Here is a 52,215-nt window from a genome sequence, read left to right as displayed (position 1 = left end):
AGGTCGTCACCGGCGAAGGCGACGTCGATATCCGAAGAAGTACCCATGCTCCACGATGCACGGAACACCACCCGAACTTGCTCGGGTCGCGGCATTACAGAGCGCTCGGCGATTACGGTGGGCTCGATGGAATGTGCAGGGGTTCATGGGCGAAGGCCGAATAGGGCAGTGTGGCTCCGGGCTTCGGCGGATCGGACATGTCGGCGGGGTCGGGTATAAGACCTGTTCGGTCAGTGAGTTGCTGGACGAAGGACATCGGGTGGGCGACAAGCGCTGGGTAGCGATCTAGCGGCGGTACCTGGGCATCGGGACGGCCGGATCAATACGGGAGGACATGCTGGCCCTGGCGGCGCTCATCGCCCCGGATCTTCCCGCGATCGCGGACAGGATCCGGACGACGGACGACGATCCGCGAGGCGCGAATCGGGAAACGATGACACTCCGCCCCCGACGCGCAGGCACTACAGGCGATGGTGGCCGAATTCGGCCGGCGCTACCCGCATATCCTGGAAATCGCAACGGCCGCGACCGGCGGCGTCTCCGGCGTCGGCTAGGGCTGCGACGAGCAATTTGAGTTCGAATTCGCCCTCGATCTGCTGCTCGACGGCGCCGACAGGCTACACCGGCACGGTTGGAATTCACGCGGGATACAAGCAACCACTGGACCCCACGGAGGGTGGAGATGACGAACCTGACCCCACGGGTCGCGGCCTGGCAGCGATCGGGCACGTTCGAGCAGGTCGGAGGCCACAAGATCTTCCTACGCGAGCGCGCGGGAGCCGCGGATCTACCGCCGCTGCTGTTCCTGCACGGATATCCGTCGAGTTCCTACGACTGGCGAGACGCCTTCGACCTGATCGACGGGCATCCACTGGTTGTGTTCGATTTCCTCGGCTACGGACTGTCGGACAAACCGCGGGATGAGCAGTACTCGCTCCGAATACAGGCCGACATTGCCGAGGATTTGGCGCAACGGTTCGCGGGCGAGCCGGTCGTTATGGTGTCCCACGATATGGGCAGCTCGGTCGCGACCGAGATCATCGCACGCGACATCGACGGCACATTGTCGTTCACACTGAAGTCGGCGCTGCTGTTCAACGCGAGCCTGGTCCGGGAGCGGGCCAGCCTGCTGCGGGGACAGAAACTCCTGCTGAGCCGGTTCGGGCCGCTTGTCAGTCGGCTAACCACCGAGTCGTCCTACCGTCGTTCGTTCAGGGGCATCTTCTCCCGGGCGCACCCGCTCGGCGTCGAGGAAGCGGCAGACCAGTGGTCGCTGCTGGCCTGCAACGATGGTCACCGCATGCTGGACAAGCTGATCTACTACAACCACGAACGCGTTACTCCACCGACCTCCGACCGCTGGCACAACGCATTACGCACCTGGCCCGGTCGGCTGGAGCTGGGTTGGGCCGAGCTGGACCCCATCTGCACCGAGGCCGTGCTCCAGGCGATACTGCGCCTTCGCCCGCACGCTGTGGTGACCCGCCTGCCGAATTTGGGCCATTACCCCCAGATCGAGGACCCCGAGCGCGTCTACGACGTCATCCGGCGACACGCATCGCAAGGGTGATCGACACGGGTCGATTGGCGCGCGACCCCGACAGGCGGCGATGCGGAGAAACTCTCCCCGAAGCCCGCGCCGCCGCCGTCGTGATCGGCGTGGTTGATGAACTCCACTGCGAATCCCATGCGGCCCATGGCGATATGCGGCAGAAGCGGTTGGTGATCAAGTGCGTGACCGTGGTTTCGCTGCACTCGTGCAGCGTCGCTGCGCCGATCCTGCTCGACGAGGTACAAGCAGGCTGGGTCGAACCAGTGTCCCGAACGGACGGCCAGCCGACTCCATCGTGTGATGCGATGCGCGCTGCCGGGCAGTGAGCGCCGCCGACGCCGGCGATCTGTGCGCGACCGCCCTGCTCGACCCGCAACACCACGCCAACGCCCCAATCATCTACCCGCCGGGCCATGAGCTGCTCTCCCAGCATCAGATCGCCGACATCATCAGCGAGGAAACCGGGCGCGAAGTCCGCTATCAGTACATCACCGCGAACGATTGGAGCCGCCAGCTGCTGGCCCACTCCGGGGGCCTGCCCAACCACGCCATGATCCAGCACATCACCACCCAGACAAAGATGTGCGAGGACAACACCACGATCTTGCGCAAGGACATCGACCCCTCGGCCCTCGCAGCGGCCAGCGGCCGCCCCCCGCTGACCTTCCGAAACTTTGTGCGGCAACACCGCTCAGCATTCGGAGCCGCCGACGCATGAGCATCGAGCTGTTGGCCTGAGCCGCAACCACATTCAACGCAAGAGCGTCAACGCCGCCAAACCACGAACTTTCGGTCCGGCCGCCACCAGCAGCGCGAACACGATCCACGGTGATCCCCTGTGGTAGTCACAGTAGAACCGCAGGGCACTGCGGTGGTGGGAGCGGACTTTGCGGAATGGTGCGGACCGCATACTGCCGCCCTCCCTGGAATGCCCAACGACGGCGCCCTGCTCGGTGTCCAGCTACCCCAGTCGACTGCCCGGGCGCTCTCCTCCAGTCGAGCCAGGCGAGTTGTGCCAGGAAGAACACGAGACCGGCCACCCGCATCTCCACATTGTGTTGCAGGCAGTTCCGTATATTCTTCGCTGCTGGCAACCCTGTTACACGGACTAACCGACGAAGAGTTCGATACACACTCATCGGCAGAAGAGGACGTTCGCCGGACGCGCGATAGGCGGCAGATGAGGACGTTAGTGGGCACCAGGCCAGCGTCTGTCGGAGCCGCACAGGCGTGAGAGCAGGAGCGCCTTGCGAACATTTGCCCACCGGAAGGTGTCACTGCCCGTCGCTATTCGACGGCGATCAGGTCTCGGATGCCGGCGACCTGGTGCAGTGCGCCCGAATCCTGCACGGCCGCAACAATTCGGTCGACCGCGTCCAGGGCCGAGATCGTGAACTCGCGGACGATGTCGGGTTGCACGCCACGCTCGAGGCTCACCGGAACATGGGCCAATAGGTCGCAGAACAAGGGCCGCTCGGCAAGGCTGTGCGCAAAGCGGGCGGCCAGGTGCTCCGGCGTGGTCGCCGCATCGTCCGCGAGCTGGGCTGCGACCGCCTGCGCGTGCTGGGGGATCACCCTCGGGGCGAAGCCGCGCGGCTGGCAGCCGATTTCCGCGCTCTCCCGGACGTCGAGCTCGCGCTCGCCGTCCCGGTTATCGGTGACACTGTCGCGCCGCACAGGGCGCCCCCGACATCGACCCTGCTGCGCTTCGCGCGGCCGACGCACTGACCCGTACTTCCGGATGACCCGGCGGCCGCCGCCGAGGAAATCCAGCGGCGACGGGAGGAGATCGGACTCTCCTAATTCGTCTTCGGCGCCGACTTCGCCATCCGCTCATGCCGCTGGGCGCGCGGTCGACGGACGATATGTGCTGCGACGCAAAACATCCGATATTGAGCCTACAACTTACTTGACGAATTCCCGGTGCGCGACACTAGGTCAACGATTCCGCGTAAGCCCGCGCGTCAATGGCTTCCAGGGTGGCGATCTCAGCGTCGTCAATTGCCATCAAGGCATAGTCGATCGACGCCGAGGCATAGCCCTCCGCGTCATCGGCTCGACGATTTGCAACATTCAGGTTGTGAGTGTCTTTCTTGGCCGCAATAGTGTTCTTGATTTTCTCGACCCGCTTGTTGTGCTCCGCCTGGAGTGTTTCCCATTCGGAAGCTGCGGCAGCCTTCCTCGCTGCGACATTCGCCTTGAATGTATCCTGCCTGACTTTTGCTTCCGCTTTGGCGGAGTCGATTGCGGCATCCATTTTCTTCTCGGTTTCTTTCTGAGCCGCCGCTATCTTCTTCTCAGTACTCTCTGCATGGTCTTTAAGTTCATGCACCTTTTCCGAAATCTTCGTCATTATTCTCTCCTTTCATTTCCTAAAATATCCACAAACACTATTGTAGCCGGTGGCCGGCCGTGTTCAAAGGCAAGGTGTATGGCGTTCGCCGCGGAAACTACGACCAGAGCCTGTGATGAATCTGCCTCGACAGCCTTGTCCCAATCTGACGGTGTACCAGTGAGTACCCCGAGTGGCGGGGCCGCGATTCCGGCCTACATCCAAGTTGCCAACGAAACCGGTGCGAGACTCGCAGGCTGCAAAGCCACATTCGGCTACATGATCCTGCCCACGGAGTCCAATCCACCTCCTGGGCCTTCATCGGCCGGGCCTGTAAGTCTGGGCTGGCGCCCTCGATGAGGTCGATCGGCGGCTGCTACGACAACGCCGTTATCGAATCCTTTTGGGGGCGGCAATTTCCACACCCCAACGCCGATACCAACATCACATAATCGGCATGAGCGCGCACTTGAGCCCGCTAGAGCCAGCCCCTGTGGAGCGGATGGCGGGCAGGCGGTGGTTGGAGCCGTGGGTGCGGCGCAGAGGTTATTCGGCTCCGGAACGTGTGTCGAGGATGAACAGTGCGTTTGACGTGCAGGTATTTGATCGGACCCCGGTCGAGTTCCGCAGCGGATTAGCGTCTGGGAAGAAGTAGGCCGAGAATATATCTCTGCTGGTAGAAGCCCTGCCGAACCTTTACCGGCTCCCCGGTCAAGGATCGGCGGAGGGTCTGTGCATATTCGGCGGGTCACATCCATCGACGCTGGCCTGACCCGGTGCGGCGGCCGTTCGGTGAGGCTTGGACGACGGTTTCCAGACCAGGGGAAGGGGCCGTAGCCCCACCCGGTCAGGGGTTGCGGTCGTGATGGTCGCCGAGCGGCGGCGTTGTCAGGGTGGGTGCTTAGGCTCGGCGGCATGACTCAGAGGACGACAGTTACGGAATTGGTCGAACTGGACGACGAAACCCGAGAACGCTTGGAGGCTCTAGTTCCCAAAATCGAGGAGCTGGCGGACGTCTACTGCGATGCGGGCCACCCTATGCCGGGCAGCGCACTGGAGTCCGATTTCAAGGTGCTGACCACGCAGACGACCGTGGCAACCATCCCCGTCATCGGGTTGAACGCGCTCGACCACCTGCAAATGGCTGCCAGGGGTGTGCTGCGCGCTCGTCAGATCTCGGCGTTCTCGACCTTCACCCTTGTTCGGTCGGCGATCACTGCCGCTGGACTCGGCGGGTGGATTCTCGCTGCCGAGACGGAGAAGGAACGGCAATCCCGGACGCTCTGCGTGGCGTACCACGAGGCCAAGAACAACCGAACCGCCGCCCGTGAACTCGTCAACAATCACGCCGAGCGGGATGCCACGCCGGAGAACCAGCACTACAACGCGCGCCGAGACTCCGCGCTTAGCACGATCGAACAGTTGAATGCCCAACTCGACGCGATCGTGGCTGACGCTGTCCGCATCGGGGTAGGCGACAGCCCGACCGCAGAGACGATAAAGAAGCACATCAAGGAGAAGCCAACCGACACCGAGATCATCGGCGCTGCCGCTGCTCTCGTCGCACCGCACGCGTACTACGCCGACTTCGGCGCCAAGAGTGAGATCGTGCTCCGATGGCGGACCATGAGCGCCCACGCCCACGGGTTGAGTTGGGCCGCGCGCATGTCGGTGGTCGAGGCGACGACCGACGAGGGTCGCCAGTTGTCTATCTGGAACCCACAAGGTGAGGATCTGCTCCAGGGGATACAGGTCGCGTGGGATCTCATGTACGGCATGACCGATAGGTACATCGAACTAATGGGAAGGCGTTCGGCGTCGCCGGACGCCGTGAGCTGAGTCCGGCCCTTCTGTTACCCACGCGGTGGGGGCTGCACCAGTCCGCGCCGACCTATCCGGAACTCGGCATTACCGAGCGCTCTCATATGATCTCGCCAGCCGTCGCATCAACCGTGTGGTCAGCCAGATCCTGCCAAGATCTTGACTCAAGACAGCGGGCGTTTGGCAACGCTGCTCGTAGCATCGTTGATATGCCTTGTTCTCAGGAGGGCAAGAATGTAGAGCGGCCGTATCGAACCCGCGGATTCTGTCCGGGCTGCGGCGTGCCGATGCCTGCTGGGTTGCGATCGGATGCGAAATTCTGCTCGGATGCGTGCCGCTCACGGCACTGGCGATGGTGCAGGCAGGGGCGAGATCGTGTTCTGGCCCTGCGAGATGACGATGCCCGCCGGCGCTGCCCCGAATGTGGGAGTTCGTGGGTGGTCGGTGTGGACCACCGTGGCGACGCCATCTACTGCTCACATCGGTGTCGCACCCGCGCATGGCGTTCTAGCCGTTCCGTGCATCCGTCACCGTGACGGATGCACGGAACGGATTCTCGATGGCGAAAAAATGTGACATGACCTGCTAAAATGGGCAATTGATTGGCTTGTCAACTCATCCGGCAGAGGCGCAGAATCGATTTCGACGCCCCCGATCCGTTCTCTAACCGACACGCACGGGCCTGTTCGGCGACATCTGGCACGAGGACGGCCACCCGCCGGGCGTGAAGGAGATGTCCGATGACTGCCAAGATCGGCGCTGTCACGAAGAAGCGCTACGACCGGCTCGTGAAGGAAGGCCGCGAAATCGTCGCCCAGAACACGCACGGCCAGTTCAAGCTCGGCGACAACGCCCTCGAGATCGAGCCCATGAACACTCGCCCTGGCGGGCGCGTCGCCCCTGGAGATGAAACCTCAACGGTCGGGTGGGGCCTTCAGATGTACGCAGACGATATTGGTGTGCCCAGGGAGACATTGAGGCACTACCGCTGGATTTCGTCGCGATGGCCGATGAAGTACCGAGTAATGGAAGTGCCGCACTATATCCATGGAATTTTCGCCGGAATCGGCGCACCCGACGACCCCGAGGAACGATACAAGGTCATTACCGACCCGCCGAAGGTGAAACGGACGGGCGAATACCGCTGGAACGAGGACGATGCCTACCGACGGGTGGGGTGGCGGCCCCCGCATCCGGCATCGGAGCAAGAGCGTGTGGACCGAATCCACGACCTCGCCAGAGATGACACCGTGGCTACCCGAGTCATTACCGACTTCCTGCGGCGCCCGAATGTCGCCTACGAGGCGATGGCCGACAACACCGCACGCCATGCTGTCAACGCCGCTCAGATCGACCGATCGAAAGCAGCGATGGAGCTGGCTCGAGCAAAGACTCCAGCTGTACGGCGAATCGAACACTCCGCCGAATATGTCGATCTGGTTGGCGCCTGCCAGCAGTACGTTGCCACGATAGCCCGCATCGTTCCTGGACTGCGTGGCCAGGACTTCAGCGATGACGAGCGCGAGCGTGTACACGCCAACACCGCCCGCGTCCGCGCGACGGCGGACTGGATCGAGAGCGCCGTGGATACCGGTAACGTCGGCATGGACGATGCGCTTGCTCGACTCCTGAGAGGTGAGTGAGATGGCACGCGGGGTCCCCCGTCACATCAAGGGCGAAAAGGTACGCACTGCGCTGATCGCGGCACGGCCGAATGGCTTGTCCGCCAAGCGCCTCGCGGATGTTTCGGGACTGTCGATGAGCCAGGTACGTGACGGGCTGATCGAGATTCGCGAAGAGTCAGCTCTGGCCAACGGCGAACCGCTGACCTGGTCGCGGGATGCGGGCTACCGGCTCTCCGATACGGCAGAAGGCGTGTGGACTTACACGACAAAAACGGCGGACACGTCGCACACACGATTGGTGCGGCTGATGAAGGGAACAGTCCTTCCTTATTCGCAACGAGAACCGGACGATGTGCGAATGAAAATCGCGGTCGCACAATTCAATGCCGCAGTTGCCTCGCTGCAGATGGTCGTCGGCGAGGAATTGATCGCGATGCCGTCGAGCCGGCTCAAGGGCCAGAACGTACATCGCTGACCTACTTGGGTCCCGCGGGTGTGGCGCTAAACAGACCCCGTCCGCAAGAAACTGCTGGCCGCGATGGACGGGCTGCTGGACGGCAAACCGCTACGCTCCACCGGTCGGCTCAGCATCTCCCAACTCGCCGTCGACCCGGTCTCGAACATTGGAGACTCACCCACCAACACACATCAGAGCTTAAACACCATGCAGTGCTGTGGCTTCCAGTGATCGAGTCTGTGACGGCGTGATCTACCAGCTGCGGTCTTGGTAAATGATCGCACGTGCAGCTACTGGCTCCACTCGACGGCGACACCAGCCTGTAGCTCGAATGCTGCGCAGTTGTCGGTCCGGTCGTCGATGAGGAGCGCATCGGTAAAAGGCAATCCAACTTTGGTCAGCCATGGGCTGAAGAAGGATTGCGGCTCTTCAGATTTCAGCACGCCGGTGTCGCTGGAGCTTGCTGGATCACCCGATGTGGTTCTGATTGGCAGGTCAGACGATTCCTGAACGGTCGGATGAATGCAGCAGCTCGAGGTCTCGAATCTGATGTCGTCCATGTTCCCTTCAGGCGCGGTCATCGTGCGGCCACTGCCCATATCGGCAGCAACAGCAGTGCGGCAATGGATGTCTTGACAACGACGGAGGCGGCGAGTTCCACCTCGGTGTCGTATTGCTGAGCGAAGATGAACAGATTCTGCGGTGCGGGCATGGCCGCGATCAGTACCACGTAACTCAGCCACTGACCGGTCAGGCCGAACATGTACCGGCTCATTGCGAGGGTCAACAGCGGGAAGAGCACGCATTTGAAGCCGATCAGCCAGTACTCGTCGTTGGTCGTGCCGTGAAATCGCAGGCCAGCGCCGCCGAGGTGCAACCCCAATGCGAACAACGCAACTGGGGATGCTGCTGCACCGGCCATCGACAACGCATCCAGCGTCCAACCGGGCACCGGCACGTTCGCTACGTTGGTGGCGATGCCCGCGTAGCAGGCGAGTACCACCGGGGTGGTCAGCGCCGCCAACATGCCGCGCCGCACCTTGACCGGCGTGGAAACGCCGACATCGTTGTGGCTACCAGCGGATTCCATGATCGCGATCACCACCACGGTCAGCACACAGACCTGCAGGAGAATCACGGGGAAGATGGGCGAGGCGTCGCCGAAGAGCAGGATGAACACGGGGATGGCGAAGTATGCGGTGTTCACCTGGCAGGCGCTCATGATCCTCAGTGCGGTTCCTCGGGTGCTGGACCCGGTTACCGATCGCGCCACGATCGCGACGACAACCATGGCAAGCAGAGCCGTCGCGGCGTAGGCACCGATCGCGGTAACGTTGAAAACCTGGCTCAGGTTGCTCGAGTACAGGCTGCCCAGTAGGTAGGCGGGGATGGCGAATCGAAAAGCGAACTCGGAGAACGCCTTCGATGTCGATGAGTCGATGATCTTGCGGCGGGCGAACACGACGCCCGCCCCGAAGATCAGCGCGACCGGTGCCATCTTCTCGATCGTGTCGACAATGCCAGTCACCGGCCGCACCTCGCACCCATCACCATTGCCCCGACTCCTGTCACAGTTGCAAACCCCGAACCGCCAGCCATCGCTCCAAGATCAAAATCGACCACAGCAACTGTGCGGTCTGATTCGCGGGCCGCGCGGTCTGTCGCGCGAACAGCGACTTCACTTCCACCGCATTGAACAGGTTCCCGCTGCGCTCGACTGGTAGGACGATGTCACCGACCATGTCGTAGAGCGGCTGGCCGGGTCGCATCATCGCGGTGATCGGCAGAGTGAACGGCTGCTTGTCGCGGTCGACGATGCAGGCCGGAAGCCTCCCGCGTGCGACGGCCGCCACAGGGGCCTTACCCGTACCTCCAGCAGTCTTCGCTCGTGCCGGCAACTGGCTGGCGAAGGCCATGATGCGTGGTTGCAGGAACGGAACCCGCGCCTCGACCGCCCACGCCATGCTCAGGTTGTCGAGGCGACGCAGAATATATTCGGGAAACCGCCGAACGCAATCGAAGTGCAGCAGTGTCTCGAGCACGCCCCTTTCTCCGAAGTCTCGGTCTGCGGCCACCTCGTCACCAACCAGATCGCTGAAATACCCGCCACCAGACAGGATTTCGTTGCGGAAGGCGTCGCTGTAGAGGCCGGCGAGCACCGAGACGGGGGCGATGGCCAGGGTGGTTTGGTACCGGCGATGCCATCCGGGGCGGGTGTCGGCGGCTGCGGTGAGGTACCTGCGGTATCCGGCGAACAGCTCGTCAGCGCCGTCACCAGTGATCGCGACCTTGAACCCCGCCTCATGCACCGCCTTGAACAACCCGAACGTCGACAGGCTGTGCGGGGCGTTGTTGGGTTGGTCCAGATGCGCCACGAATTCATCTATCAGGGCAGGGAATTCACGTGGATCCAACTCGACTTGATGATGGCGTGTACCGCAGTGCGCGGCGACCTGCGCCGCGAAATGCCGTTCGTCGGCAGGCCATTCGCCGCGGTAGGCGACGTTGAATGTGTCGACCTGTCCTGCGAGTTCGGTGGCGACTGCGGTGAGCAGACTCGAATCCAAGCCGCCGCTGGTGATCGCGCACACCGGGACGTCCGCGGCCAGCATCTTCCGCATTTCCGCCCGCAACAATCCTTCGAGGGTCTCCGCCGGGTCGGCGTCAGGTGTGAACGGCGCTGTGGTCATCGCGAACGAGGTTTCGACCAGGCGCGCATCAGAGCCGAATTCGACAATGCTGCCGGGTGGCATGGTACGGACTTGAGAAAAGATCGTCTCCGGCCCCCACACGGCTTTTCCGCCGAAGTAGCGGTCGACCGCTAATCGGTCCAGTTGCGTGGGGAAGTCCGGGAACCTCGACAGCGCCTGCAGTTCGGAGGCGAAACAGAGCCTGCCGCCGCTGACGTAGTAGTGCAGGCTCTTCATGCCCGCGTGATCATTGAACAACTTCAGGATCGGCTCACCCCGGCGGCTGTCCACGATCGCGATCGCGAACATCCCCTCCAAGTGCGCCACGAACTCGTTGCCGTAACGCTCATACAGCGGAAGAACGACATCACCGTCACAGGTGCCCTCGAACCGGAACCCGTCGCCGGCCAGCTGCCCGCGCAGCGCGACGTGGTTGTAGATCTCGCCATTGAATACGCACATCAGGCCCGGGCCGAACCGATACGGCTGCCTGCCGTGATCGACGCCCTGCACCGCGAGGCGATTGCTTCCCAACGCCCAGCCCGCCCCCACATGCATGGTTTGCGCGTCCGGACCGCCGTGACGCTGCGCCTGCGCGACAGCGGTCAACGCAGCCTGTTCGACCGGCGCACCACCCAGATAGCCATGGATCCGGCACATGCTCAGACCGCCTTCACCGCGGCATCGATGCCCGATTGCCGCGCCAGTGGATAGTGCCGGGCCAGCCACTCGACCACGATCGCGATCTGATCGACCATGTCACCGATCTGCTGCGCGGTCGGGCTCACCCCATGCCCCGGCAGCACGCTATTGCCAGTCTTCAGATGCACCGGCGACAGAATCCGCGCGAAGTCCGGCGCCTCGTAGGTGCGGATGAAGTTCCCCGAGGACGACGGGTTGTCGATGTGAACATCCAGCGGGACCGACACCGTCTGCCGCAAGGCGGCAAGCATCGACAAGCTCAGATCCCGCACCGGGTTGATGCTGTTGGCGCCCAACGACTCCAGCAACCGCACCGAGGCCGGGTTGCCGTGCCCGCAATGTGCGGACACCTTGATGTGCAGCTCCGGCGGCAGCTCGCCGCGTTGACGCAGCGCGTCGAGTGTGGACAGCAGCCCTTCGTCATACACGACGATGCCACGCACCCCGAGTTCCACTCCGCGAAGGACATCTTCCACCGCGCGCACCAGCTGTTCACCGCCGCGGAGCCGATAGCCGATCCGCGCTCCCTCCACCGTTCTCGCCGTCGCGCTGGTGTCGGTCGTGGCGCGCGGTCCCACCGACATCAACACCTCGACGCCATGTCGGCGCCCCAGCTCGACGTATCGCCGGATCTCATCGGCGGGATGCCGACACATCCCCTTGGTTTCGGTGATCCGGTTGATCCGCACACCGCGATCGGCTGCCTGTGACAGCAAGGATTCCGCGGCGACCGCGGAGTTCACCGTGGGGACCTCGATCCGCCACCGGCCGCCATCGGGAAACGTTCGCGGCGAATCATCGAGCCCGAGATCCGGGTCACCACCGGGCAAACCCACCCCCGCCAGCAGACCACGCGCGTCACCATAGAAATACATAACCCAACTTTCCAATCAGTTCGATCTCAACGACTTGCGATGCTTCCCAACAGGTTCCGAACTTCTACGCTCGCGACTTCGCCGTGAAGGAACCGCCACGCAGCGGATAGCGGTCCAGCGACTCACCGCACGATGTCAACGCCCAGACCAAGGACAGTCCCGCCCACCATCGGAGTACTCGCAGTGCGAGGTGTTCTCGCCGGTCATCGCGCATATCTGTCCGCCCGCAAGTCGGGCACGACCCGACCAGCCGCCACCAGCGCCTGAAATGCTGTCCGCTTGCATGGACAGGAGTCCGCGCGGCACTGCCGATGCCACTGCATCGCGCGGTGGGCTTGCTCGACGGTGAACGGCTCGTCCGGTTCACGGTGCGACAAATTGAACGGCCAGATGACCGCACCAGCAGAAGCCTCGTCCCAGTCCCACCACGGTCTCAAGTCGGCACCGCGGGGACCATCCTGCCGGCGGCGGGGATGTACCCACCTGCAATCGACAATTACCACAGCGGTCATCGCGACGCCGACCAGAACGATCAGGAACACATCCAGCGGCATGATCTGCCGATCTCCTCAGTACTCGTCGAATCCCGCCCGCCGACAACAAGGCACGTGCAGCCAGCCACGGACTGACGGCGGTCACGGTGTTGTGCTTGTGATGAAACTGTCGGGGGTCCAGCCGGTGAGCTGCTCGTAGGGCGCGAGGTAGTTCTCGCCGCTCAGCGGTGAGCCGGGCAGGTCGGGGACGTCCAAGGCGGCGCATAGGTCCGGTATGTGAGCGATGAGGATGCGCTGGCGAGTTGCGAGTTCATCCTCGATCGAAGTGCTCTGCTCGCTCCAGCCCTCGACCGGGTGGGTGTTGTACCAGCCGCTGTGCAGGTAGTAGACGAGGCCGAGCGCGAAGACCTCACCTACGGTGATGAGGAGGTGTTTCGCGAGGGGGTCGGTGGTTGTGGCTGCGGCGATGATCGGGGCGATAGCCATTGCCCGGTCCCCGGCGGCGACCGCCAGTGCGATGGCCGCCGTACCCGGGCCCATGACCGGCCCGGCCGCCGTGAGGTCACCGCGGCGCAGGCCCTCGGCGATGGCCCGCTCCCGCCGGATGAGGAGTTCGACAGACCAGGGCAGGTCGGCCGGTGTGCCCGGCAACTGCGGGGTGGCGCCAGCCAGTAACGCCTTTCCTGCTTTGATCTGCAGGACTTGTGTCTCCCCCTCCGCGATCAACGAGCTGAAAATATTCTCATGCCAAGCGCCCAAGCGGCTCAGCACCGTCGCGCCGTGCGACGCGGTGCGCATCCGACACATCAGCAGAACCCGCTCCGCGAGCTGCGTCATCGCGGTCTTGGCGAGCATCGACCACAACCCCATCACGGCGTCGCTGTTGGTGGTCGCAGCGCGCATGTCGCGCAGATGCCGGCCCAGGATGCTGGCGCAGTAGACCGCAGCCAGCCCGGTCGCGAGGTTGTCTTGTACCGCGTCACGGTCGGCCATCACGGTTGCCCCGGGTCGGCGTTGGCGGGCGAAATTGTGTACGCCGTGCAGGGCGGCGCGAGCGCTGGCAACAGACGCATTCGCCAAATCGAGCCGACCGTCTCCCAGTGCGCTGATAGTGCGATGGAAGCGTTCACGTAGGTCAGCCAGGTCGCATTCGAATCGACCGTCCTCGGTGATGCGGGCCCAATTCCCAGCGAGCAGTGCGTCTTTCGGTACCCAGCAATTGCGGAACCGGATGATCGCGTGAGCCATCGGCGAAAAGCACTTGTCCGGCAACGACTTGACGTCCACCCCCTCAGCCAAGCCGTCGGCGGTCCGCAGGCGCAGCAGGAACGCAAAGACCCCCTCATCACCACCGTGCACGAACAGGCGGGCGATGACCACGACGATGTTCGGCACCTCGGGGTCGGCGACATTCGGCATCGAGTACGACGCGCGAATGTCGGGGGTGCGCAGCCAAAACCCCTGCGACGCGGGATCCCAGACCGCGGCCCCGCGGTGGTCGGCGCCGTTGGTGCCGCCCAGTTCGGTCAAACACAACACCCCCACCGCGTCAACAGTGTCGAGATCGGCCAGGCACTGCTGCTGATACGGGGTGCCGGTCCCCAGCGTCAAAATCGCTTGTGCCACCAAGTCGATATCCCCGGTCAGCAGCGGCAACACGTGGGTCGCGCTGACGGCGGACTTATCGCAGAACACACCCCGCAGCTGGGGGTCGGCAGCGAGTGCTCGCACAGGCACGCCGAGCCCCTTGATCGCCGACCGCAGCAGGACCGGCCCCCATGCTGCGTGCTCGGCATAGGTCAGGCCCGACACCGGGAGGTCCTCCATGGCCGTTACCGCGTCGTGGACCCGTGCCCGTTGCATGGTGTCCGGGCCGAACAGCGCGGTCCGCAACGCCTCGACAGGTTCGCTGCTGACGTGGGCGCGTGCGCTGGTGGTGAGATCGATGGTCATGCTGGTGCTCGCCTTCTCGCCAGGCGACGCGCCGTCGGCTGTAGCCGCAGCGATTCGCCGAATCATGTTGGGTTGCAATATCTTTCGTTTGGTTTCGGATCCAGGGAATGTCACCGGTAGGCCGAAACGTCGTGCCGCCCAGTCTGTGATCAGGGCAAGAGGCCGACGGCGTGGAGAGCGGTGACCGCGTCGCAATGGAATAGGCGATGGCGGGTGATGGCACCGAGGAAAGCGAAAGCCTCTTCAGGAAGCCAGGATTCGCACACCCCGGCCAGTGCGTTCCAGTCGCCGCGCCACCGTTCGTTGTGGTGCGCCACGGTACCGCCGGTACGGACCGCCCCCGCCATGGTCTGACCCGGGTGGGGCCACCACCGGTGGTCGAACTGCCCGAGGGGTGTGTCGATGACGTCACACAGCGTCAACGCCACCGCCTGCTCCGGATTCCATGCCCGGCGCGCGCCGGCCAACTGCTGGTCGAAGAACTCCCGGTAGAAGTGTGGGTCGGCATCGAGAGCCTGCAGCTGCAGCCGGGGCAGTGTTCGGTTGCCGCGGTGGTGGTCGATGAAGGGGCGCCAGTAGGTGTCGAGGAAACGGTGCCGGACTTCTTTGTCGTCGCGGTCGAGGGCTGGCGGGCGCAGTACGTCGATCATCGTTGGCCTTACAGAATGTGTTGGGGAGGTGAGGGCGGAAAGATGACCGGCAGTGTGGATAACGCGCGATGGAGCGGGCCGGGCCGCCACTCGAGTTCTTCGGCGGGTATGGCGAGGCGCATTTCTGGAAGGAAGTCGAGCAGTTGGTCGATAGCTGTCTCCGCCATCAGCTCAGCCACGATTCGGGCCGGTTTCGGGCAAGCGTGTGGGCCCGCGCCGAAGCCCAGGTGTGAGTCGTTGCCGGTGTACTGGCCGGTGTTGACCTCGGGGCCGCTGTTGCACGCGGTCACGCTGGTGATCACCGGCTGATGCGCAGGCAACCACACCCCGCTGGCGAGGATGGGCTGGACCGGATAGGTGAGGCAGTAGTTGGCCATCGGCGGGTTAGTGAACAACACCTCGGCGAGTGCGGCACTCGTCGAGGGCGGCAGGCCACGGTTGATGCCCGCGATGAATCGGAGGCGATCGGTCAGCATCAGCAGCAGGGTGTTGGCGATCCAGTTCTGCGGCACCTCGATCGCGGCCGAAATGATCGTCAGCAGTTGCTGGACCATCTCGTCATCGCTCAATTCGGCCCGATGCCGCACCAGCCGCGTGGTGACGTCGTCGCCGGGATTGGTGCGCTTGAGCCAGGTCAGTTCACGCAGGGCCGAGTCGAACAGTTCCTCAGCGTTGTCCTGTCCGTCGAACAGCGCCGCGCTGGCAGCGGCGAGCCGTTCCCCGAGCTGGGGTGTGCACCCGATGATCTGGGTGACCACTGCGAACACCACCGGCAGGCAGTATCGACTGAGCAGATCAGCCGACCCCGACCGGCAGAACGTATTGACTTGGCCGACCGCGGTGCGCTCCACCAAGGCGCGCAGCCCGTATTGATTGATTCCGGCAAGGGCGTCGTGGGTCGCCCGGCGGAAGCGCAAGTGTTCTTCGCCGTTGCTGCGCAACGCGTTCGGCCGCCACTCGAGCATCGCCAGGATCGGCCACGTGCGGTCGTGCAACGTCTTCTGCCACTCGCGGGGATCAGCGGAGAAGTGCACGGGATCGGTGAGAATGTTGATCGCGGTGCGGTAGTCGATCACCAACGTCGCGGCCAGCCCGGGTGCGAGCTCCACCGGCACCAGCGCACCGTAGTTCTCGCGCATCTGCTTGTAGGCGCGGTGTGGATCGGCGGCGAATTCGGGGGTGTAGATGCTGATTCGAGGCCCAAGCGCTTCGATCGGGGTCCCTGTGGCTTTGCCGGGCGCCGGGAGGGTGTGCTGCTGCACGAGTGTGGTCTCCTATGGGAGCGGGAGTTGGGGGGACGGACGGAACCTGACCGGTAGTGCGACCAAGGCGCTGAGGAAGGGGTTCGCCACCCGTTCCACTCGGTCGACGGGCACAGCCAGCTCGATATCGGGCAACGCGTCCCACAACTGAGCAAGGGCCTCACGCGCGATGAGCGTCGCCATCGATTCCGCTGGGCACTTCTGCGCTCCCGCACCGAAAGACAAGTGCGCACGATTCCCGCGGTTGCCCGTGCGGTCCTCGCCCACGGCGGCGGGATCGCTGTTACAGGCCGCCAGGCCGACCAGCACCGGTTCGTGCTCGTGCACTGTGCCGCCGCCGTCGAGGATCTGCATCTGCCGCGGGAAACGCGCGAACGCGATCGCCAGCGGCGGATCACTGTAAAGCACTTCCTCGATTGCTTCCTGCGGCGACAGTGCGCCCCCAAGAGCATCCTCGCCGAACGGTTCGTCGGTCACCGCCAGCAGCACAGCATTGGCGATCAGGTTCCACGTCGGCTCGGTGAACCGGTACAGCATCGCCAATTGGTGAATGACCTCGTCGACCGATAGCCCGGACCGATGCTGCAGCAGCCACGACGTGACATCCATGCCTGGGGCGGCCCTCTTGTCCACGACGGTGTCGCTCATCGCCTCTTCCAGCATTCGGTTGCCCTGTTTCACCGACGCCGGATCAGTAGCTCGCAGCGTCAATATCGCGTTCAATGCGTGCTGCCCTGCCTCCGGTGAAAGCCCCAGCACCCCATGAACCACGTCGACAACCAGCGGGCGCGCGAACTCGCCCAGCAGATCCGCCGAATCGCGCTCACAGAAGCGGTTAATCAACAAGACCGCGACGCGTTTGACCGTGTTCTCTAGAGCGAATTGGTCGACGAGGGAGAGAGTTTCGCTGATGGCGAGCCGGTACAGGGAGTGTGTGCCACCCGAGGTGTGTAGTGCGTCCGGCCGCGGGCCCAGGCTCGGCAAAGCAGGGCACTCAGGAGGCACCTGCTGCGCCCAAGCCGTCGGATCGGTCGGATACCGCTCCTCGCGGGTCAGGATCGCCAGTGCATCTCGGTATTCGGTGATCAGGGTGGCCGCCACCCCGATGTCCACCGGGACCAGAGACCCGAAACGCTGCCGCATTTCCCGGTACGCACCATGTTGGTCAGCCGCGAATTCTGGCCCGAATAGCGGCACCGGCGCCTGGGAGGTGCCGACCGGCGGGCTGTGGTCGATCGGGAATTCGCTCGTCTGAGGTGCGGGGGTTGAGGTGGTCAAGCGTCACTCCAAGCGTTGATCATGGGAGACGAGATGCGCGTCTGCTTCGGGGGATGAGGAGGTGCGTCGGAGATCGAATTGATGGGCGCGAGGCGGGTATTAGCGCCTTCACGCGTCGCCGCGCCGAGCGAGTGCTCCTAGAAGCTGACAACACCCTGGGCCATGACCTGCGTGCACAGCGGCCAGGAAAGCCGCACGGTCGCTGCTGATTTCAGGTCCCGGTGCGGCGGCGCAGTCGCGGCCAGCGATCAGCCACAGATCCCGTTGATCTGGGGACGGTGGTGAATACATCGCTGCCTCCCTGCTGTTCGAGGGCACCCGGCGCGGGCCGGTGGATTACCTTCGCCTGGGCCTGCTCCATTGGCCGATGCGAACCGCATGAGGGGCGGACCGCCGCTGGATTGTGCGATGAGCCGATAACCAGCAGGTGGCGCCGGGTGCTGCATATGATGTTCGTGCCAGCAGGCATCCGCCGACAGTGTTGCGGTGTTGCCGTTTGTTGCCAGCTGCTGGCAACGCAGGTCGAGGCCGTTGCGGTAAGGGGACCAATCGGGCGTGAGCGAAACACCAGTATTCGGCGAGGTCGCCAGACGGCTACGGCTGCGCAAAGATCGTTCGCTGCGCAGTGTCGCTGCCGCAATCCGTTTGGACGCCGGTGCGCTATCACGCATCGAGAACGGCCGCCGCCTGCCATCACCGAGTGTCGCCGCTGGCCTCGATGCCGAGCTGTCGGCCGACGGGTTGTTGATCGAGTTGGCCCAAGAGTTGGGAGAAGCTCCCCATTCGAGCGGCCCGGTTCCGGATCGGCTCGAAGCTTCGGCGGAGGCATCACTTGCGTTGGCAGAGTGGGCCAGCAACGACCATGCCGGGCAATTGACTGTCGATAGCCTCGCAAGCGAGTTATCACGTATCGCGCAGCAATTCGTGCACGCACCGCCACGTCCGTTGGTGGCCGAGCTTGATGCTCTGCGCGACACGATCCGCCGGGCACTGCACACCGGTCCGCCACCATCGCGGGCACGGGAGCTGTTGGTTCTGGCGGGGGTGACCATAGAATTACTCGCGCAGATCACCAGCAACCTCGGCAATCCCGTCGCAGCGATGCAACACGCACGTGCTGCGGAATCCCTCGCAGCGCGAGCAGGACACAACGGCCTACGCGCCTGGACGATTGGCACCCAAGCACTGATCACCGAATGGAACACCAACCCCGGCAGCGCGATCGAGATCGCCCGCCGCGCATCCCAGTGCTCGCCCACCGGAGAGCACAAGATCCGGCTTGCCGCGCTCGAAGCGCGATGCGCCGCCCGACTCGGACGCCGTGACGAAGCCGCGAACGCGACCACCGAAGCTCTGGCCACAGCCGAGACTGCGTCCGACAGTGTCGATGACGTCGGCGCCTTCGGCGGTTCGCTGCGGTTCCCCACCACTAAACTGGCCTACTACCTCGGGACGACCTACCGGCTCCTCGGCGAAGCTGACAACGCCGAATGGTGGTCTCAGAAGGCGGTCGACGGCTACACCCGGGGCCGGGAGCAGGACCGCTCATACGGCGACGAAGCATTGGCTCGCGCCGACATCGCCATCGTCCGCATCACCGGCCGCGCTATCGACGGTGCACGCGAAATCCTCGCTCCGGTCTTCGCTCTGTCGCCTGCACAGCACATTCATCCGGTGGCGGAAGGATTACGGGCTGTTGACAATTCGCTGCGAGCCACCCGCGATGCAAATGCTCCGATCGCACGGACCCTCAGCCAGGAAATCGACGTGTTCACTTCGACGCAATTCCCTCCACGGCGATGACCGATCGCGAAGTGACCGAAACCCTGCTCACCATCGCATGTGAGCAAGCTGGCCTCTCATCGTCGGGTGCTCGCCTACTCCGCAAGCATTCCAACGTCGTCTACCTGCTCCCTCACGAACACACCGTGGCCCGCATCAGCCACAACGAGCACCACGGACTACGCGCTCGGGCATCGGTGATGATCACGAGATGGCTAGCCGACCAGGGCATCCCCGTGACCGAACCCCGCATCGATCACGCCATCGATATCGACGGCGTCACCGTCACGTTCTGGCAGTACTACCCACAAAACGACCGCGCCCGCCCACCCGCCAGCGAACTCGGCGCCATCCTGGCTCGCCTACATGCCCTACCCAAGCCGCCATTCGAACTCCCCGACTATCCGCCACTGGTAGGGCTCTTAGAAACCCTCCAAAATCCGTGCGCCACACAAGCTCTCACCGAACCGGACAAGCAGTGGCTGCTCGAACGCACACACCACATCATCGGCCAATACCACCATCTCGCTTCCGAGCTCGGTCACGGCATGGTCCACGGCGACGCTTACCCAGGAAACACCCTCTGGGGTCCCTCCGGTGCACTGCTGGGCGACTGGGACGAAATCAGTATCGCTCCACGCGAACTCGACCTCATCAATACCATCCAAGGCGCCCGGTTCGGCACCACCCCAACTGAAATCGACGGCTTCGTCGCTGCCTACGGCTGGGACGTTCGACAATGGGACGGGTTCCCTCTCCTACGAGAAATGCGCGACCTCCATACCCTCAACGCATACATCCGCCACGCCAGCCAGGGCGACGCCGCCGCAGCACAGGAACTCGAAAACCGACTCCGCAGCCTGCGCGACCCACGCTTCGTCGACTCCCGCTGGAACGCGCTCGGGTGAAAGTATAGGCACCCGCCATCGGTCATATCTGTGGTGGTCTCCTGGTGCGGACGCCTCGCGAGCCGGGAGATGTGGTCGATCGAGTGCGGGCCGGGCCGGTACCGGACAGCCACGGTCTGGGGCGTAGGCATGTGGGTCGGCGGAGACTGAGCGGCGCGTCTATACCGACGGCGTGCCCCATTGGCGGCGGCCCGGCCCGGATTCCTGCCATGCCGCGCACAACCCCGACAGTGCGGTGTAGGTCTGCGCCCAGTAGCTGCCTGATCGGTGGTGCAGGGCCAGCGCGACTTGCTCGTCGACGCAGATCCGGACATCGCTGTAGGGAAAACGGACCGTGGCTCGCGGCCGGTACGGATGAGGGAAGGGTTCGTTGATCCAGTAGCCGTCGAGGGATTCGGTGAGAGTCTCGCCCAGGTAGTAGCCGAATCGTGCGAGCAGCGGATCGTCGGGATCGGCTGAGCTGTAGTCGGTGAAGTGGGCGAGCAGGGCGTGCTCGGCGGTGCGGATTGCGGTCTCGGAGTATTTGTCTGGCGGCATGTGTGGCACATCGTGTGCGAAGAACCGGTTTAAGGAGTCTGGTTTGTGGGCGAGCCAGTCCACCCACGCCGGGTCGAGTTGACAATCCAGCGACCGAAGCGGTGCCATCCGGTCGGCGGTGTTCATTGCGAGTCTGCCTGCGCCGCAGCGGTTTCGACCGCATCGACCACGGCAGCGAATGAAGGCCGTGAGTACCCGTCGGGCAGGTGCAACCAACACCGTTTGGCGTTGCCCGGCGTCGGCAGAACGATCAGCGCTCCCGAAAACAGCGGTACCGCACTGTGTGTGAACAACTTGACGTTCAGCTGGGCGATATTGTCGGTCGGTGTCGGAGGGTCGGTGAGGAACACCCACACGCGGTGACCGACCGAGAACACCGGCACCGATCCGGCACCGAGCAGGGTTCTGACCTGCGGACCGAGCGTATTTGTTGTGATCACCGCCGATACGCTTCCGGCGACCATCGTGATGGCGTCGGTGTGTGGGTCGCGGAAGGTGTTGAACCCGAACTCATCTCGATACACCCGACGGCGTTGATCGATGATCGCGAGTCCCGGTCCGGTGTCGCTGGTTTCGGCGCCGGTGTTGTCGGCAGTGGAAACCGTTGCTGTGGCCATGTGGATCTGCCTCTCATATTGATGGGTATTCACGAGTCCGCGCGTACCGCGCGGGTAGTACGACGTGGTGGCGAGGAGGGGCGAACTGGTCGCATCGCGACCGGTGGCGGCTATTCCCAGAGGCCACCGCAGGGGAGTTCGGGAAGGTGCGGCCCGACTTCGTTGTCCACGGTGAAAGTGAGATCGGCGGCATCAGCGGCAGCAGCGAGTTGCGCGGCGACGCTGCTGATCTGCTCGGCGCTGCCCTGGAAATCCAGCACGAGCGGCCCGGATTCGATGTGGATATGCCGGACGCGGCGTGGGGATTTCATCAGCACAATCCCGAGCTGGCGATGAACTCACCCGCTACCTCCGAAGCATGAATGCGGGGCCAGTATCCGGGCGGAGACAATGTCCACACATCGCAGTCACGGCGAACCGCATCGAGCCACCCGGTCGGACGCAACACGATCGGCACGATCACCACATCGATCCCCGACGTCGCGAAGCTGGCCAGCAGCACACTCAGGTTCGCCGAACCCACGACCGAGACAGCACGCAAATCCAGCCAGGCGTGGCGAGCAACCTCACGGATCGTCGCCACCTCGGCCGGGGCCTGCTCCCCGGATCGATCCCAGATCACGATCCCGTACGCCCGCACCCGCCCGCTCACGACCGACGCCCAACACTCGAACCCACCCAACGCCGCCCACGCAACGCCGATACATGATCGGGCGGACCCTCGCCTGGCAGACCGGGGCGAACCCACTCATCAGACCCGCCGTAATCCCGCAGATGTCCGAACGTCGGTGCGATCATCGCGCACTCACCGCCACCACCGCGTCCAGCACAATCCGCATCACCGGTCGAAATCCGTTGCACGGCAGAAACAGCCACCGCCAGATACCCGAACCTCCATCGTCCGGTGACGGCAGCACGATATGTGTGCCACCGAGACCGACGTTCAGACGCAGAAGAGTCGCGAAGATCGTGTGTTCGTAACCATCAGCCGGACCGGTCACAAACGTCGTGCGCGCGGTGTCCCGGTGCTCGATCACCGGACCGAGCTGCCGGTCCATCGCAAGCCACGTGGCGACCTTCTCCCCCAACGGCGACGGCATCACCACCGCATCCAGCAGGCCATCAATCCTGCGAACCACGATCCGCCTCGTCCGCGGCACAACCACAACCGGAAGCTCCAGAACCCGCCGATACCAACCACATTGATCCGCCGTCCCGATATCCGTGGACGGCATCGCGGCCTGCAACGGACAGCCCGCGACATTGACCCGGACTGACCTACCTGACGTGGCGCCTCGCCTCGAGCTCGACGATTCGGCCGTCACCCCTGTCGACAGGGGCCTGTAGAGAGGGGTGACGGCATCGGGGGTCACCGTTCACCCCTGCACACCCGGACCGCATCGATCACATGATCTGGCGATGGCCGATACCCATCCTTAGGCATCACAAGCCACCGGAACCTGCCATCGCGTGGCGTCGGCAACCGGATCTCATACCCGTCGGGCACCAGCCGCGTTTCGACGGCCGACAGCATCCCGAAAGTAGCCACATCCCACAGGTGATGCCCGACAGCACCGGTGAGCATCGTCCAACACGCTCGCGACGCGCCATCGATCTCGATCACGACCGGACCGGGCCCAACCAGCCGGTCATGAACCCGCTGACCAAGCGGCGCGGGCATCCTCACCGCACCCACACCACCGACCCGCATAAAGATCGGACCGACGCCATCACGCACGAACGCATCCAACCCACATACGTGCCGGTAACAGCCGCACAGCTCTATCGCCTTGTCCACATCACCCGGAGCACTCATCCGATGCCCGCCTGCCTGGCGGTCATTGGGTCCGCATTCGGTCTTGAAGCGCACCGCATAGTCATCACCCCTACTCACAGGCTGTAAGCCGCTCAATGTGATGAACGACACGTCTGACGGTATGTCGCATAGTTTGAATTCGTCAAGGTGTAACAGAAGTATTCTGGCGACGTAGTATGACACGTGTCATTTCAGCTCTGGTGTACGGTGACGCTGCCTGTACGAGAGAGGAGACAACGTAGCCATGGTTGCGAAATCGCCTGCGGTAGCTCGGTGGGAGCTGTCGTATCGGGTGCGCCGTCGGCGCGAAGTCCTAGGCATCACAGGTCCCCAACTTGCGAAGGAGTTGGGGTTTTCTCGGACCTATTGGCCGAAAGTCGAGCGCGATCAGCGCATCCTGACCGAGAGCAAACTGCGAGAACTGCTAGAACAGTTGGAGTTCTCGGAAGACGAGAAGGCCGAGATGCTCGAGTTGCGCGATCTTGCAAAAGAGCGCGCCTGGTGGAACGGGTACGAAGGTCTGTTCGGTGAAGAACAGTTGCGGCTCTGGGGCATGGAGGCTGGCGCTGAGGAGATCAGTACAGTCGAAAGCGTGTTGATTCCCGGTCTGCTGCAGACCGAGGATTACGCTCGCGCGCTGATCACGTCCGATACCGCGTTTATCCGTCAGATCGAGGTAGGTCAGCGAATCGAAGCGCGCATGCGCCGTCAGGAACGGCTCACCGACTCTAATCCACTCCGCCTCAATGTTGTTGTCAGCGAAGCTGCACTGCGGCAGATGACTGGAGGCGTTGACGTCTTGCATGGCCAGTTGCAGCATCTAGCTGCGATGATCACCGGTCATCCAGGCACGATCGACTTTCGCGTCCTTCCCTTCAGCAGCACGACTGGCGCGATCTTCGGCTGCCTCACGTTCCACATTCTTGAGTTCGCCCGACCGCATCTCCCTGCGCTGGGGTGGTCCGAAGCGGTCGACTGGGGTGAACTGGTCGAAGACGAGGAGCGTATCCGGAGTATGACCGTCGGATTCGGACATCTGCAGAGTCGGTCCTTGAGTCGCGAGGATTCACTGGCTCTCATAGAGAAGTTGGCAGGCAGGACAGAAGCACCAGGTGAGTAGGATCATCATCGTGAACGAGAGCACCACCCCTTCCAACCCCGGCTGGTTCAAAGCTTCATTCTCGAGCCAGTCATCAAGCTGTGTCGAGGTTCGGTTCACCGAGGATGAGGTGCTCGTCCGCGACAGCAAATACCACGGCGACCCAGCCTTCCAGCCGATGATCGCCATCCCGGCGGCCTCTTGGCACCGGTTCTTAGCGATCGCCACTGGCGACGCCACCGACGACGATGCGCCCCTTGGCATTCCGGCTATCGAATACGACGCAAGTACTGGCCACACCGCCCTTCGGGATGCGGTCGGAACAATCCTCGACTACACAGCGGCTGAGTGGGCCGCCTTTACTGCCGGGGTAGGCGTCGGCGAGTTCGCCATCGGACTGACCTGACCCTGCTGTCTTGTAGGGTCTCAGAAGTCGTGTTCTCCAGAATCCGGCTGTCTCATGAGACAGCGCGGAGAGGGCGTCAGTGAGAGTTGGCCAGCGGATGTTCGTCGCCGATTGGGTCGGCTGTCAGCTCGAGTGGCGCGGCATGCGCAGCCCATGTGTCCCAGTCATCGGCGAGCCGTTGCTGGTCTTCGTAGAACGCTGGGCGGTTTCTGCTCGCGTAGCGAGCCTTGGCTATGTCGGCGGGGACGTCACACCTGTCGGCAGCACGTGAAAAATGACCACCGTGCGGCAACTCAAAACGGACCATCTGGTCGGTGACTCTGGCTCTATCCGAGCCAGGGAGGACCGAAGGGATGCTTGCTGTGGAGGATTGGGCTGAGATTCGTCGGTTGCGCCGGTCAGAGGGCATGCCGATCCAGGCGATCGCCCGGATGATGGGCGTGTCCCGCAACACCGTGAAGCGAGCCCTGGCCTCGGACGGGCCGCCGAAGTACCAGCGCCCGTTCAAGGGGTCGGTCGTGGATGCGGTCGAGCCGCTGATCCGGGAATTGCTGAAGGTGTATCCAACGATGCCGTCGACGGTGATCGCCGAGCGGATCGGCTGGACGCGCTCGGTGCGGGTGCTCTCGGGCCGGGTCGCTGAGTTGCGGCCGGCGTATCTGCCGCCGGATCCCGCGTCACGGACGACGTATGTGGCTGGGGAGATCGCGCAGTGTGATTTCTGGTTCCCGCCGATCGAGTTGCCGGTCGGTTTCGGGCAGGTCCGTGGTCCGAAACAGCTGCCGGTGCTGACGATGGTGCTGGGGTATTCGCGGTGGCTGATGGCGATGTTGATCCCGTCGCGGCATGCCGAGGATCTGTTCGCGGGCTGGTGGGCTCATATTCATCGTTTGGGTTCGGTGCCAAGGGTTTTGGTGTGGGATGGCGAAGGCGCGATCGGCCGTTGGCGTGGCGGACGTAGCGAGTTGACCGCCGAGTGCCAAGCGTTCCGGGGAACGTTGGGCACGAAGGTGCTTGTTTGCAGGCCTGCTGATCCGGAAGCCAAAGGCATGATCGAGCGGGCTCATGATTATCTGGAGCGGTCGTTCCTGCCGGGTCGAACCTTCACCGGCCCAACCGATTTCAATACTCAACTCGATGATTGGCTGGAGTTGGTGAACGCCCGTCCGCGGCGGGCGTTGGGTTGCGCGCCGACCGATCGGATCACCGCGGACCGCCAAGCGATGCTGAGCCTGCCGCCGGTGGCGCCGCAGACCGGGTGGCGGCGCTCGGCTCGGCTGCCGCGTGATCACTACATTCGTTTGGATTCCAATGACTATTCGGTGCATCCGTCGGTGATCGGGCGCCGGATCGAGATCCTCGCCGACCTGGACCGGGTCCGGGTGTTCTCCGGTGGCCGGATCGTCGCCGATCACGAGCGGATCTGGGCCTGGCATCAAACCCTGTCCGACCCCGAGCATGTCGAGGCGGCGAAGGTGTTGCGGCGCGGCCGGATCGGTGTCCTGCGCCCGGCACCCGAACCCGAGGTCGAGCAGCGGTGTCTCACCGACTACGACACCGCCCTCGGGGTCGACCTCGAAGCAGAAGGTGGGGTGGCCTAATGCCCAGCCGGACCAGAACCACCGCGAAAACATCCACCGCCACAAGAGATTTCACTGCCGAGCTGAGCTTCCTTACCCGGGCGTTGAAGGCTCCGTCGCTGCGGGAAGCCGCCGAACGACTACCCGAACGCGCCCGCGCCGAGAACTGGACCCACGAAGAGTTCCTCATCGCCTGCCTGCAGCGAGAGGTGTCTGCTCGCGAGTCTCACGGCGGTGAGAGCCGCATCCGCTCAGCCCGCTTCCCCTACCGGAAATCCCTAGAAGAGTTCGACTTCGGTCACTCCCGCGGCCTCAAACGAGACGTGATCGCCCACCTGGGCACCCTCGACTTCGTCACCGCCAAGGAGAACGTGGTGTTTCTGGGCCCGCCCGGCACCGGCAAGACTCACCTGGCGATCGGGTTGGCGATCCGAGCGTATCAGGCCGGACATCGGGTCGGGTTCGCCACCGCCGCCGAATGGGTCTCGCGCCTGGCTGAGGCCCACCACGGCGGCCGGTTGCAGGCCGAGCTGATCAAGCTCGGCCGCTACCCGCTTTTGGTGGTCGACGAGGTCGGCTACATCCCGTTCGAGAACGAGGCCGCCAACCTGTTCTTCCAACTCGTCTCGTCCCGCTACGAACGCGCCTCACTGATCGTGACCAGCAACAAAGTCTTCGGCCGCTGGGGAGAAGTCTTCGGCGACGACGTCGTCGCCGCGGCCATGATCGACCGCCTCGTCCACCACGCCGAGGTCATCGCATTGAAAGGCGACAGCTACCGGCTCAAGGACCGCAACCTCGGCCGAGTCCCCACCGCCAGCACAACTGAAGACTGAACCATCAACAAAACCGACCAGGTGATCCAAATTGATCTGCCGTCAGATGGTCCGGATTGGCGCGCTGTTGACAACACCAGATCTCGACTGCGTGTGATGCTCCGGTGTTCCGGATTCCGGTGCGGGCGAAGTGAAGGTCGCGTGGCTTGAACCACCACGAGTCGATGACGACGGTGCCTGGGATTGCCCGTGCCAGGGCCCAAACCGTGTCCATTGCGATTCCGCCGAGTGTGCGGAGTTCAGCGGCGTCGTCAAGGCAGTCTGCGAGGGCCTCCTTGACGGCGTCCTTCGATAGGAACTGGGCGTTCAACGACTCGGCCAACGATCGGCCCAGTGTCGACTTGCCCGAGCCGGGAAGTCCGTTGACGAGCACCAGGAGTTTGTCCATCGAATCATCATGACGAACGGCTCGGTGGGGCCGCGTGGTGGTCGGCCAGCGTGATGATGTCGCCGGTTCGGTGGAGTTCCTGGCGCAGAAGCGCGTTGTCGTGGTGGAAGGCGGCGATTGCAGTTGCCGCGGCGTCGAGCTGCTTCTGAAGGCGGGTGCATTCGCGGGTCTTGTCGGCGAGTTCGCGTTGCAGAACGGTGATTTCGTCGTTCTTTTGGGCTTCGCGCGGTGTGAAGCTGTCGCAGGCGCTCACTCTGGCGTCCCATTCGCTGATAACTTGGGTCGCCCGGTTCATGGTCGCGCGGCTGACACCGGCTTCTTTCCAGAGGTTGTCCTTGATGAGGCGGCCGTCCGTGCGCCGTGGTCGTCCAGCCAGGAGCCGGTCCATGGCTGTTCTCAAAAGTTTGGCGGTTTCGTCGGACACTCCTTGTGGTCCGTTTGTCATCGCGGCTCCTGGGTCGGCGCGGCGCGGTTCAGGACGGCATCGACGTCGGCGAGTTCGCGTTCGAGCACTGCTTTTCGCCCGGCGGTGATTCCGCGTGTGTCGAGCAAGGTGAGCAGGGTGTGCCGTTCGGATGCCCAGATCGGGAGGTGGTTTGGCGTGATGATGCTGTTGGCGCAGCGGTCGGGGCGGCAGCGGTCTTGGAGAGGTCCGCGGTGCCCGGGCGGGACGATGGCGTTTTCGAGGCAGGCGGCGCCGATGAAGCGTTCTGGCAACGCTATCTCGCTGGGAAGAAAGGAGAATGAGCAGTGAGCGAATTCTATGTTGAAGGCATCTTCCCGGTCAGTTTCCGACCGAACCCGTTCGTCGTCGGCCGTGCCGTCGGAGACTTCACGGTGGGCCAACAGGTCGAGCTGCGCAAGAAGGACGGAACGACCTACCGGGGCGTTCTGGAAGCACTCGACTTCCACCAGCCCGCGCCGGGCAAGTTCTCGCTCGTCTTCGCCCCCGAGGTGTCGTCTCGAATCGAACCCGGCGACGTGGTCTACTCGGTTCCCGCCGAGAAAGGTCTCCGCCCGCAGTGACTACAATCAGCGAATCGCGCTCGGCATTGTTCCGAGAACCGCCGACTTCGGTGTTCCGGCAACTAACTTCGTCGTGTTCGACCGGCGCATGGTCCTGGCGGAAACCGTTGCCGCCGAGCTCACCATCACCGCACCGAGCGAGATCGCGCTGTATGAAAAGACATTCGCCGTCCTCGCCACTCATGCGCCGTACGGCGACCAGGCCCGAGCCCTGATCGCCGCCGCACTGGAACACCGGCGGAACCAGCTGTAACCGCGGGTCCACCAGTGTTATCTCGGTCCGTTGTAGTCGGGCGGCGGCGGATCGTTGGCCCGCGCCGGGTCTGCCAGGTATTCGAGATCGCGCAGGCGCAGAACGACGGCCCAGCCGACATCCCCCGGCGCGTACCGAAGCCCCGGAGTTTGCAGTACCTCGAGCACCTGCTCGACCTGTTCCCGCGACGGCGGCCGGGTCACCTCGTCGCACACGGCCCGGTACACGTCGGCCGCGGTCATGTCGCTGCGTGGTGGGATCGCGTCAACGACGACGGTTACTAACCGTTCGAGTGCTGCGTCCATATCGTTCCTCTTGTGCGGCACGGGCAGTCGGCGGCCCGCGGTGGCGTGTAGACGGTGGCGTGGCAGGCGCATTCGTGAGAGCGGTGCCCAGACCGGCCGTCGCCGATGCACGGCATCCAGCCGGCGAGGATCCGGCCGCGCTGGAGCGGGTGCCCCTTCGGGCATCGCGTGGGCGCGGGCTCGACCCATCCGTCCGCAGTGCGGACGAGCTGATCGGGCGGTACGACTTTGCCGTCGACGGTGTAGAGCAGACGGGCGGTCATCCATCAAGCATACCGCGCGGTTCGAACTTGTGTTCGATTAACCGTGGAGGATTGAGCTGAGATTCGTCGTTTGCACCGCTCAGAGGGCTATGGCGATCAAGGCGAATCGCCCGGGTGACGGGGTGTCCCGTAACACCGTGAGGCGGGCTCTGGCGTCTGACGGGCCGCCGAGGTACAAGCGGGCGCGGCCAGGGATCGGCTGAAACCCGCTGAGCAAATAGCCTTTTCGACCGTACAGTGGACGGATGAGCATCGTCTCGGAGTACGAGAAACTGATCGCCGACCAGACTCGCGTGCTGGGGTCCGATCATCCCGACACCTTGACCACCCTGCGTCGGCTCGCCGAGTTCCGTTTCGACTGCGGCGATTTCACGGGCGCGGTCGACGACTATGGGCAACTACACTCGGCACGGGCACGCGTCCACGGAGCCGACCACCCGGACACGCTGAATGCGTTGTACAACCTCGCCACCAGCCGTGCGATGACAGGCGACCTCGCCACCGCGACCGCCGACTATCAGCAGTTGTACGACCTGCGAACACGCGTGCTCGGCGCCGACAACCCAGACACGCTCCGAACGCTCAGCGCTCTCGCCAGCTGCCGAGCAGACGCCGACGACCACGAAGGCGCCGCCGCTGACTACCAGCGACTGCTCGATGCGCGAACCCGCGTGCTCGGCTCGGAGCACGAAGAAACCCTGCGCACCCGCGGAGACCTGATCTACCAGCAAAGCCTGTTGATTTCAGATCAACAGCAAACGCCGAGCTAGTGCGCTATCGCCAATTGCGCGATCAGATCGGGTAGCCCCACGATGACCAGCCGTTTCCCAGTTGCCCATGCTTTGCGTGTCCTGCCGAGGATCGGGGCCTGCGGCAGCTCGCCGAAAACGTCACTACCACAACCGATTTGACTTACACCCAAAGATCAATTCTTCTCGAACTCCTATCGGGTCGCTGGAGGCGAGCAGACCGGCTAGCGATGGCGCCGACCTGAAGACCACGTGGATCACCCTGAACTCAGGGTGATCCACGTGGCGTTTCAGTAGGCGCGGGAGAAGATCACCCGCTTGCCGTAGCTGGCCGGTGCGCCACAACGCACGCACCGTCCCGTCTCCGGCGGCCCGTCCAGCGGCATGCATCGCGGCGTCGCCGAGGTCACCGCTTTGATGTCGTCCTCACACCCCGGTTGCCCACAAAACATTCGCGGGCGCATCTCCCACCGGACCACGTTCGCCCACTGGTTCAGCAGCATCGGCAGATCCCGATGCGACGAGATCCACTTGGCCATCATCTCCCCGATGATGGTTTCCGAAGTCGGCCGCACCACCAGCGGCTCTTCGAGTTCCTTACCGCCCGCGTGAGTCACCACCGCCAGTTCAGGGGCGAAACCATCGACATGATCGGCCTCGCGCTCGAGGTAGCTCTGCGGAATCAACAACGGAAAGTACGCATTCTCATGCCCAGTCGCCTTGATCCGCGCATCCAGCTCGGCTTGCAGCAACTTCCACACGCGATAGCCATACGGTCGGATAACCATCGTGCCCTTGGCCGGACCCCGGTCGACAAGGCCAGCCTTCACAACCAGCTCGTTGTACTCGCCGTGCGCCTCCTCCGCCGCGAGGCCGGCTTTCGGAGTGGGTAGCGTGAAACCGTGACACTTCATCTGCCAGCGTGGGCGCGGCGTGTGGCCCAGGGTGAGCTAGAACAGCCTTTGCCACGACGATGGGCTCACACCGAGGGCGTAGCCCGTGCCGCCACCATGCTCGGGCCACGACTCGGTGCCGATTCTGAATTGCTCATCGCCGCAGCGGTCCTGCACGACGTCGGCTACGCACCGCGGCTCGTAGTGACCGGCTTCCACCCGCTCGACGGTGCCCGGTTCCTGCGTGATGAGCACAATGCCGACGTCCGACTTGTGCGACTGGTTGCCAACCACACATTCGCGCTACTGGAGGCCGACGAGCGCGGCCTGCGTGAGGAACTGGAAGCCGAGTTCCCGATCCTCGACGATCAACTCCTTGTGGACACTCTGACCTACGCAGATATGACCACCACGCCGGACGGCGCTCCGACGACGCCGACCGCTCGGATTGCCGAGATCGTGAGCCGCTACGGCCCAGACACAGTGGTGGGCAGGTTCATTCAGCGGGCCGAGCCGGAGATCCTGGCAACTGCGGCCCATGTCGAACAGGCGTTGGCGGATCAGCCGAGGTAGGGGTAGTTGCCGGACAGGAAGTCCCTCATCTGCTGGCGCATACTCGGGTGGATGTCGTACTGGTCCAGGTCTTCAGGGCCTACGAAGGTCACGCCGTCGGCTTCCTCGTTGATCGTCGGCTCCCCGGATACCGGCCGCCCGATGTAGGTGTTCTCGTACTGCTGGCGGATCTCGCCGTCGGTATAGGCGACGATGTGGTTCGGATTGCTGTAGACGCCAAGGAATCCCGTGATCTCCGCAGTGATCCCGGTCTCTTCCTCGCATTCACGGATAGCGCATTGGCCAGCGGTTTCACCAAAGTCCATGGCACCACCGGGCAGCGCCCATTGCCCGGTGTCGCGGCGGCGCTGCAGCAGGATCGCCCCGGATTCGTCGGTGACCAGCAGATTGCAAGCCACCACAAGCGAATTGGGCTTCGGTGCCTTCGGGTCGTGGTAGTACTCGATCCTGCCCATGATCGGCCTCTCACTCAGGGGTCCAGGGCTGCGCGTCAGCCCAGATTGCATCGAAGCTTTTGGTGTAGTTGTCGAACCATCCGGTTTCGCCGATCCGCTTGAGTTGCAGGACCGGGTTGGCGCTGGCCGGCTGTCCCCAGATATGAGGGTTGACCAGCAACATGTCGTCGTAACGGAATAACGAGTTGTACAGGGTCGTGTCATGGAGCCGTACTTCGCATCGCTCGTGAGATAGCAATGCGCGGTAGTAGCTGAGCGAAGCCCGGATCTTCGCACCCAGCGTCGCCCCGCCGATGCCCTCTTCTTCCCCACGAGCGGCGGCGGCCTGGCCGTCAGGGTCGCCGAAACATAGTCGGACGCGGGCTCCTTGCGTTGCCCGCTCGATGAGCATTTTCGCGACGTGTGGGTTGGATTGGGCGAAGAATGTTCCAGAAAAGACCAGTACGTTGATCTGCTCGGTGGCCTCGCGCAGCAGCGACAGCCAGGTCTCCCGTGGTACTTCGGCTCGGTTGAGGTAGGTGGCAACCAGTTCAACGTCCCGCGGCACCGGCACCGGCGGCGCGGACGGGGCGGGTGGCCACAAGAAGGTTTCTTCTACGCGCAGATGATGAGCCACCCGCCGACGGTGCCTGGCGTGCGGTACCCGGCCGCCGAGCCAGCGGCTCACCGTCTTCGGGTCGACCTGGCAGACATCGGCCAAGGCCCCGGGCACGATCCCCCGTTGGTGGAGCACGGACTGAAGCCGGACATTCACGCTTTCAATAAAACCCAACGGATGGCTCGCCGAGCAAGTGCACCCTGATGCGTCTTCGAAAACGTCCCAGGACGTCCCGCGTGGCGTCCCATACGCGGTTACGCGGTCCCACGATCACCGGACACGATGATCTTTCTCGTCTAAACCCAAGGGGGCCAATGTGATCCGGGAACCGATAACGAGGCCATGTGAATCCGCCCGAGGCGGGCTCGGTGCGGCACCAGCGTCGCGCATCGTCCACCCGGACATCGAATCCGGGTGGCGCACAGCGCGCCGTGTCGCGGGCCGCAGCGCGACACTGCGCGCCGGTGTAGTGGGCCTCGGGCGTCAGGCAATCAACGATCACATTCCAGCGCTCGTAGCGTCACATCATGTCGAGTTGGTCGCCGTCTGCGATGAGGACCCGAACGTCATGCGCGAGCAGCAAGCGTTGCATCAAGTGCCGGGCTTCGCTGATCACCGCGAGATGTTCGAGGCCCAGGCGCTCGACCTGGTGGTGGTCTGCGTGCCACACGACGCCGGTCGGGCGGTCATCGAGTCGGCCGCGGAGCACAAGGTCCACGTCCTCAAGGAAAAGCCGTTCGCCACCGACCTGATCGAGGCCATCGAACTAGCGGATTTGTGCGAGCGATCTGGCATCGAGCTGATGGTCACGCTGCAACGGCGATTCAATCCGATCTATACGAGCTTCCCGCAGCTCGCGGATCAGATCGGCACGCCGTTTCTGATCGACGCCCGCTATACCGTGCATGTCGATGACCCGTCGGAGGGTTGGCGTGGGCAGAGCGCCAAGGCGGGCGGCGGCTGTGTGATCGACATGGGCTATCACCTCATCGACCTGCTTCTCTGGTATTTCGGATTGCCGGACAGTATCGCTGCCGAGCTGTCGGTCGGTGCGCGGCCGGACCGGCGTTACGACGCCGAAGATACTGCGCTCATTCACTTTTCGTACGAGAGTGGCCTCTACGGCTCGTTGCTCCTCTCGCGGTTCATCGGGCCGAAGACCGAAGAGATCCGGCTCGTCGGGTCTGAGGGCGTCGTTCATCTGGAGCGTGGCCGTATCCGCCGACTAACCAACAGCGGCGAGGTCATCGAGTCACTGCATCGCGAACAGGCCTGGCCCTCGGCCGCGGCCTGCCAGATCGACTACTTCCACCGCGTCATCGACGGCACCCGACCCAACCTCAGCGGTCCAGCCGAAAACCTCGCGCACATGGCCTTTGTCGCCGCCTGCTACGAGGCCGCACGCACCCACATCCACCTCAATCCCAAGGAGCTGTTGTGACCTCACCACTGGCGCTGCTCGGCGGTCCGCCCGTCATATCCGGAGTAGCACGGCACTTTTCATGGCCGCCACTGACCGAGGCCACCAGCATCGCGATCCTCGACCAGCTCGACGAGGGCATCTCGATCTACGACCGCTCGGGTGTCATCGCCCGACTGGAAGATGCGCTTCAGCACTACTTCGGTGTCCGCCACGCCATCCTCACCAGCTCAGGCACCGCTGCGCTGTATTCGATGTACGCCGCCTGCGGCATCGGGCCAGGCGATGAAGTGATCGTGCCTGCGTATACGTTCTTCGCCACCGCGACGCCGCTCTTGCACCTGGGTGCAACTCCTGTGCTGGCGGATTGCGACACGAGTGGCAACCTCGATCCGGTCGATGTGCCGCGACGTATCACCGAGCGCACCAAAGCCATTGTGGTGACACATATGTGGGGGATGCCCGCACAAGTCCAACCTCTGCGCACACTGGCCGACGCTCACGGCCTGTTACTGCTCGAAGACGCCTCCCACGCTCACGGCGCGAGCATCGGTGAGAAGAAGCTCGGCACGTTCGGGCGAGCCGCCGCTTTCAGCATGAACGGGCCGAAACCGCTGTCGGCGGGTGAAGGCGGCTTCATCCTCACCGATGACGAGCAGGTGTATCACCGCGTCTTGCTGCATGGCCAGTACAACAAGCGGTGCCGAAACGAAATCCCAGCGCGATCTGACCTCAGCCGCTACACCGTGACAGGCATGGGACTCAAGCATCGCATCCACCCACTGGCCGCAGCCATTGCGCTGGAACAGCTTTCACATCTGGATGACTACCTCGCAGGGCGAGAGCGCATCGCCGAGCACATCCACGACGAACTCCAGCGAGAGCCGGGTCTCACTATCACCTGGCACGAACCACACACGCGACCAGCCTGGTACGGACTCGCGATTCTCTACGACGGTGAATTCTTCGACGATGTGCCTGTCGAGCGCTTCCACGCCGCGTTGCAGGCCGAGGGCTGCCACGAATTCGACCGACCAGGATCGACCTGCCCGCTGAACCTGCTGCCGCTCTTCCAAGAACCAGGTCCACTGTTCCCGGCCTTCACCGGCAAACTCGGCTACGCTCCGGGCGACTACCCACGAGCCGAAGAGCTCCACCATGCCACGCTCAAACTCCCTGTTTGGCATCGAGACGAGGACCTGCCGCTCGTCGACCGCTACATCGAAGCGCTCTACAAAGTCATCACCCACCACGCCGATTTGAAAGGGTAGAACTCGATGATCGAGACAACACTGCTGGAGAAGCTGACGCGTGAAGCCGACCAGGACGAGGTACAACAACTCGTCGTGGGCGCCATCGTCCAACACGGCGGCAAAATCCTGCTGTTACAACGTCCCGCCGACGACTTCATGGGTGGGATCTGGGAACTTCCCAGCGGCAAAGTCGATCCCGGCGAATCCATCGACCAAGCCCTGATCCGGGAAGTCAAGGAAGAGACCGGCCTCGACGTTACTGCCGTCCGAAACTACCTGGGCGAGTTCGACTACCAATCCGGCAGCGGCAGGAAGAGCCGCCAGTTCAACTTCACGGTCGAGGTCGCGAATACCGACACAGTGCAGCTGACCGAACACGACGCGTTCACATGGACCAGCCTGGCAGAGGAACCACCGGTTACAGATGCCGTGAAGCAAGTCCTGGCGCGATATCGGGAGATCTGAACGGGCACAGGCAATTCGGCTGCGCCGAGGGACGAGACTGAAGTGTCTACAACGCCAACAGCCCGCTCCCGAAACGAAGAAAGCTACGTTGATGGCGCGGTCAAGGTCCAGACTGCCGTGCTTGGTGTTGCGGAAATAGAGAAGCGTGTTGCGGTAGCCGAGGTCAATCAGCCGATTCCGCCACTCGGCGGCCTTGGCGACAACAACGTCCACCCTCGCACTCTTCAACTGCGCAGTCATATCGCAGATCCCCCTCTATCCGATTGCCTACGTCTGAGAGGTGCACGTCGGCGCTCCACAACGTGGTCGTCCTGGCTCTATTCGTGCATGCTGTGAGTCGGCAGCGCGGGAAGGAGGCGCAGCGGGATGCGGGTCAAGGTACTTTCCGACCACGGAGGCGAGCAGCTTCAACTGTCCGAGCAGCAGTTGAAGGGTGCCTCAGCGAATCAGGCTGCGTGGCAAGACGTTTACGCTCAGTCGTGCGGCGAATTGGAGGCTGCTCGTCGGACGAAGCCGTTGTGGAAGCGGATCCTGTCGGTGCCCACCGCCGCAGAGCAGGCTGCCCAGGCATGGGTCGGTGACGCGTCACAGCAGGTGGAATGGGCGGCGCACGAGGCACTACAGGCATACAACCGCGTCCAGCAGCAAGGCGCCGGAGTGTACGGCGAGGAATTGCTCACCTGGAGTCTTTCCGGCCTCCTACCCGACGAATGGGTGATGCTGCGCGGCTACCGCAACCGACGCGGAGAGACCGATCACGTCCTAGTCGGCCCGGCGGGGGCATGGGCTGTCGAGGTCAAACGCCGCCGGGTTCTGCTCCACGCCGTCGGTGAGGATTGGTGGTTTCAAAGGCTCAGCTCCCGGGGGACCGTGTACGAGCCTGAATGGGCGGTCGACGGAGGTGGCCGGAGCTGGCCCCGCCAGGTCGGCGACGTCGCCCACGATCTGGCCAAGTGGTTGCAAAGGCAAGGCCATCACATCCCGGTGCGGACCGCGGTGATGCTCATGCATGAGCATGCTCAGCTCGTCGAATGTATCAACCCCGCTGTGGATTTCGTCGGATCCGACCCCTGGCAACTCGTGAACACCATCCTCGGTGACGGTTGTGCGACGCCGTTGAGTCAGGACGCCTGCACGGATATCGTCGGCCTGGTCGAACGTGACCACTACTTCCATTCCAATCGGCGCCGAGGACGATGAATCCGTCAGCGTCACCCAGCTGGCGTCAGTGGATCGGCCTACGCCGCGCACAGTTTCCACCCCGACCTCAACGGCCAAGATCGCTAGGCTGCCGGGGTGTCCTCCGTCGATACCGGCCGCCGCGTGATCATTTTCGCCCTTGGTGGCACCATTGCCATGTCGGCCAGCCCCACAGGTGGTGTCATTCCCACGTTGTCGGCCGAGCAGCTCGTTGCCGCCATCCCAGGACTAGCGGACAACAGCATCACCGTCGAGGTGGTCGACTTCCGCCAAATGCCCGGCGCCTCATTGAGGATCTCCGACATCAGCGCGCTGGCTGGTGCCCTTCATCAACGACTGGGTGATGCCGACGGTTCCGTTGTCACCCAAGGCACCGACACGATCGAGGAAACGGCCTACCTGCTGGATCTCCTCCACACCGCGGCTGAACCAGTGGTCGTGACCGGAGCGATGCGCAACCCGACACTGGCGGGAGCCGATGGTGCTGCCAACCTCTTGGCCGCCATCCAAACCGCCGCTCACCCGGGATCCCGCGACCAAGGATGCCTCGTCGTTGCCAACGACGAAATCCACGCAGCGCGCCGAGTCCGCAAAACCCACACCACCAGCCCCGCCACATTCCAATCACCCAACGGCGGGCCACTGGGCTACATCGTCGAAGGCCACCCCCGGCTGCTGAATCACCTCCCCCGCCGCGCCGCTGTCCCCGCCACACCGAGCGACGACATCCGCGTCGCGATCATCACCATCGCACTCGGCGACGACGGCACCACGCTGCGGGCAGTCGGCGAGCATGTCGATGGCATCGTCGTCGCGGGCCTGGGGGCCGGACACGTTCCCGCGCACATGGTCCCGCTGTTGGAAGCCCTCGCCAGCAAGATTCCCGTCGTACTCGCCTCACGCACCGGTAGCGGCTCGACTCTTCAGACAACCTATGGGTTCCCCGGCTCCGAACGCGACCTCATATCTCGCGGTGTGATCCCGGCCGGCTATCTCGATCCGATCAAAGCTCGCATCCTGCTGCTCACGCTGCTCGCAGCGAAATGCGACGCCGCCGCGATCACCGCCGCGTTCGGCGCCGAGGGTGGATACCTCGATGCTGAAACATGGCCCTGGCCAACCGATCCCACCGGCGACCGCTGATCATGCAGAGCGGCGAACTGTCTCTCGGCCGATCATTCGGTGTCGTGTTCGACCAGGTGACGACTTCTATCCCGCGCTTACCGAATTCTGCCGAACCAACGATCTCCGCCAAGGCTTCGTGCCCTGGCCCAACGCCCCTGATACCGCCGCGCAATGCTGGCAAACCACAACCCAATTGACCGGCGTCGTCCGAAGGATCTGGAGGCAGTGCGTCCGTGATCGTCACTCCGCTTCAGCACGAGCACATCGGCGAAGTCCACCAGCTCATGGAGCTCGGCGAACCGTATATCCGTGCCCGCACCCTTTCCGACTACTGGCTCTACGCCACGCTGTTCTCCACGAGCTGCCCCATCGCAATCGCCGCCGACAACAGCATCACCGGAGCCGTGATCGCGTTCCGAGGCCAGGACAACCCCTCACAGGTGTACGTCCAGGACGTCATGACCCATCCGCAATATCGGCGACGCGGCATCACGCGAGCGCTCCTGTACAGCGTGCGAGCACAAGCCGAAAAATGGGACTGCGAGCGCATATACCTGACGTCCGAGGCCGACAACCAAGCAGCGCACGCTACTTGGACCGCCCTGGGTTTCGTCAACGTGCCCGGCGATCGGGAGATCAACGGCATCTCGATCATTACCGACTTCAAAGGACCGGGCAAAAGCCGAGCTATCTACGAACTGCCCATGAAGTTCCCCAAGCACTCTTAGAAGTGAGCAATGAGTGCATCCCAAGATCGGGAAGTGCTCCCTTTTTCATGCCTGATCGACGTGCCACGCCTCCTTGCAGGGCTGGGTGTTTTGTCTAACGAAGTCCGAGTGCTGTTGTTGTAGAACATATTTCGCTACCGTGTGATGGGTGACTTTGTGGGCTCATAGTGTCAGTGATGTGTCTGGGGTGCGGCATAGCTTGCAGGCGCACTGCAGGTCGACGGGGGAGTGGGCGAGCCGGTTCGCGACTGTGTTCGGTGCGGGTGATCTGGCGTATGCGCTGGGGTTGTTTCATGATGCGGGTAAGGCGTCGTGTTCGTGGCAGAGCCGTTTGTTGGAGGTTGAGGCCAGCGGGGCGCGTGTTGGCGTCCCGCACAAGGAACTCGGTGCGCGGCTGCTGCACCCGGTTGCTGATGTCGCGGCGATGGCTGCGTGGGGACATCACGGTGGCTTGTTGAGCAAGGAGTTGTTCGAAGACTTCGTCTCGGAGGGGCCCGTGCTGGGGGAAACAGACACGGCTGCCGGGTATTTCGATGCTGTACCGGAAGCTAAGACCGTTCTGGACGGGCCGGGGCTGATTCCGTCGGGTTGGCAGGGCGAGGGTAACGAGTTGGTGATGGAGATGGGCCTGCGGATGGTGTTTTCGGCGTTGGTTGATGCAGATCATCTCGATACCGGGGCTCATCGCCGGGGACTGCTGGGGCCGCAAGTCGCCGACCCGGCCGATATGGCCGTGCTGGCCGACCGATTCGAGAGTCGGCGGCTGGAGAGAATCACACGGAAACCGAACCTGGCGGGCGCATCGACCTCTACTGATCTTCTGCGCGCGGAGGTGTACGGCGCTGCAGTCGCTGCCGCGGAACGTGATCCGGGAGTGTTTCGTCTGGCCGCACCGACCGGGTTGGGGAAGACCTTCGCCCAAGGTGCGTTCGGGCTGCAGCACGCGCGGGCTTGGGGGAAGTCTCGTGTCGTCATCGCTGTGCCGTTCGTGACGATCACCGAACAGAACGCCGATGTGTATCGAGGGTTGCTCGACACCGAGGAACAGCCGGTTGTGCTCGAGCATCATTCCAGTGTTCGCTTCGAACCCGACAGAGATGTGCCCGCTCCGCTGACCGAAGCGCAGAGGTGGGGGCGGCTGGCGGCTGAGAATTGGGATGCGTCGTTCGTGGTGACGACGACAGTGCAGTTGTTCCAGTCGTTGTTCGGCCGCAAGCCTTCCCAAGTGCGTAAGCTTCATCGGCTGGCGAACGCTGTGCTGATTCTGGATGAGGTGCAAGCGTTACCGACGAGGTTGTTGTTGCCGATCTTGAGCGGATTGCGCACGCTGACAGAGCATTTCGGCACGACCGTGTTGCTGACCTCGGCGACCCAGCCGCAATTCCAGTCGTTGTCGGTGTGGCGCGGGCCTGAGAGGGGAGGCGGCGAGCTGAACATCGACGAGATCATCACCGAGCCGCAGGCATTGTTCGATCGGGCCCGCCGTGTGCGCTATCAACGGCGACTGGACGCGCAAGTCAGCTGGGAGCAGGTCGCCGACGAAGTGAGCGACCAGCCGCAAGCATTGGTGATTGTCAACTCGGTGTCGGACGCGCGGCAGCTCTACCGTCTGATTTCGGAGCGGCGGCACCATGTTTGGCATCTCTCGACGCGCCTGTGCCCTGAGCATCGGCGAGCTGTTCTGGCCGTCGTTGCTCAGCGGGTCCGCGATGCGTTGCCGGTTCTGGTCGTGTCTACTCAGTTGATCGAGGCTGGAGTGGATTTGAGCTTTCCCGTGGTGTGGCGTGCACTAGCGCCAGCGGATTCGATTCAGCAAGCCGCAGGGCGCGCCAACCGAAACGGCGAGTACGCCGGTGGCGGTCTCGTTGTGGTGTTCGACCCTGCCGAGGGCAAACGTCCAACTGACTATGAGGCCGGATGCGACCTTACATCTATTCACTTCGGTTCTACAGGAAGGGAATTGGACAATCAGGACGCTCTCGCCCGCTACTATGAAGAGCTGTATGAACAGCTCCGGCTGGATCACCGGCCGATCGACCGAACCAAATGGAATGTCGGTCACGTCGTGCAGGACAACCGCCGCAAGCTTGACTACATCGCGGTCACCGACGGCCCGGAGATAGACCTGGGCCGTAGCACGGGAAGGGACCGCAAGAAGGCATTCCGCATGATCGACAACGACACCGTGCCGGTCGTTGTCGACGATGCAGATCACCGTCCACTGATCGACGCCACACTAGCTGATCTCGCCTCAGGTCGCGTTGGATCCGCGAAGGCACTGCGGACACTGCAGCCGTGGATAGTTCAGTTGAGCAGCTTCCGCGCACAGCAACCCGAGACTGCGGCGTTGATAGACAACATCGTTGGTGACCTGGGACGGTGGAAAGGTACCTATGATTGGGACCCTGAGGACTGTCGTGGCGTCGGTGTCGTTGACGACGACCTGCCAACGGTGTTTTGACTAGCATTCGCTGGCCAGGCAGCCCGGGTTTGGTGCCGAGCACTCGGTGGGACCTTGGCCTGTCCCCGATGTACTCCAATCCAGCAGCGGTAAACGCATATCGCCACACTCAGCGGTTCGGAACCGTAAGTGCGATGTGGATATCTAGGGGGTTCCGAACCGGCATCCAGGAGAAACCGATCGCGCGTCTCTCGTGTCATGATCGAGACGCATAGCTAAACCTGCACTTCGCGCAGGGCAGCGCCGGTCCGAACGGATCGGCGAGGATCTCAACATGGAGCAGTGGGCCGCGAGGCGCGGGGACATCATGCAGCGCCGGTCCGAACGGATCGGCGAGGATCTCAACTTGCCCTCACGAGTCCAGATGTCCGACTCGTAGAAGCAGCGCCGGTCCGAACGGATCGGCGAGGATCTCAACTCCCTCTCCAGGCGCGCGAGAACAGCGCCATAGAACGCAGCGCCGGTCCGAACGGATCGGCGAGGATCTCAACGTATTTCTCTTGGATATTGCCGTGCACCCAAGCCAAGCAGCGCCGGTCCGAACGGATCGGCGAGGATCTCAACGCCATGTGGGTGTTCGTGATCGGGCACCCGTCGTGGCAGCGCCGGTCCGAACGGATCGGCGAGGATCTCAACCACGGGCAACTCGGCGACGTCGGAGACCCGTTCGGGCAGCGCCGGTCCGAACGGATCGGCGAGGATCTCAACAATTACTGCGAGCAGGCTGCTCGATTACCACTACGAGGCAGCGCCGGTCCGAACGGATCGGCGAGGATCTCAACCACTCCGACTGTGTCAACGATCTAGCGGCGGCAGCGCAGCGCCGGTCCGAACGGATCGGCGAGGATCTCAACCTTGACCGCTTCGGTGAGCTGCCCGGCGGCTCGGGTGCAGCGCCGGTCCGAACGGATCGGCGAGGATCTCAACTGGAAGGAAGACCTGTGATCGTCCCCGATGAATGGCAGCGCCGGTCCGAACGGATCGGCGAGGATCTCAACTGGAGCATCCGGCGGTAGCTATCGCTGCTGGTGTGGCAGCGCCGGTCCGAACGGATCGGCGAGGATCTCAACCTCCCGCTCGCGTACATCGGCGATCTCGGCGCGGTGGGCAGCGCCGGTCCGAACGGATCGGCGAGGATCTCAACGGTTTCCCAGCGTTGCTGAGACGCCCACTCCCGGCAGCGCCGGTCCGAACGGATCGGCGAGGATCTCAACAGGTGATCGCCGCCCGGCTGAGCGAGTTCATCCAGCAGCGCCGGTCCGAACGGATCGGCGAGGATCTCAACACCTACGTGGACGCGGTGGGTATGCCGGTCATCCAGGCAGCGCCGGTCCGAACGGATCTGCGAGGATCGCGACTGTTATTTGTAACTCGGCTATTATTCCGCCGCCCGTGCAGCGCTGGTCCGTATGGTTCGGCGAGGATCTCAACATGTAAATCGCGGCTTGTGGGGTTACCTCCGGCGCCGGGCGTTGCTGTGTGTCGCGCCCGGTTGGTGAAGGCGTGGCTTGCCTTTCCGATGCGCTGCAAACTATTCGACCGCCCGGTTTTATTGGCAATGGGGGCCGTTTCTGTCGGTGGTGTACGGCATGATTCCGCTTCATGTCGACTCTCCACTCCTGCAATAAGTTTCGGAAAATTTCCGATTCCACCGAGGCGCTCATGGCGGTACAGTGACTTGCGCTGCACGGGTGGATCAAGCGGCGATTTACATGAATTCCATGGAAGTGGTCTTGATTCCGTATTGTCTCGAATGAGAAGTGCTGGAAGGGGTGTGGTTTCGGTGTCTTTAGTTGTGCAGGTATGGGGATCTGGTGCGTTGTTCACAAGGCCGGAGTTGACGGCGGAGCGTGTGTCGTATCCGGTGATGACGCCGACGGCTGCGGCCGGGGTGTTGGAAGCGATCTACTGGAAGCCGGAGTTTGCTTATCGGATCAAACGCATCGAGGTCCTGAAAGAGATCAGGAACTTCGCCTTGCGGCGAAACGAGACTACTGATCTCGCCTCACTCGCGGATGCGGTCTCGGGGGTCCGGCGAGTGGACACCGCGGCGCGTCGGGTGCAGCGAAATGCTGTGTGCTTGAAGGATGTCGGCTATCGGATTCATGCCCAGATCGATGTACGCCCGCATGCGGACAAGCTCGAGTCGGCATATCGGGATCAGTTCCGGCGCCGCGTCGCCCGTGGCCAGTGCTTTTCTCAACCCTACTTGGGGACAAGAGAATTCGCGGCACGGTTCTCCGAGCCCGACGACACGCCACCGATCGATCTCACGGCAGACTTGGGTGTGATGCTTCACAGCATCCAACACGCAGGTGACCGCAAATCGTTCACGTGGTTCCGTGCGGCGTTGGTCCACGGCGTGCTAGAGGTGCCGAAAGTCGGTCTGATGCAACAACCTTCGAAGGTATCGTGATGCTGCTCGAACGGTTGGCGGTCTATGGGCGCAGTAGCCGCGACGACGTGGCATCGTTTCATCGCGATCGTGAGTTCCGCTGGAAACTCGATATCCGTACACGCAACGGTGCCGTCGACGGTGTTGCTCTGGCGCCCTTGCGGGACTTGGATGCGCCGAAGCGCGGTGTGACACATACGGTTCCGACGTCGGATCGGACGATGAATGTGTTGGCGCATCTCGCGGCCGACGACGTGCAGTATGTGTTGGGGTGGGGTGATGACACAACCAAAGACAGTCGGGTCGCCGACTGTCATCGGGCGTACGTCGGGCTGATAGACCGATGGGCTGCGGCTGTGGATGCGGTCGCGGACCCTGTGCCTCACCTGCTGTCGGCCCTCTACGGTTCGGGGCGGCTCACTGAACTGGTTCGCCCCGAGGGGATTCGCGCCAAGGATGGTGTCGTCACCATCGTCGATGGCGTCCCCGCTTACCGCAGCCGTAGTGCGGCTGAATATTGGTCTGTTGAAGTTGTCGCGAGTAAGTCCACCGGCCGTGTCGATGCATGTCTAGTGTGTGGTCGGTTTCGGGAGTTGACCAAGAACATCCCGATGAAGGTCCCTGCGAGCCTAGTTCCGGGAGCGAGCAACGACGCGGCGTTGGTGAGCGTCAATGCGCGAGTCTTCGGCTATGACCTGACAGACGACCAGCTGACCTATACCCCGATCTGCCTGCATTGTGCCAACGACATGATGGGCGGGCTCATCGGTGTGCTGTCCTCGGAGCACACGATGACCTATCCCGCCCAGGACACGCGGATGGCGTGGTGGGTCAGCGATCCCGACGAACAAGCACCAGCGGAGCAGGTCATCCGGCCCGACCCTGATCGGATCAACACCCTGCTGCGCTCGGTCCATCACGGTAAGCCGACCGCCAACAGGAAGGCCGCCCGATTCTGCTGGCTCGCTGTCGGCGGCAACGTCTCCCGTGTCATGGTCCGGGACTGGATCGACATGGCTTTGGCCAGCGACGACCCCGAAACACCTAGCCTGGACCGCAATATCGCCGCCTGGTTCGACGATCATCGCAACACTCCCCGCTGGTCGCAGCCACGCACCTTGACCGATGGCACCATGCTGCCACCGGGCCGGCACTGGCATGGCGTCGAGGACATGGTCAAATGTTTGGGCCGCTGGGACCAGCGAGCCGGACAATACGCTCGCCCCGGCGCCAAGAACGCCGACAGGTTCGCCCAAGCCAACCACGAGCTGCTGCGATCAGCATTCCTCGGCGTGCCGGTATCGATGGCGTTGCGCGCTCACCTGCTGCACCGCATCAGCAACGACGGCCGCGTCGACGATATTCGTGCCGCACTGATCCGTCTCGCCCTCAACCGCTGCCCCCACCGAATCGAGGACTCGCCCATGCCTACCGGGCTCGACAAGAATCTGCGCGCCCCAGCCTATCTCGCAGGGCGCCTGTTCGCCCTGCTGGAACAAACCCAGCGCACCGCCCACCGCGATCTCGCCAGTCGAACGGACGAAACCGGCACGCGGACAGACGGATCGGAGGCCGAGAAGAAGACCGAGAAGAAGACCGACGAGGTGAACAGCACCTTCACCAGCCGGTACTTCCGCAGCGCTGTGGCCACACCTAGGGTCGCGCTGACCCAAGGCCGGATCGAGGCCGACGCCTGGCTCAGCAAAATCAGCCGCCGTCAATCACCCCGCCTGGCCGCGCACTGCAAGAAGCAGCTGACTGAGCTCTACGAGCTCGTCGAGGGATCCAACGGATTACCGATGCGGTGCAGTTTGCGGCAACAAGAGCAGTTCATCCTCGGCTACCACCATCAACTCGCCGACAGCGCCAACAGCACTTCCCGATCCTGACACTGCCTGCTTCCTGAAAGGGACCCATCGCTATGACCAGCACCCTCTCTGCGAACCACATAAATCCTGCTGTGCGCCATGACATGGTGCTGCTGTTCGACGTCACCGACGGCAACCCCAACGGCAATCCAGACGCCGGTAACCAACCACGCGTCGATATCGAATCCGGCCACGGCCTGATCACCGATGTCTGCATCAAACGCAAAATCCGCGACACCCTGGCCCTGGCCGCACCCGACAACCCCCGCTACGGCATCTTCGTCGAGGCCGGTTATGCCCTCAACACTCGCCTGGCCGAGTCCTACGCCGCCACCGGACTCAAACTCAGGAATAAGCTGACCAAGGAGCAAGCCGAGACTGCCAAAGCCTGGTTGTGTGATCGCTACGCCGATATCCGTCTGTTCGGGGCGGTCTTGTCCACCGGTGACACCAACGCCCTCGGCCAGATCCGCGGACCACTGCAAGTCGGGATGGCGCGCTCCATCGACCCCGTCGTGCCTACCGAGCACGCGATCACCCGCGTCACCCAGACCCGCCAAACCGACATCGACAAAGGCGAATCCACTGAGATGGGCGGGAAATGGACCGTCCCCTACGGACTCTACAGAGCCGAGATCACCTACTCCGCCAGCCGCGGTACCCAAACCGGAGTCGACACAAAGGATTTCGAACTCCTCTACCGCGTACTCGAGATGATGTTCGACCATGACCGCTCCGCTGCTCGGGGCAGCATGGCCACCCGTGGCCTGTATGTCTTCAGCCACGACAACGCCTTCGGTAACGCACCCGCGCATAAACTGCTCGACCGCGTTGTCGTCAAGCTGCGTAACGAGAACGGCGAGTTCGGGCCGCGCAGCTTCGCCGAATACGAGGTCTCCGAGATTGACACCACCGATCTGCCTGACGGTGTGACATTCGCCCAGGTCATCAGCTAACCGTCGAAATGTCTGGCCCCTTAGGCGTGGACGACCGATGGAACGTGCCGATTTCGGCGATCGAACACTACGTCTACTGCCCGCGCCAGGCTGTCTTGATCTGGCAGGAAGCGTATTTCGAGTCCAACCTCGACACTATTCGCGGAGATCTCGCGCACGCCGCCGTCGACAGGGGCGGGACACTCACCGGACGGGCAGGGACCAAGATCTGGCGATCCTTGCCCGTCTACAACCACGAACTCGGCATCCACGGCATCTGCGACACCGTGCACTGGACCACCACTGGCCCCGTCCCGGTAGAACACAAGTCCGGAACCTACCGCCCCGGCGGCGCAGCTGATCTCCAAGTCGCCGCTCAAGTGCTCTGCCTGCGCGAAATGTTCAACGACGAGGTGCCCTACGGTGAACTGTTCGCTGGAAAGACGCGCCGCCGTCATCAGATCGACGTCGACGAACGGCTCAGCACCGCGGTCCGGGCAGCGGTAGCGCAGTTGCGGGAAGCTATCGCGCTGAGCTCGCTCCCACCCGCGGTCAACGACAGCCGTTGTCGCCGTTGCTCTCTGCGCCCCGGCTGTCTACCGGAGATATCCGCCCACCGCAAGATCGACCTGTTCCTGCCACGAAAACCCGGAGACTGCGGTGCCTGAACTGCTCAAGACCTTGTTCGTCACAACGCCGGGAACAAGCCTTCACCTCGACGGCGACGCACTGCGGGTGTACCACGCGGACAAACCCGGCCGACACCTGTTACCCCTGGTTCGAATCCAAGACATCGTCGCATTCAACGGGGTTACCCTCACCGATGATCTGCTGCATCGATGCGCCGCGGACGGCCGGGCGGTCACCTGGCTAACGCGCAACGGCAAGTTCCTCGCTCGGGTGTCGGGGCCGTTGACGGGCAACCCGCAGCTGCGTTTGCAACAGATCCGTGCACACGATGACCGCGCGCACCGACTACTGCTGGCCAAAGCTATGGTTGCGGGCAAACTACACAACTACCGGCAACTGCTGCTTCGAGCCGCACGTGATGTCGATGGCACCCGCCAAACCACGCTGCGCGCCACAGCCAGCCGACACGAGACTGCGCTCGCTACACTCGGACAAGCCCGCGACCTGAACGAGGTACTGGGTATCGAAGGCCGAGCCGCCCGCGACTACTTCCAAAGCTTTCCGTCCATCGCGCCGGGAACACAACCTGGCCGCCGCAAACGACCACCAACCGACATCGCCAACTGCCTGCTCTCATTCGGATACGGCATGCTGCGTGCATCCGTTCACGGCGCTCTTGAACAAGTAGGACTCGATCCCTACATCGGATATCTTCACGGCATACGCCCGGCCAAACCCGCACTAGCGCTGGACGTCATGGAGCAGTTCCGGCCGCTGCTGGTCGACCGCCTAGTCCTCACACTCATCAACCGCGACCAGATCACAAAAGCGCACACAGTGACACTGCCAGGCGGTGAGGTTCAACTCACCGACGACGGACGCCGCTTCTTCCTTGAGCAATGGTCCCTCGCCCGCGAACGGAACTGGCCGCACGTCTACCTCGACCGCGATATCCCCGCAGGATTGCTCCCGCTGATACAAGCGCGGCTGCTCGCCCGGCACCTGCGTGGAGACAGCGAAACCTATCTCCCTTGGATGGTGACCTGATGGAACTGCTGATCACCTACGACGTCGAGACGGTCACTCCGGACGGAGTCGCCCGGCTACGTCGAGTAGCCAAAATCTGCGAGGGTCACGGCTACCGAGTCCAGAAATCAGTATTCGAGATCACTTGCACACCAGCCACACGACTTCGGCTGGAAGCAGCCCTGGCACACGCCATCAAACCCGACACCGACAGCATTCGTATCTACCAACTCGACGCCGGCACCTTCTCCGTAGCACGACACCTCGGCGCCGTGACGAAACCACCCCACGACGAGCCACTCATCCTGTGAACACCTGATCCAGTTCGGAACCCCCAGTGCGACCACAGCACCAGGGAGGTTCTCAACCGCCATGCAGCGAAAACAGCGACACCCCAAGAGCGCCATCAATATTCGAAGCGGCCCGAAACACGAAAACAGCTGGTTATCCAGCGCAGCGGCGGTCCCAACGGACCGCCGAGGATCTCAACGGGTTGTAGCGGAGGAACACCGCGCCGTCGCGGAGCAGGCAGCGGCGGTCCCAACGGACCGCCGAGGATCTCAACCCTTTGTCGTCCACGGCCATCCGATAACCCCACGGCAGCGGCGGTCCCAACGGACCGCCGAGGATCTCAACTCGAAGATTCCCGAGACCAGCTCACGAGCGCCACCGCAGCGGCGGTCCCAACGGACCGCCGAGGATCTCAACGGCATCCACGTGAACAGGCTGATAATTCTGTCCAGCAGCGGCGGTCCCAACGGACCGCCGAGGATCTCAACGGCGGCGAGGGCCTGGCGCTCGCGGTTGGCTCTGGCGCAGCGGCGGTCCCAACGGACCGCCGAGGATCTCAACCTGTCTGGCCCTTGGGGTTTGGCGATCGCCGGTGCCGCAGCGGCGGTCCCAACGGACCGCCGAGGATCTCAACGGCTTCGAGCTGCTCAGCGTGGGTGAGTTCGCGAAGGCAGCGGCGGTCCCAACGGACCGCCGAGGATCTCAACACCACCTCTCGCGCGGGGGATCGCGATCCCGCGAGCAGCGGCGGTCCCAACGGACCGCCGAGGATCTCAACTTCAACAGGTAATCGACGTCAACTCCGGCGGCAAGCAGCGGCGGTCCCAACGGACCGCCGAGGATCTCAACACGAGGTTTTGGGCGGAAAGAGCAGCCATAGCTCAGGCAGCGGCGGTCCCAACGGACCGCCGAGGATCTCAACCCCGGGTAAGATCCTTACCTCGCTGAAGGTGATTCGGCAGCGGCGGTCCCAACGGACCGCCGAGGCTCTCAACTATTTAAATGTTGATGAAGGCACCAGTGGTGATGAGCACCTTCTCCGCGGTGACCTCATCGATGCCCCCGTCATCGTGGATCACCTGCAGCTTCCACAGCCCCGGTCTTTGCCGATCGCGTGGACTACGCCGCGCAAGCATCGGCCCCCGGCAGCGTCGGTCAGAACGAGTTGGGCGGCGACGAGTTTTCTCGGGTTCAGGTAGCACGGCAGATCCGGGCTTCATCGAAATGGGCACTGACGCTGCTGCTGACCCGCCCCAGGCCCACGGGTTCGCCCTGCTCGACGACAAGGACGTCGGCGCCTTCGCGGCTGAGATACTGTGGCGACGTCAGCAACCAACGGTTTGCTGTTTCGTTCAGCGCTTATAGTCCGAGGTCATCGTCTGGAAGGTGATTGACAGGCTCGGCGTGGTCGGTGCTGTTCTCATGCCCGGGTTCGTCTGCCGGTTCGATGTGGTCTCGATGGTGTTGTTCGTGTGCTAGCTGAGTGTGGGTGAGGTTGCGCCGGCGGCGTTGCTCGGTGCGGTATTCCTCAAGCTGCTGGTTGATGTCGGCGATGCGGGTACGGACTTCATCACCGGCGTGGGCTCCTGCTTCGGTGTGGTGTTGGTCGGTGTCTAGTGCGTGTTCAGGGGCGGTGTTCAGGAGTTTGTCCCAGCCGTCCGGGGTTCCGGCGAGCAGGATGGCGTCGCGTTTTGCTTGGCGTGCGGCGGCGCGTGCGGCGCTGTGTTCGCGGTTGCGCGTGGCTTGTTCGGCGATCAGAGTGTCGATGCGGGTTTGCAGTGCTCGGCGTTGGCCGCGCCGGTAGGTGGGTGTGGCGTCGAGATCGGCGCGCGCGTCGTGGAGTTCGGTCGCGACGGCGTGGAAGGCTTTGGCGGCGGTGTGGAGTTGCTGGTCGGCGGTGTGGGCGTCGCGGATCGCCCGTTGTGCTGCGGTGTGGCGGCGGGCGAGATCGTCTGGGTCCGGCTGATTTTCGGGTGGGTGCTGGGGTGGGTTGAACAGGAATGTCTCGGTGTCGGCGAGGGCCAGGCGTTGGTGTAGTTGGGCGATGTGCTCGTCGAGTTGAGTGTCGGTGAGCACGTAGAGCGGATTGCCGAACGCTGGATCGGCGGGGTCGACGAATTGCGATGGCTGGGTGGCGTCGGGGAGTGGGTGATCGTGGAGCCAGGCTTCGATCGCAGCCCGGTGTGCTGGGTTGCGCGTGGCGCGCCAGTCGCGGCGCAGCATGGCGCGAGCGGCGGCGGAGGGTTCGGTGGCGGCGATGTGGGTGCAGCGTGCGGCGATGTGGTCGGCGGGATCGTGGTCGGGAATGCCTTGCCTATTGCTGTCGCGGCATTCGCCGCATAGCCCGTCGTCGGCGCGGCGCGACGGCACGGGGGAGGCGTCGGTGCGGGTGCGTTCGAGGCCGCAGGCGACACAGCCCAATCCCTGGGTGTCGGGTAGGGCGGCGCGGTCGTAATCGAGCGGGCGGTGCTTCGGGCGCGCGTCGGGTAACACCTGGCGGTAGTAGTGATGCAGAACCCCGTCCGGAATCATGTTGTCGTGGGGTTGGTCGTCGACGTCGGCGCGGGTGTCGTGGTAGCCCTGGTCGGCTCGGCGGGCATCGATCTGTGCGTCGGTGAGTTGTTCGCGGCGTGCATCGGGGTCGATGTGGCCGGGGTGGTCACGGGCGACTTCGCGGTGGCGGTCGCGGCGGTAGCCGGGTTCGGCTGGGCGGTTGGGGGTTTGGTAGACGTGCGGGTCGCTGTCCGGTGTGCATGCCTGGATGAGCGCGCGATGCTCAGGGATTCGCTCGGCAGCCCACCGCAACCGTGCGCGAGCGACGGGAAAAGCATTGCGGTACAGGGTTTCTGCGATGTCGGCGAGAATGGTGTGTTGTTCGTCGGTGGCGATGTCGGCGAGGTCGCCGTAGGTATCGACGGCCGCGGCGATCTGGCCGCTACGGAAAAGTTCGGCCACCTCACGAATACGGTCGGGCAAGTCAAAGGCGACGCGTTCGGCTCCGACATCTACATCGAATGCCGGTGATGGCGCAGGTTCGGGGATCAATGCTTGGCGGCCTTCCTGGTTGAGTTCGGGTTCTCGTGGTGCATCAGGGGATGCGGTGGATTCGGGTGAATCCGCGCGAGCAGGCGCGTCGGTGCTCGACCGGTCGCGGTCTTGGGTAGGTATGTGGTGCAGGAGTGCGTCGATGCGCCAGGCCAAAGCGCTGGCGAGTTGGTCGGGGCGCAGGCTGGAGGTGTCGTCGGGTTGAGCGGCGAGGAGCAGTTCGTGCGCGGTGGTCAGTAGCTGCGGGGGTGTCCATGCGGTGCCGGTCGCGCGGTCGATCGCGGCGACCACGCGCGGCCAGGCCGGGTCGACGGTGACACGGTCGGCGGCAGCGTCACCGAGCACGGTGCGCAGATCGGTGATCCAGTCCGGGCGCAGGTTGCGTTGGCCGAGGCCGGTGTCGAGTGCTGAGGGTTCCAACTCGAGACGTGACCACAGCGCGGCGGCGGGCATTTGATCGGGAAGCGGTCGAGCCGCCGCGGCGTCGGTGAGCCGGGCTTCGATGTCGATTCCCGCGCGGGAGGCGACTTCGATCTTGTCGGCGAGGACGGGCCAATACGGGTCGGATACGACGCGGGCGTCCAAACGCTCGATGGTG

General features: G+C 63.5%; 54 protein-coding genes, 3 pseudogenes and 2 CRISPR repeat arrays (1 of these 59 cut by a window edge). Of the genes and pseudogenes, 31 read left to right on the top strand and 26 right to left on the bottom strand.

Features of this window, described 5'->3' with window-relative positions; all coding sequences use genetic code 11:
* The first annotated feature begins 682 nt into the window (after positions 1 to 682).
* The 3 genes from AB0L63_RS19525 to AB0L63_RS19515 are packed head-to-tail and all read left to right on the top strand — an operon-like array spanning position 683 to position 2,270.
* A complete protein-coding gene (locus AB0L63_RS19525) occupies positions 683 to 1,570 on the top strand; it encodes an alpha/beta hydrolase (RefSeq protein WP_364502459.1) in 888 nt (295 codons plus the stop codon).
* A gap of 14 nt (positions 1,571 to 1,584) precedes the next feature.
* Entirely contained in the window at positions 1,585 to 1,878 is a 294-nt protein-coding gene (locus tag AB0L63_RS19520; RefSeq protein ID WP_364502456.1) for a hypothetical protein, read from the top strand.
* Positions 1,875 to 2,270 (top strand): NmrA family NAD(P)-binding protein, encoded by a 396-nt coding sequence (locus tag AB0L63_RS19515; protein WP_364502453.1) that lies wholly within the window; start codon positions 1,875 to 1,877, stop codon positions 2,268 to 2,270. Before AB0L63_RS19520 ends, AB0L63_RS19515 begins: the two co-directional genes overlap by 4 nt.
* 569 nt (positions 2,271 to 2,839) lie before the next feature.
* On the opposite strand, the gene AB0L63_RS19510 is transcribed toward AB0L63_RS19515, so the two are convergent.
* The gene (locus tag AB0L63_RS19510; RefSeq protein WP_364502451.1) at positions 2,840 to 3,229 is read right to left on the bottom strand and encodes a hypothetical protein; all 390 of its coding nucleotides are present in this window, start codon (positions 3,227 to 3,229) and stop codon (positions 2,840 to 2,842) included.
* Positions 3,230 to 3,485: 256 nt separating this feature from the next.
* Positions 3,486 to 3,905: a hypothetical protein gene (locus AB0L63_RS19505; RefSeq protein ID WP_364502449.1), complete on the bottom strand. Its 420-nt coding sequence runs from the start codon at positions 3,903 to 3,905 to the stop codon at positions 3,486 to 3,488.
* 894 nt (positions 3,906 to 4,799) lie between these two features.
* Here AB0L63_RS19505 and AB0L63_RS19500 point away from each other — a divergent pair.
* From AB0L63_RS19500 to AB0L63_RS19490, 3 genes are all read left to right on the top strand, one after another.
* Positions 4,800 to 5,723 carry a hypothetical protein gene (locus tag AB0L63_RS19500; protein ID WP_364502447.1) on the top strand — a complete coding sequence of 308 codons (924 nt, stop codon included), beginning with the start codon at positions 4,800 to 4,802 and terminating at the stop codon, positions 5,721 to 5,723.
* Positions 5,724 to 6,445: 722 nt separating this feature from the next.
* A complete protein-coding gene (locus AB0L63_RS19495) occupies positions 6,446 to 7,348 on the top strand; it encodes a DUF6192 family protein (protein WP_364502445.1) in 903 nt (300 codons plus the stop codon).
* 1 nt (position 7,349) lies between these two features.
* Complete coding sequence (locus tag AB0L63_RS19490; protein ID WP_364502442.1) at positions 7,350 to 7,805, top strand: hypothetical protein; 456 nt, start codon at positions 7,350 to 7,352, stop codon at positions 7,803 to 7,805.
* 272 nt (positions 7,806 to 8,077) lie between these two features.
* On the opposite strand, the gene AB0L63_RS19485 is transcribed toward AB0L63_RS19490, so the two are convergent.
* From AB0L63_RS19485 to AB0L63_RS19445, 9 genes are all read right to left on the bottom strand, one after another.
* Positions 8,078 to 8,368, bottom strand: coding sequence for a hypothetical protein (locus tag AB0L63_RS19485; protein ID WP_364502439.1), 291 nt, complete (start codon positions 8,366 to 8,368; stop codon positions 8,078 to 8,080).
* On the bottom strand, positions 8,365 to 9,315 hold the full coding sequence (locus AB0L63_RS19480; protein ID WP_364502437.1) for an AEC family transporter: 951 nt from the start codon (positions 9,313 to 9,315) through the stop codon (positions 8,365 to 8,367). The genes AB0L63_RS19485 and AB0L63_RS19480 overlap by 4 nt, the downstream gene beginning before the upstream one ends.
* Positions 9,316 to 9,355: 40 nt before the next feature.
* Positions 9,356 to 11,137, bottom strand: coding sequence for an asparagine synthase (glutamine-hydrolyzing) (gene asnB, locus AB0L63_RS19475; RefSeq protein ID WP_364502434.1), 1,782 nt, complete (start codon positions 11,135 to 11,137; stop codon positions 9,356 to 9,358).
* A gap of 2 nt (positions 11,138 to 11,139) precedes the next feature.
* A complete protein-coding gene (locus AB0L63_RS19470) occupies positions 11,140 to 12,054 on the bottom strand; it encodes a U32 family peptidase (RefSeq protein WP_364502431.1) in 915 nt (304 codons plus the stop codon).
* 203 nt (positions 12,055 to 12,257) lie between these two features.
* Complete coding sequence (locus AB0L63_RS19465; protein ID WP_364502428.1) at positions 12,258 to 12,608, bottom strand: hypothetical protein; 351 nt, start codon at positions 12,606 to 12,608, stop codon at positions 12,258 to 12,260.
* Between the two features lie 81 nt (positions 12,609 to 12,689).
* Positions 12,690 to 14,501 (bottom strand): acyl-CoA dehydrogenase family protein, encoded by a 1,812-nt coding sequence (locus AB0L63_RS19460; RefSeq protein ID WP_364502426.1) that lies wholly within the window; start codon positions 14,499 to 14,501, stop codon positions 12,690 to 12,692.
* 149 nt (positions 14,502 to 14,650) lie between these two features.
* A complete protein-coding gene (locus AB0L63_RS19455) occupies positions 14,651 to 15,151 on the bottom strand; it encodes a hypothetical protein (RefSeq protein ID WP_364502423.1) in 501 nt (166 codons plus the stop codon).
* Positions 15,152 to 15,159: 8 nt separating this feature from the next.
* On the bottom strand, positions 15,160 to 16,413 hold the full coding sequence (locus AB0L63_RS19450) for a cytochrome P450 (protein WP_364502421.1): 1,254 nt from the start codon (positions 16,411 to 16,413) through the stop codon (positions 15,160 to 15,162).
* A gap of 12 nt (positions 16,414 to 16,425) precedes the next feature.
* Positions 16,426 to 17,691: a cytochrome P450 gene (locus AB0L63_RS19445; protein ID WP_364502418.1), complete on the bottom strand. Its 1,266-nt coding sequence runs from the start codon at positions 17,689 to 17,691 to the stop codon at positions 16,426 to 16,428.
* Positions 17,692 to 18,246: 555 nt separating this feature from the next.
* Between AB0L63_RS19445 and AB0L63_RS19440 the strand changes: the two are divergent.
* From AB0L63_RS19440 to AB0L63_RS19430, 3 genes and pseudogenes are all read left to right on the top strand, one after another.
* Positions 18,247 to 18,420, top strand: a pseudogene (locus tag AB0L63_RS19440) (helix-turn-helix transcriptional regulator); the annotation flags it as partial.
* A 15-nt stretch (positions 18,421 to 18,435) separates the two neighbouring features.
* On the top strand, positions 18,436 to 19,494 hold the full coding sequence (locus AB0L63_RS19435) for a hypothetical protein (protein ID WP_364502495.1): 1,059 nt from the start codon (positions 18,436 to 18,438) through the stop codon (positions 19,492 to 19,494).
* Positions 19,495 to 19,505: 11 nt separating this feature from the next.
* Positions 19,506 to 20,381 carry an aminoglycoside phosphotransferase family protein gene (locus AB0L63_RS19430; RefSeq protein WP_364502415.1) on the top strand — a complete coding sequence of 292 codons (876 nt, stop codon included), beginning with the start codon at positions 19,506 to 19,508 and terminating at the stop codon, positions 20,379 to 20,381.
* A gap of 159 nt (positions 20,382 to 20,540) precedes the next feature.
* Here AB0L63_RS19430 and AB0L63_RS19425 read toward each other — a convergent pair whose 3' ends face one another.
* The 6 genes from AB0L63_RS19425 to AB0L63_RS19400 all read right to left on the bottom strand — a co-directional run bounded on the left by AB0L63_RS19425 (position 20,541) and on the right by AB0L63_RS19400 (position 23,534).
* Entirely contained in the window at positions 20,541 to 20,918 is a 378-nt protein-coding gene (locus AB0L63_RS19425; RefSeq protein WP_364502412.1) for a hypothetical protein, read from the bottom strand.
* A 122-nt stretch (positions 20,919 to 21,040) separates the two neighbouring features.
* Positions 21,041 to 21,535 (bottom strand): hypothetical protein, encoded by a 495-nt coding sequence (locus AB0L63_RS19420; RefSeq protein ID WP_364502409.1) that lies wholly within the window; start codon positions 21,533 to 21,535, stop codon positions 21,041 to 21,043.
* A 110-nt stretch (positions 21,536 to 21,645) separates the two neighbouring features.
* Positions 21,646 to 21,846 (bottom strand): hypothetical protein, encoded by a 201-nt coding sequence (locus AB0L63_RS19415; RefSeq protein ID WP_364502407.1) that lies wholly within the window; start codon positions 21,844 to 21,846, stop codon positions 21,646 to 21,648.
* The gene (locus AB0L63_RS19410; protein ID WP_364502405.1) at positions 21,846 to 22,187 is read right to left on the bottom strand and encodes a hypothetical protein; all 342 of its coding nucleotides are present in this window, start codon (positions 22,185 to 22,187) and stop codon (positions 21,846 to 21,848) included. The genes AB0L63_RS19415 and AB0L63_RS19410 overlap by 1 nt, the downstream gene beginning before the upstream one ends.
* Before the next feature lie 142 nt (positions 22,188 to 22,329).
* The gene (locus AB0L63_RS19405) at positions 22,330 to 22,908 is read right to left on the bottom strand and encodes a hypothetical protein (RefSeq protein ID WP_364502403.1); all 579 of its coding nucleotides are present in this window, start codon (positions 22,906 to 22,908) and stop codon (positions 22,330 to 22,332) included.
* Positions 22,905 to 23,534: a hypothetical protein gene (locus AB0L63_RS19400; RefSeq protein WP_364502400.1), complete on the bottom strand. Its 630-nt coding sequence runs from the start codon at positions 23,532 to 23,534 to the stop codon at positions 22,905 to 22,907. The genes AB0L63_RS19405 and AB0L63_RS19400 overlap by 4 nt, the downstream gene beginning before the upstream one ends.
* Before the next feature lie 61 nt (positions 23,535 to 23,595).
* Between AB0L63_RS19400 and AB0L63_RS19395 the strand changes: the two genes are divergently transcribed.
* The 4 genes from AB0L63_RS19395 (at position 23,596) to istB (ending at position 27,272) form a co-directional block, all read left to right on the top strand.
* A complete protein-coding gene (locus AB0L63_RS19395) occupies positions 23,596 to 24,471 on the top strand; it encodes a Scr1 family TA system antitoxin-like transcriptional regulator (RefSeq protein ID WP_364502398.1) in 876 nt (291 codons plus the stop codon).
* Positions 24,472 to 24,481: 10 nt separating this feature from the next.
* On the top strand, positions 24,482 to 24,856 hold the full coding sequence (locus AB0L63_RS19390; protein ID WP_364502396.1) for a DUF397 domain-containing protein: 375 nt from the start codon (positions 24,482 to 24,484) through the stop codon (positions 24,854 to 24,856).
* A 353-nt stretch (positions 24,857 to 25,209) separates the two neighbouring features.
* Positions 25,210 to 26,457, top strand: coding sequence for an IS21 family transposase (gene istA, locus AB0L63_RS19385; protein WP_364502393.1), 1,248 nt, complete (start codon positions 25,210 to 25,212; stop codon positions 26,455 to 26,457).
* A complete protein-coding gene (gene istB / locus AB0L63_RS19380) occupies positions 26,457 to 27,272 on the top strand; it encodes an IS21-like element helper ATPase IstB (protein ID WP_364502391.1) in 816 nt (271 codons plus the stop codon). Before istA ends, istB begins: the two co-directional genes overlap by 1 nt.
* Positions 27,273 to 27,276: 4 nt before the next feature.
* On the opposite strand, the gene AB0L63_RS19375 is transcribed toward istB, so the two are convergent.
* The 3 genes from AB0L63_RS19375 to AB0L63_RS19365 are packed head-to-tail and all read right to left on the bottom strand — an operon-like array spanning position 27,277 to position 28,506.
* Positions 27,277 to 27,660 (bottom strand): AAA family ATPase, encoded by a 384-nt coding sequence (locus tag AB0L63_RS19375; RefSeq protein WP_364502388.1) that lies wholly within the window; start codon positions 27,658 to 27,660, stop codon positions 27,277 to 27,279.
* Between the two features lie 7 nt (positions 27,661 to 27,667).
* Positions 27,668 to 28,084: a hypothetical protein gene (locus AB0L63_RS19370; protein WP_364502386.1), complete on the bottom strand. Its 417-nt coding sequence runs from the start codon at positions 28,082 to 28,084 to the stop codon at positions 27,668 to 27,670.
* Positions 28,085 to 28,101: 17 nt separating this feature from the next.
* Positions 28,102 to 28,506, bottom strand: coding sequence for a hypothetical protein (locus AB0L63_RS19365; protein WP_364502384.1), 405 nt, complete (start codon positions 28,504 to 28,506; stop codon positions 28,102 to 28,104).
* Between AB0L63_RS19365 and AB0L63_RS19360 the strand changes: the two genes are divergently transcribed.
* Together AB0L63_RS19360 and AB0L63_RS19355 are read left to right on the top strand one after the other, a co-directional pair.
* Positions 28,411 to 28,686 (top strand): hypothetical protein, encoded by a 276-nt coding sequence (locus AB0L63_RS19360; protein ID WP_364502492.1) that lies wholly within the window; start codon positions 28,411 to 28,413, stop codon positions 28,684 to 28,686. The genes AB0L63_RS19365 and AB0L63_RS19360 overlap by 96 nt on opposite strands.
* 13 nt (positions 28,687 to 28,699) lie before the next feature.
* Entirely contained in the window at positions 28,700 to 28,939 is a 240-nt protein-coding gene (locus AB0L63_RS19355) for a Scr1 family TA system antitoxin-like transcriptional regulator (RefSeq protein ID WP_364502486.1), read from the top strand.
* A gap of 17 nt (positions 28,940 to 28,956) precedes the next feature.
* Here the strand turns inward: AB0L63_RS19355 and AB0L63_RS19350 are convergent, their stop codons facing one another.
* Positions 28,957 to 29,244 (bottom strand): hypothetical protein, encoded by a 288-nt coding sequence (locus AB0L63_RS19350; protein ID WP_364502381.1) that lies wholly within the window; start codon positions 29,242 to 29,244, stop codon positions 28,957 to 28,959.
* Between the two features lie 324 nt (positions 29,245 to 29,568).
* Between AB0L63_RS19350 and AB0L63_RS19345 the strand changes: the two are divergent.
* Together AB0L63_RS19345 and AB0L63_RS19340 are read left to right on the top strand one after the other, a co-directional pair.
* A pseudogene (locus AB0L63_RS19345) lies at positions 29,569 to 29,689 on the top strand (IS21 family transposase); the annotation flags it as partial.
* A gap of 63 nt (positions 29,690 to 29,752) precedes the next feature.
* A complete protein-coding gene (locus AB0L63_RS19340; RefSeq protein ID WP_364502378.1) occupies positions 29,753 to 30,277 on the top strand; it encodes a tetratricopeptide repeat protein in 525 nt (174 codons plus the stop codon).
* Positions 30,278 to 30,546: 269 nt separating this feature from the next.
* Here the strand turns inward: AB0L63_RS19340 and AB0L63_RS19335 are convergent, their stop codons facing one another.
* Both AB0L63_RS19335 and AB0L63_RS19330 read right to left on the bottom strand, forming a co-directional pair.
* Positions 30,547 to 30,708, bottom strand: a complete 162-nt coding sequence (locus tag AB0L63_RS19335) for a hypothetical protein (RefSeq protein ID WP_364502483.1) — start codon at positions 30,706 to 30,708, stop codon at positions 30,547 to 30,549.
* Positions 30,706 to 31,092 (bottom strand): annotated as a pseudogene (locus tag AB0L63_RS19330) (proline--tRNA ligase); the annotation flags it as partial. The pseudogene AB0L63_RS19330 and the gene AB0L63_RS19335, both read right to left, overlap by 3 nt.
* Before the next feature lie 66 nt (positions 31,093 to 31,158).
* Between AB0L63_RS19330 and AB0L63_RS19325 the strand changes: the two are divergent.
* A complete protein-coding gene (locus tag AB0L63_RS19325; protein WP_364502375.1) occupies positions 31,159 to 31,722 on the top strand; it encodes an HD domain-containing protein in 564 nt (187 codons plus the stop codon).
* Here AB0L63_RS19325 and AB0L63_RS19320 read toward each other — a convergent pair.
* Together AB0L63_RS19320 and AB0L63_RS19315 are read right to left on the bottom strand one after the other, a co-directional pair.
* Positions 31,710 to 32,177 (bottom strand): NUDIX domain-containing protein, encoded by a 468-nt coding sequence (locus AB0L63_RS19320; RefSeq protein WP_364502373.1) that lies wholly within the window; start codon positions 32,175 to 32,177, stop codon positions 31,710 to 31,712. The genes AB0L63_RS19325 and AB0L63_RS19320 overlap by 13 nt on opposite strands.
* A 10-nt stretch (positions 32,178 to 32,187) precedes the next feature.
* Entirely contained in the window at positions 32,188 to 32,949 is a 762-nt protein-coding gene (locus tag AB0L63_RS19315; protein ID WP_364502370.1) for a hypothetical protein, read from the bottom strand.
* Between the two features lie 142 nt (positions 32,950 to 33,091).
* Between AB0L63_RS19315 and AB0L63_RS19310 the strand changes: the two genes are divergently transcribed.
* From AB0L63_RS19310 to cas2, 13 genes are all read left to right on the top strand, one after another.
* Positions 33,092 to 34,216: a Gfo/Idh/MocA family oxidoreductase gene (locus AB0L63_RS19310; protein ID WP_364502367.1), complete on the top strand. Its 1,125-nt coding sequence runs from the start codon at positions 33,092 to 33,094 to the stop codon at positions 34,214 to 34,216.
* Positions 34,213 to 35,466 carry a DegT/DnrJ/EryC1/StrS family aminotransferase gene (locus tag AB0L63_RS19305; RefSeq protein ID WP_364502364.1) on the top strand — a complete coding sequence of 418 codons (1,254 nt, stop codon included), beginning with the start codon at positions 34,213 to 34,215 and terminating at the stop codon, positions 35,464 to 35,466. Before AB0L63_RS19310 ends, AB0L63_RS19305 begins: the two co-directional genes overlap by 4 nt.
* Positions 35,467 to 35,472: 6 nt before the next feature.
* The gene (locus tag AB0L63_RS19300; protein ID WP_364502361.1) at positions 35,473 to 35,913 is read left to right on the top strand and encodes an NUDIX domain-containing protein; all 441 of its coding nucleotides are present in this window, start codon (positions 35,473 to 35,475) and stop codon (positions 35,911 to 35,913) included.
* Between the two features lie 537 nt (positions 35,914 to 36,450).
* Positions 36,451 to 37,113: a nuclease-related domain-containing protein gene (locus tag AB0L63_RS19295; RefSeq protein WP_364502358.1), complete on the top strand. Its 663-nt coding sequence runs from the start codon at positions 36,451 to 36,453 to the stop codon at positions 37,111 to 37,113.
* Positions 37,114 to 37,209: 96 nt separating this feature from the next.
* The gene (locus AB0L63_RS19290; protein ID WP_364502355.1) at positions 37,210 to 38,256 is read left to right on the top strand and encodes an asparaginase; all 1,047 of its coding nucleotides are present in this window, start codon (positions 37,210 to 37,212) and stop codon (positions 38,254 to 38,256) included.
* Between the two features lie 215 nt (positions 38,257 to 38,471).
* On the top strand, positions 38,472 to 38,966 hold the full coding sequence (locus AB0L63_RS19285; RefSeq protein WP_364502352.1) for a GNAT family N-acetyltransferase: 495 nt from the start codon (positions 38,472 to 38,474) through the stop codon (positions 38,964 to 38,966).
* A gap of 148 nt (positions 38,967 to 39,114) precedes the next feature.
* Positions 39,115 to 41,427 carry a CRISPR-associated helicase Cas3' gene (gene cas3 / locus AB0L63_RS19280; protein WP_364502349.1) on the top strand — a complete coding sequence of 771 codons (2,313 nt, stop codon included), beginning with the start codon at positions 39,115 to 39,117 and terminating at the stop codon, positions 41,425 to 41,427.
* 237 nt (positions 41,428 to 41,664) lie between these two features.
* Positions 41,665 to 42,858: direct repeats of the CRISPR family, unit length 37 nt; unit sequence GCAGCGCCGGTCCGAACGGATCGGCGAGGATCTCAAC.
* Between the two features lie 88 nt (positions 42,859 to 42,946).
* Complete coding sequence (gene cas5c / locus AB0L63_RS19275) at positions 42,947 to 43,843, top strand: type I-C CRISPR-associated protein Cas5c (protein WP_364502481.1); 897 nt, start codon at positions 42,947 to 42,949, stop codon at positions 43,841 to 43,843.
* A complete protein-coding gene (locus AB0L63_RS19270) occupies positions 43,843 to 45,711 on the top strand; it encodes a type I-C CRISPR-associated protein Cas8c/Csd1 (RefSeq protein ID WP_364502346.1) in 1,869 nt (622 codons plus the stop codon). Before cas5c ends, AB0L63_RS19270 begins: the two co-directional genes overlap by 1 nt.
* 71 nt (positions 45,712 to 45,782) lie before the next feature.
* Positions 45,783 to 46,646, top strand: a complete 864-nt coding sequence (cas7c, locus tag AB0L63_RS19265; protein WP_364502343.1) for a type I-C CRISPR-associated protein Cas7/Csd2 — start codon at positions 45,783 to 45,785, stop codon at positions 46,644 to 46,646.
* A gap of 8 nt (positions 46,647 to 46,654) precedes the next feature.
* Positions 46,655 to 47,293 carry a CRISPR-associated protein Cas4 gene (gene cas4, locus AB0L63_RS19260; protein WP_364502341.1) on the top strand — a complete coding sequence of 213 codons (639 nt, stop codon included), beginning with the start codon at positions 46,655 to 46,657 and terminating at the stop codon, positions 47,291 to 47,293.
* A complete protein-coding gene (gene cas1c, locus AB0L63_RS19255) occupies positions 47,286 to 48,302 on the top strand; it encodes a type I-C CRISPR-associated endonuclease Cas1c (protein WP_364502338.1) in 1,017 nt (338 codons plus the stop codon). The genes cas4 and cas1c overlap by 8 nt, the downstream gene beginning before the upstream one ends.
* Positions 48,302 to 48,592 carry a CRISPR-associated endonuclease Cas2 gene (gene cas2, locus AB0L63_RS19250; RefSeq protein ID WP_364502336.1) on the top strand — a complete coding sequence of 97 codons (291 nt, stop codon included), beginning with the start codon at positions 48,302 to 48,304 and terminating at the stop codon, positions 48,590 to 48,592. The genes cas1c and cas2 overlap by 1 nt, the downstream gene beginning before the upstream one ends.
* Before the next feature lie 142 nt (positions 48,593 to 48,734).
* A CRISPR array of direct repeats spans positions 48,735 to 49,567; the repeat unit is 37 nt; unit sequence GCAGCGGCGGTCCCAACGGACCGCCGAGGATCTCAAC.
* Positions 49,568 to 49,931: 364 nt separating this feature from the next.
* Here cas2 and mobF read toward each other — a convergent pair.
* Positions 49,932 to 52,215 carry the end of a MobF family relaxase gene (gene mobF / locus AB0L63_RS19245; protein ID WP_364502333.1) on the bottom strand. It continues 3,737 nt past the right edge of the window, so 2,284 of the gene's 6,021 nt are visible here — the last part of the coding sequence; the start codon falls outside the window, past its right edge; the stop codon is at positions 49,932 to 49,934.

Source organism: Nocardia sp. NPDC051990, assembly GCF_040680755.1.
GTDB lineage: Bacteria > Actinomycetota > Actinomycetes > Mycobacteriales > Mycobacteriaceae > Nocardia.
The sequence above is the reverse complement of the archived record's forward strand: the minus strand, read 5'-3'. Positions and strand labels throughout refer to the sequence as shown.

Coding starts and splice junctions, on each gene's coding strand:
- AB0L63_RS19425 (WP_364502412.1), bottom strand. CDS start 20,918: ATGCCGCCAGACAAATACTCCGAGACCGCAATCCGCACCGCCGAGCAC.
- AB0L63_RS19350 (WP_364502381.1), bottom strand. CDS start 29,244: ATGGACGCAGCACTCGAACGGTTAGTAACCGTCGTCGTTGACGCGATC.
- AB0L63_RS19495 (WP_364502445.1), top strand. CDS start 6,446: ATGACTGCCAAGATCGGCGCTGTCACGAAGAAGCGCTACGACCGGCTC.
- AB0L63_RS19465 (WP_364502428.1), bottom strand. CDS start 12,608: ATGCCGCTGGATGTGTTCCTGATCGTTCTGGTCGGCGTCGCGATGACC.
- AB0L63_RS19505 (WP_364502449.1), bottom strand. CDS start 3,905: ATGACGAAGATTTCGGAAAAGGTGCATGAACTTAAAGACCATGCAGAG.
- AB0L63_RS19415 (WP_364502407.1), bottom strand. CDS start 21,846: ATGAAATCCCCACGCCGCGTCCGGCATATCCACATCGAATCCGGGCCG.
- cas4 (WP_364502341.1), top strand. CDS start 46,655: ATGTCTGGCCCCTTAGGCGTGGACGACCGATGGAACGTGCCGATTTCG.
- AB0L63_RS19320 (WP_364502373.1), bottom strand. CDS start 32,177: ATGGGCAGGATCGAGTACTACCACGACCCGAAGGCACCGAAGCCCAAT.
- AB0L63_RS19300 (WP_364502361.1), top strand. CDS start 35,473: ATGATCGAGACAACACTGCTGGAGAAGCTGACGCGTGAAGCCGACCAG.
- AB0L63_RS19375 (WP_364502388.1), bottom strand. CDS start 27,660: ATGGACAAACTCCTGGTGCTCGTCAACGGACTTCCCGGCTCGGGCAAG.
- AB0L63_RS19340 (WP_364502378.1), top strand. CDS start 29,753: ATGAGCATCGTCTCGGAGTACGAGAAACTGATCGCCGACCAGACTCGC.
- AB0L63_RS19525 (WP_364502459.1), top strand. CDS start 683: ATGACGAACCTGACCCCACGGGTCGCGGCCTGGCAGCGATCGGGCACG.
- cas5c (WP_364502481.1), top strand. CDS start 42,947: ATGCGCTGCAAACTATTCGACCGCCCGGTTTTATTGGCAATGGGGGCC.
- cas2 (WP_364502336.1), top strand. CDS start 48,302: ATGGAACTGCTGATCACCTACGACGTCGAGACGGTCACTCCGGACGGA.
- AB0L63_RS19500 (WP_364502447.1), top strand. CDS start 4,800: ATGACTCAGAGGACGACAGTTACGGAATTGGTCGAACTGGACGACGAA.
- AB0L63_RS19470 (WP_364502431.1), bottom strand. CDS start 12,054: ATGTATTTCTATGGTGACGCGCGTGGTCTGCTGGCGGGGGTGGGTTTG.
- istB (WP_364502391.1), top strand. CDS start 26,457: ATGCCCAGCCGGACCAGAACCACCGCGAAAACATCCACCGCCACAAGA.
- AB0L63_RS19335 (WP_364502483.1), bottom strand. CDS start 30,708: ATGTTTTGTGGGCAACCGGGGTGTGAGGACGACATCAAAGCGGTGACC.
- AB0L63_RS19485 (WP_364502439.1), bottom strand. CDS start 8,368: ATGACCGCGCCTGAAGGGAACATGGACGACATCAGATTCGAGACCTCG.
- AB0L63_RS19490 (WP_364502442.1), top strand. CDS start 7,350: ATGGCACGCGGGGTCCCCCGTCACATCAAGGGCGAAAAGGTACGCACT.
- AB0L63_RS19455 (WP_364502423.1), bottom strand. CDS start 15,151: ATGATCGACGTACTGCGCCCGCCAGCCCTCGACCGCGACGACAAAGAA.
- istA (WP_364502393.1), top strand. CDS start 25,210: ATGCTTGCTGTGGAGGATTGGGCTGAGATTCGTCGGTTGCGCCGGTCA.
- AB0L63_RS19270 (WP_364502346.1), top strand. CDS start 43,843: ATGCTGCTCGAACGGTTGGCGGTCTATGGGCGCAGTAGCCGCGACGAC.
- asnB (WP_364502434.1), bottom strand. CDS start 11,137: ATGTGCCGGATCCATGGCTATCTGGGTGGTGCGCCGGTCGAACAGGCT.
- AB0L63_RS19420 (WP_364502409.1), bottom strand. CDS start 21,535: ATGGCCACAGCAACGGTTTCCACTGCCGACAACACCGGCGCCGAAACC.
- AB0L63_RS19395 (WP_364502398.1), top strand. CDS start 23,596: ATGGTTGCGAAATCGCCTGCGGTAGCTCGGTGGGAGCTGTCGTATCGG.
- AB0L63_RS19460 (WP_364502426.1), bottom strand. CDS start 14,501: ATGACCATCGATCTCACCACCAGCGCACGCGCCCACGTCAGCAGCGAA.